The 57,200-nt window shown below is 45.3% G+C and carries 57 protein-coding genes, 9 tRNA genes and 1 rRNA gene (1 of these 67 running past the window's edge); 55 read left to right on the forward strand and 12 right to left on the reverse strand.

Going from position 1 to position 57,200, the window contains the following annotated elements; all coding sequences use genetic code 11:
• From AC1DM9_RS17270 to AC1DM9_RS17365, 20 genes are all read left to right on the forward strand, one after another.
• Positions 1–122: ribosomal RNA gene (locus AC1DM9_RS17270) — 23S ribosomal RNA — on the forward strand; the annotation flags it as partial.
• A 146-nt stretch (positions 123–268) separates the two neighbouring features.
• A tRNA-Ile gene (locus AC1DM9_RS17275) sits at positions 269–345 on the forward strand.
• 5 nt (positions 346–350) lie between these two features.
• Positions 351–426: transfer RNA gene (locus AC1DM9_RS17280), tRNA-Asn, on the forward strand.
• 5 nt (positions 427–431) lie between these two features.
• Positions 432–519, forward strand: a tRNA-Ser gene (locus AC1DM9_RS17285).
• Positions 520–533: 14 nt separating this feature from the next.
• Positions 534–608: transfer RNA gene (locus AC1DM9_RS17290), tRNA-Glu, on the forward strand.
• Between the two features lie 19 nt (positions 609–627).
• A tRNA-Met gene (locus AC1DM9_RS17295) sits at positions 628–704 on the forward strand.
• Positions 705–736: 32 nt separating this feature from the next.
• A tRNA-Thr gene (locus tag AC1DM9_RS17300) sits at positions 737–812 on the forward strand.
• A 75-nt stretch (positions 813–887) separates the two neighbouring features.
• Positions 888–963 (forward strand) — tRNA-Thr (locus tag AC1DM9_RS17305).
• Between the two features lie 74 nt (positions 964–1,037).
• Positions 1,038–1,113, forward strand: a tRNA-Thr gene (locus AC1DM9_RS17310).
• A gap of 8 nt (positions 1,114–1,121) precedes the next feature.
• Positions 1,122–1,198 (forward strand) — tRNA-Pro (locus tag AC1DM9_RS17315).
• Positions 1,199–1,376: 178 nt separating this feature from the next.
• A complete protein-coding gene (gene pdaA / locus AC1DM9_RS17320; RefSeq protein WP_179089892.1) occupies positions 1,377–2,135 on the forward strand; it encodes a delta-lactam-biosynthetic de-N-acetylase in 759 nt (252 codons plus the stop codon).
• Positions 2,136–2,435: 300 nt separating this feature from the next.
• Complete coding sequence (locus AC1DM9_RS17325; protein WP_477581244.1) at positions 2,436–4,091, forward strand: sensor histidine kinase; 1,656 nt, start codon at positions 2,436–2,438, stop codon at positions 4,089–4,091.
• Between the two features lie 49 nt (positions 4,092–4,140).
• A complete protein-coding gene (locus AC1DM9_RS17330; protein WP_477581246.1) occupies positions 4,141–5,766 on the forward strand; it encodes a response regulator in 1,626 nt (541 codons plus the stop codon).
• 127 nt (positions 5,767–5,893) lie between these two features.
• Positions 5,894–7,297, forward strand: coding sequence for an ABC transporter substrate-binding protein (locus AC1DM9_RS17335; protein WP_477581248.1), 1,404 nt, complete (start codon positions 5,894–5,896; stop codon positions 7,295–7,297).
• An 89-nt stretch (positions 7,298–7,386) separates the two neighbouring features.
• Positions 7,387–8,286 (forward strand): carbohydrate ABC transporter permease, encoded by a 900-nt coding sequence (locus tag AC1DM9_RS17340; RefSeq protein ID WP_441885493.1) that lies wholly within the window; start codon positions 7,387–7,389, stop codon positions 8,284–8,286.
• An 11-nt stretch (positions 8,287–8,297) separates the two neighbouring features.
• Positions 8,298–9,185 (forward strand): carbohydrate ABC transporter permease, encoded by an 888-nt coding sequence (locus AC1DM9_RS17345; protein WP_441961523.1) that lies wholly within the window; start codon positions 8,298–8,300, stop codon positions 9,183–9,185.
• Positions 9,186–9,202: 17 nt separating this feature from the next.
• The gene (locus tag AC1DM9_RS17350; RefSeq protein ID WP_477581251.1) at positions 9,203–9,601 is read left to right on the forward strand and encodes a hypothetical protein; all 399 of its coding nucleotides are present in this window, start codon (positions 9,203–9,205) and stop codon (positions 9,599–9,601) included.
• Positions 9,602–9,640: 39 nt separating this feature from the next.
• Positions 9,641–11,428: a heparinase II/III domain-containing protein gene (locus tag AC1DM9_RS17355; protein WP_477581253.1), complete on the forward strand. Its 1,788-nt coding sequence runs from the start codon at positions 9,641–9,643 to the stop codon at positions 11,426–11,428.
• Positions 11,429–11,441: 13 nt separating this feature from the next.
• Positions 11,442–11,756 (forward strand): cupin domain-containing protein, encoded by a 315-nt coding sequence (locus AC1DM9_RS17360; RefSeq protein WP_477512916.1) that lies wholly within the window; start codon positions 11,442–11,444, stop codon positions 11,754–11,756.
• Positions 11,757–11,986: 230 nt separating this feature from the next.
• Positions 11,987–13,228 carry an MFS transporter gene (locus tag AC1DM9_RS17365; protein WP_477512917.1) on the forward strand — a complete coding sequence of 414 codons (1,242 nt, stop codon included), beginning with the start codon at positions 11,987–11,989 and terminating at the stop codon, positions 13,226–13,228.
• A 78-nt stretch (positions 13,229–13,306) separates the two neighbouring features.
• On the opposite strand, the gene yhbH is transcribed toward AC1DM9_RS17365, so the two are convergent.
• Entirely contained in the window at positions 13,307–14,461 is a 1,155-nt protein-coding gene (gene yhbH, locus AC1DM9_RS17370; RefSeq protein WP_076270296.1) for a sporulation protein YhbH, read from the reverse strand.
• Between the two features lie 372 nt (positions 14,462–14,833).
• Between yhbH and AC1DM9_RS17375 the strand changes: the two genes are divergently transcribed.
• The 7 genes from AC1DM9_RS17375 to AC1DM9_RS17405 all read left to right on the forward strand — a co-directional run bounded on the left by AC1DM9_RS17375 (position 14,834) and on the right by AC1DM9_RS17405 (position 23,516).
• A complete protein-coding gene (locus AC1DM9_RS17375) occupies positions 14,834–16,195 on the forward strand; it encodes an aspartate aminotransferase family protein (RefSeq protein ID WP_441909124.1) in 1,362 nt (453 codons plus the stop codon).
• A 17-nt stretch (positions 16,196–16,212) separates the two neighbouring features.
• A complete protein-coding gene (locus AC1DM9_RS17380) occupies positions 16,213–17,457 on the forward strand; it encodes a M20 family metallo-hydrolase (protein ID WP_477581256.1) in 1,245 nt (414 codons plus the stop codon).
• 120 nt (positions 17,458–17,577) lie between these two features.
• Positions 17,578–18,951, forward strand: a complete 1,374-nt coding sequence (locus AC1DM9_RS17385; protein ID WP_477581258.1) for an NAD(P)-dependent oxidoreductase — start codon at positions 17,578–17,580, stop codon at positions 18,949–18,951.
• Positions 18,944–20,248, forward strand: a complete 1,305-nt coding sequence (gene preA, locus AC1DM9_RS17390) for an NAD-dependent dihydropyrimidine dehydrogenase subunit PreA (RefSeq protein WP_477581566.1) — start codon at positions 18,944–18,946, stop codon at positions 20,246–20,248. Before AC1DM9_RS17385 ends, preA begins: the two co-directional genes overlap by 8 nt.
• Before the next feature lies 1 nt (position 20,249).
• Positions 20,250–21,644, forward strand: a complete 1,395-nt coding sequence (gene hydA / locus AC1DM9_RS17395; protein ID WP_477581260.1) for a dihydropyrimidinase — start codon at positions 20,250–20,252, stop codon at positions 21,642–21,644.
• Between the two features lie 70 nt (positions 21,645–21,714).
• Complete coding sequence (locus AC1DM9_RS17400) at positions 21,715–21,942, forward strand: hypothetical protein (protein WP_477510567.1); 228 nt, start codon at positions 21,715–21,717, stop codon at positions 21,940–21,942.
• Positions 21,943–22,043: 101 nt separating this feature from the next.
• Positions 22,044–23,516, forward strand: coding sequence for a CoA-acylating methylmalonate-semialdehyde dehydrogenase (locus AC1DM9_RS17405; RefSeq protein WP_477581262.1), 1,473 nt, complete (start codon positions 22,044–22,046; stop codon positions 23,514–23,516).
• Between the two features lie 69 nt (positions 23,517–23,585).
• Here the strand turns inward: AC1DM9_RS17405 and AC1DM9_RS17410 are convergent, their stop codons facing one another.
• Positions 23,586–24,830 carry an MFS transporter gene (locus tag AC1DM9_RS17410; protein WP_477510569.1) on the reverse strand — a complete coding sequence of 415 codons (1,245 nt, stop codon included), beginning with the start codon at positions 24,828–24,830 and terminating at the stop codon, positions 23,586–23,588.
• Between the two features lie 215 nt (positions 24,831–25,045).
• On the opposite strand from AC1DM9_RS17410, the gene AC1DM9_RS17415 reads away from it, so the two are divergent.
• Together AC1DM9_RS17415 and AC1DM9_RS17420 are read left to right on the forward strand one after the other, a co-directional pair.
• Positions 25,046–26,221 (forward strand): exonuclease SbcCD subunit D, encoded by a 1,176-nt coding sequence (locus AC1DM9_RS17415; protein WP_477510570.1) that lies wholly within the window; start codon positions 25,046–25,048, stop codon positions 26,219–26,221.
• The gene (locus tag AC1DM9_RS17420; RefSeq protein ID WP_477581264.1) at positions 26,218–29,310 is read left to right on the forward strand and encodes an AAA family ATPase; all 3,093 of its coding nucleotides are present in this window, start codon (positions 26,218–26,220) and stop codon (positions 29,308–29,310) included. The genes AC1DM9_RS17415 and AC1DM9_RS17420 overlap by 4 nt, the downstream gene beginning before the upstream one ends.
• Positions 29,311–29,388: 78 nt before the next feature.
• Here AC1DM9_RS17420 and AC1DM9_RS17425 read toward each other — a convergent pair whose 3' ends face one another.
• The gene (locus AC1DM9_RS17425; RefSeq protein WP_477510572.1) at positions 29,389–29,886 is read right to left on the reverse strand and encodes a hypothetical protein; all 498 of its coding nucleotides are present in this window, start codon (positions 29,884–29,886) and stop codon (positions 29,389–29,391) included.
• Positions 29,887–29,949: 63 nt separating this feature from the next.
• On the opposite strand from AC1DM9_RS17425, the gene AC1DM9_RS17430 reads away from it, so the two are divergent.
• Entirely contained in the window at positions 29,950–30,330 is a 381-nt protein-coding gene (locus AC1DM9_RS17430) for a DUF423 domain-containing protein (protein ID WP_430063522.1), read from the forward strand.
• A gap of 151 nt (positions 30,331–30,481) precedes the next feature.
• Complete coding sequence (locus AC1DM9_RS17435; protein WP_477581266.1) at positions 30,482–32,383, forward strand: putative bifunctional diguanylate cyclase/phosphodiesterase; 1,902 nt, start codon at positions 30,482–30,484, stop codon at positions 32,381–32,383.
• Between the two features lie 59 nt (positions 32,384–32,442).
• On the opposite strand, the gene AC1DM9_RS17440 is transcribed toward AC1DM9_RS17435, so the two are convergent.
• Entirely contained in the window at positions 32,443–32,985 is a 543-nt protein-coding gene (locus AC1DM9_RS17440) for a hypothetical protein (RefSeq protein ID WP_477510574.1), read from the reverse strand.
• 658 nt (positions 32,986–33,643) lie between these two features.
• On the opposite strand from AC1DM9_RS17440, the gene AC1DM9_RS17445 reads away from it, so the two are divergent.
• Together AC1DM9_RS17445 and AC1DM9_RS17450 are read left to right on the forward strand one after the other, a co-directional pair.
• Positions 33,644–35,038 carry a hypothetical protein gene (locus tag AC1DM9_RS17445; RefSeq protein ID WP_477581269.1) on the forward strand — a complete coding sequence of 465 codons (1,395 nt, stop codon included), beginning with the start codon at positions 33,644–33,646 and terminating at the stop codon, positions 35,036–35,038.
• A 419-nt stretch (positions 35,039–35,457) separates the two neighbouring features.
• Positions 35,458–35,796 (forward strand): S-Ena type endospore appendage, encoded by a 339-nt coding sequence (locus AC1DM9_RS17450; protein ID WP_477581271.1) that lies wholly within the window; start codon positions 35,458–35,460, stop codon positions 35,794–35,796.
• Positions 35,797–35,851: 55 nt separating this feature from the next.
• Here AC1DM9_RS17450 and AC1DM9_RS17455 read toward each other — a convergent pair whose 3' ends face one another.
• Positions 35,852–36,193 carry a DUF3992 domain-containing protein gene (locus tag AC1DM9_RS17455; protein WP_076270281.1) on the reverse strand — a complete coding sequence of 114 codons (342 nt, stop codon included), beginning with the start codon at positions 36,191–36,193 and terminating at the stop codon, positions 35,852–35,854.
• Between the two features lie 26 nt (positions 36,194–36,219).
• Positions 36,220–36,594: a DUF3992 domain-containing protein gene (locus AC1DM9_RS17460; protein ID WP_441885457.1), complete on the reverse strand. Its 375-nt coding sequence runs from the start codon at positions 36,592–36,594 to the stop codon at positions 36,220–36,222.
• 1,059 nt (positions 36,595–37,653) lie between these two features.
• Here AC1DM9_RS17460 and AC1DM9_RS17465 point away from each other — a divergent pair.
• From AC1DM9_RS17465 to AC1DM9_RS17475, 3 genes are all read left to right on the forward strand, one after another.
• Complete coding sequence (locus tag AC1DM9_RS17465; RefSeq protein ID WP_477510577.1) at positions 37,654–37,848, forward strand: transcription initiation factor TFIIIB; 195 nt, start codon at positions 37,654–37,656, stop codon at positions 37,846–37,848.
• 202 nt (positions 37,849–38,050) lie between these two features.
• Positions 38,051–38,317: a hypothetical protein gene (locus tag AC1DM9_RS17470; protein ID WP_477581274.1), complete on the forward strand. Its 267-nt coding sequence runs from the start codon at positions 38,051–38,053 to the stop codon at positions 38,315–38,317.
• A gap of 210 nt (positions 38,318–38,527) precedes the next feature.
• Entirely contained in the window at positions 38,528–38,833 is a 306-nt protein-coding gene (locus tag AC1DM9_RS17475) for a YunC family protein (protein ID WP_076270277.1), read from the forward strand.
• A gap of 81 nt (positions 38,834–38,914) precedes the next feature.
• Here AC1DM9_RS17475 and mtnA read toward each other — a convergent pair whose 3' ends face one another.
• Positions 38,915–39,970, reverse strand: a complete 1,056-nt coding sequence (gene mtnA / locus AC1DM9_RS17480) for an S-methyl-5-thioribose-1-phosphate isomerase (RefSeq protein WP_477581276.1) — start codon at positions 39,968–39,970, stop codon at positions 38,915–38,917.
• A gap of 25 nt (positions 39,971–39,995) precedes the next feature.
• Entirely contained in the window at positions 39,996–41,207 is a 1,212-nt protein-coding gene (mtnK, locus tag AC1DM9_RS17485) for an S-methyl-5-thioribose kinase (RefSeq protein WP_477581278.1), read from the reverse strand.
• 144 nt (positions 41,208–41,351) lie between these two features.
• On the opposite strand from mtnK, the gene AC1DM9_RS17490 reads away from it, so the two are divergent.
• The 6 genes from AC1DM9_RS17490 to sufB all read left to right on the forward strand — a co-directional run bounded on the left by AC1DM9_RS17490 (position 41,352) and on the right by sufB (position 47,388).
• Positions 41,352–41,933: a DUF1802 family protein gene (locus AC1DM9_RS17490; RefSeq protein WP_477581280.1), complete on the forward strand. Its 582-nt coding sequence runs from the start codon at positions 41,352–41,354 to the stop codon at positions 41,931–41,933.
• 282 nt (positions 41,934–42,215) lie between these two features.
• Entirely contained in the window at positions 42,216–42,995 is a 780-nt protein-coding gene (gene sufC / locus AC1DM9_RS17495) for a Fe-S cluster assembly ATPase SufC (RefSeq protein ID WP_076270273.1), read from the forward strand.
• 21 nt (positions 42,996–43,016) lie between these two features.
• Entirely contained in the window at positions 43,017–44,324 is a 1,308-nt protein-coding gene (sufD, locus tag AC1DM9_RS17500; protein ID WP_477581282.1) for a Fe-S cluster assembly protein SufD, read from the forward strand.
• Positions 44,321–45,547, forward strand: a complete 1,227-nt coding sequence (locus AC1DM9_RS17505; protein ID WP_441885445.1) for a cysteine desulfurase — start codon at positions 44,321–44,323, stop codon at positions 45,545–45,547. The genes sufD and AC1DM9_RS17505 overlap by 4 nt, the downstream gene beginning before the upstream one ends.
• The gene (gene sufU, locus AC1DM9_RS17510; protein WP_076270270.1) at positions 45,534–45,962 is read left to right on the forward strand and encodes a Fe-S cluster assembly sulfur transfer protein SufU; all 429 of its coding nucleotides are present in this window, start codon (positions 45,534–45,536) and stop codon (positions 45,960–45,962) included. The genes AC1DM9_RS17505 and sufU overlap by 14 nt, the downstream gene beginning before the upstream one ends.
• Positions 45,963–45,990: 28 nt before the next feature.
• A complete protein-coding gene (sufB, locus tag AC1DM9_RS17515) occupies positions 45,991–47,388 on the forward strand; it encodes a Fe-S cluster assembly protein SufB (RefSeq protein ID WP_076270269.1) in 1,398 nt (465 codons plus the stop codon).
• An 87-nt stretch (positions 47,389–47,475) separates the two neighbouring features.
• On the opposite strand, the gene AC1DM9_RS17520 is transcribed toward sufB, so the two are convergent.
• The 3 genes from AC1DM9_RS17520 to AC1DM9_RS17530 all read right to left on the reverse strand — a co-directional run bounded on the left by AC1DM9_RS17520 (position 47,476) and on the right by AC1DM9_RS17530 (position 49,632).
• Positions 47,476–48,633, reverse strand: coding sequence for a tyrosine-type recombinase/integrase (locus AC1DM9_RS17520; RefSeq protein ID WP_477581284.1), 1,158 nt, complete (start codon positions 48,631–48,633; stop codon positions 47,476–47,478).
• 100 nt (positions 48,634–48,733) lie between these two features.
• A complete protein-coding gene (locus AC1DM9_RS17525) occupies positions 48,734–49,165 on the reverse strand; it encodes an ImmA/IrrE family metallo-endopeptidase (RefSeq protein ID WP_477581286.1) in 432 nt (143 codons plus the stop codon).
• A 17-nt stretch (positions 49,166–49,182) separates the two neighbouring features.
• Positions 49,183–49,632 carry a helix-turn-helix domain-containing protein gene (locus AC1DM9_RS17530; RefSeq protein WP_477581288.1) on the reverse strand — a complete coding sequence of 150 codons (450 nt, stop codon included), beginning with the start codon at positions 49,630–49,632 and terminating at the stop codon, positions 49,183–49,185.
• A gap of 223 nt (positions 49,633–49,855) precedes the next feature.
• Between AC1DM9_RS17530 and AC1DM9_RS17535 the strand changes: the two genes are divergently transcribed.
• From AC1DM9_RS17535 to AC1DM9_RS17580, 10 genes are all read left to right on the forward strand, one after another.
• Positions 49,856–50,050, forward strand: a complete 195-nt coding sequence (locus tag AC1DM9_RS17535; protein WP_477581290.1) for a helix-turn-helix domain-containing protein — start codon at positions 49,856–49,858, stop codon at positions 50,048–50,050.
• Between the two features lie 37 nt (positions 50,051–50,087).
• On the forward strand, positions 50,088–50,351 hold the full coding sequence (locus AC1DM9_RS17540; protein ID WP_477581292.1) for a group-specific protein: 264 nt from the start codon (positions 50,088–50,090) through the stop codon (positions 50,349–50,351).
• Between the two features lie 224 nt (positions 50,352–50,575).
• Positions 50,576–50,809 (forward strand): hypothetical protein, encoded by a 234-nt coding sequence (locus AC1DM9_RS17545; RefSeq protein WP_477581294.1) that lies wholly within the window; start codon positions 50,576–50,578, stop codon positions 50,807–50,809.
• Between the two features lie 108 nt (positions 50,810–50,917).
• Complete coding sequence (locus AC1DM9_RS17550) at positions 50,918–51,274, forward strand: hypothetical protein (RefSeq protein ID WP_477581296.1); 357 nt, start codon at positions 50,918–50,920, stop codon at positions 51,272–51,274.
• Between the two features lie 29 nt (positions 51,275–51,303).
• Positions 51,304–52,266 (forward strand): hypothetical protein, encoded by a 963-nt coding sequence (locus AC1DM9_RS17555; protein ID WP_477581298.1) that lies wholly within the window; start codon positions 51,304–51,306, stop codon positions 52,264–52,266.
• Entirely contained in the window at positions 52,214–52,591 is a 378-nt protein-coding gene (locus tag AC1DM9_RS17560) for a hypothetical protein (protein WP_477581300.1), read from the forward strand. Before AC1DM9_RS17555 ends, AC1DM9_RS17560 begins: the two co-directional genes overlap by 53 nt.
• Complete coding sequence (gene dnaB, locus AC1DM9_RS17565; RefSeq protein ID WP_477581302.1) at positions 52,548–53,996, forward strand: replicative DNA helicase; 1,449 nt, start codon at positions 52,548–52,550, stop codon at positions 53,994–53,996. The genes AC1DM9_RS17560 and dnaB overlap by 44 nt, the downstream gene beginning before the upstream one ends.
• 5 nt (positions 53,997–54,001) lie before the next feature.
• Positions 54,002–54,433 carry a hypothetical protein gene (locus AC1DM9_RS17570; RefSeq protein ID WP_477581304.1) on the forward strand — a complete coding sequence of 144 codons (432 nt, stop codon included), beginning with the start codon at positions 54,002–54,004 and terminating at the stop codon, positions 54,431–54,433.
• Positions 54,430–54,840: a hypothetical protein gene (locus tag AC1DM9_RS17575; protein ID WP_477581306.1), complete on the forward strand. Its 411-nt coding sequence runs from the start codon at positions 54,430–54,432 to the stop codon at positions 54,838–54,840. Before AC1DM9_RS17570 ends, AC1DM9_RS17575 begins: the two co-directional genes overlap by 4 nt.
• A gap of 24 nt (positions 54,841–54,864) precedes the next feature.
• Positions 54,865–55,158, forward strand: coding sequence for a hypothetical protein (locus AC1DM9_RS17580; RefSeq protein WP_477581308.1), 294 nt, complete (start codon positions 54,865–54,867; stop codon positions 55,156–55,158).
• 80 nt (positions 55,159–55,238) lie between these two features.
• On the opposite strand, the gene AC1DM9_RS17585 is transcribed toward AC1DM9_RS17580, so the two are convergent.
• Entirely contained in the window at positions 55,239–55,457 is a 219-nt protein-coding gene (locus AC1DM9_RS17585; protein ID WP_477581310.1) for a hypothetical protein, read from the reverse strand.
• 145 nt (positions 55,458–55,602) lie between these two features.
• Here AC1DM9_RS17585 and AC1DM9_RS17590 point away from each other — a divergent pair, with 145 nt between their 5' ends.
• The 3 genes from AC1DM9_RS17590 to AC1DM9_RS17600 all read left to right on the forward strand — a co-directional run.
• Positions 55,603–56,127 carry a hypothetical protein gene (locus AC1DM9_RS17590; RefSeq protein WP_477581312.1) on the forward strand — a complete coding sequence of 175 codons (525 nt, stop codon included), beginning with the start codon at positions 55,603–55,605 and terminating at the stop codon, positions 56,125–56,127.
• A 296-nt stretch (positions 56,128–56,423) separates the two neighbouring features.
• The gene (locus AC1DM9_RS17595; protein WP_477581314.1) at positions 56,424–56,972 is read left to right on the forward strand and encodes a site-specific integrase; all 549 of its coding nucleotides are present in this window, start codon (positions 56,424–56,426) and stop codon (positions 56,970–56,972) included.
• A 168-nt stretch (positions 56,973–57,140) separates the two neighbouring features.
• Positions 57,141–57,200 carry the start of a hypothetical protein gene (locus tag AC1DM9_RS17600; protein WP_477581316.1) on the forward strand. Its footprint extends 186 nt past the window's final position, so 60 of the gene's 246 nt are visible here — the first part of the coding sequence; its start codon is at positions 57,141–57,143; the stop codon falls past the right edge of the window.

Genomic DNA, 57,200 nt, shown 5'->3' on the forward strand with positions numbered 1-57,200 from the left:
CCCTCAAGATGAGATTTCCCAGTATGTAAGACCCCTTGAAGACGACGAGGTTGATAGGTTCGGGGTGGAAGCACAGCAATGTGTGTAGCTGACGAATACTAATCGGTCGAGGGCTTATCCTAAACACGTTTACTGTGACCCATACATCCGGTAGACAGCAGCTAAAAAGGCTTCAGCAAGCCTAATCTTTCGTATCCAGTTTTCAGGGCGCAACTTGATTACCTGATTATAAACAATTGATCTTACATAGGATTTATGTTTATGCTTAGGGCCTTTAGCTCAGCTGGTTAGAGCGCACCCCTGATAAGGGTGAGGTCGGTGGTTCGAGTCCACTAAGGCCCACCATATTTTCCCTGATAGCTCAGTTGGTAGAGCACTCGACTGTTAATCGAGTTGTCACAGGTTCGAGTCCTGTTCGGGGAGCCAAGTTTGGAGAGATACCCAAGTGGCTCAAGGGGACCCTCTGCTAAGGGGTTAGACTGCGTAAGTGGTGCGAGGGTTCGAATCCCTCTCTCTCCGTTCCAATTTTTCAAGGCCCGTTGGTCAAGTGGTTAAGACACCTCCCTTTCACGGAGGTAACAGGGGTTCGAGTCCCCTACGGGTCACCATATTTTTCTTTCAAAATGACGCGGGGTGGAGCAGCCCGGTAGCTCGTCGGGCTCATAACCCGAAGGCCGCAGGTTCAAATCCTGCCCCCGCAACCAAAACACCTTTAAATGGTGAAAAAAATCCATATGCCGTTGTAGCTCAACTGGTAGAGCAACTGACTTGTAATCAGTAGGTTGGGGGTTCAAGTCCTCTCGACGGCACCATTTTTTCTTTCGATGCTCCTTGGTTACTGCCAGGCAAGCATCAAAACTACCTGCAAAGGTAGACATAACCGTTACGCCGTTGTAGCTCAACTGGTAGAGCAACTGACTTGTAATCAGTAGGTTGGGGGTTCAAGTCCTCTCGACGGCACCATTTTTCTTAAGATGCCTCTTGGTTATGCCAAGCAAGCATCAAAAACCACCAGCATTGGTGGACATAATCGATGTGCCGTTGTAGCTCAACTGGTAGAGCAACTGACTTGTAATCAGTAGGTTGGGGGTTCAAGTCCTCTCGACGGCACCATCTTTTCTCGGGACGTAGCTCAGCTTGGTAGAGCACCTGGTTTGGGACCAGGGGGTCGCATGTTCAAATCGTGTCGTCCCGACCATCTTTTAACAGAATGATTGACAACATAAACCGCTATTCTCAAAGTCTACAGGACTTATGGGAATAGCGGTTTTTTTATGTGTTTATGGGGAAATATAAACGCAATATGCGGATGAAGTGCAATCACTTCATTGAATAAGGAGGCTTTACTGTTGAAGCAAAGGGTTAGAGTCGCTGTCATGCTTATTGCGATCTTATGGGGCTTAATAAGTCCAGCAGCTGCATATGGGCAGCCAGGAGTATTCCACTTCGGGTTTAAGAAAAGCGTGGAGGGGCGTCTGCCTTCGATCGATGAGGAGGGCTTTAAAGAAATCGTAACGAAGCACGGGGCTTTGTTCCTAGGGGATACAACGCAAAAGGAGCTATATCTTACTTTCGATAACGGCTACGAGAATGGCTATACACCGCGTATCCTTGATGTATTAAAAGATAAACAAGTACCAGCGGTCTTTTTTGTAACGGGACATTATGTCAAAGATCAGCCGGAACTTTTAAAGCGGATGGTGCTGGAGGGGCATATTGTAGGCAACCATTCTTGGAGTCACCCGGATATGTCGACCCTCTCAGAATCAAGCATCAAAACGGAGCTCGATAAGGTCAAGGAGCATGTAGAAACGCTGACCGGCCAGAAGGAAATGAAGTATCTGAGGCCACCAAGAGGCATATTCAGCGAACGGATGCTTGCCGCTAGCAAACAATTCGGCTATACGAATGTATTTTGGTCAGTGGCGTACAAGGACTGGGATGTGAATGCGCAAAGAGGATCACAATATGCGTATAACGAGGTTGTTAAGCAGCTCCATCCCGGAGCGATCATCCTGCTGCATTCCGTTTCCAAAGACAATACTGAGGCGCTCGGCAGAATTATAGACGAGGCTCGCCGGCAAGGATATCTGTTCAAAAGCTTAGATCAGATGGGCATTGATTTAAATATCTAGTAAAGTACGTCCAAAAGCCTTAACCTCATTACAGGGGTTGAGGTTTTTTGTTATTCCGAACCATTTTATATTGCAAACGCAATGTTAAAATCTTTAGAATTCTGCCCTCATCCCTTACTTTGCCGCATGTTTAGCTATTTTAACTTCCATTATAATAAAGAAGAGTGTGCCTAAGCCCACTTAGGCGATGAGAGGTGAATGATGATGTTCAGCAAAAAAAATTGGGGAGCGTTTGTTAAAAAATTATATTATTCTCTTTCGCTCAAGCACAGAATATGGCTGACCTTCGTTGTTTTAATCATGTTTGGCCTTACAGCAACAGGAGGTATTGCCTACTGGATCGCTTCGAAGGAAATACAGAGGAATGCGCTCAAAACGAGTCAGGATACGGTCAACCAATCTGCTCAAATCGTAAATGAACGGCTTAAGAACATTGGTATTGCCGTTCGTGCGCTTATGTTCAGCGACCCGTTCAAGCAGGTGATGACCGATGCACAAAACAATGACCGAGACCACTATTACAATACATGGACCTCACTTCAAGGTGTTTTCTCGCAGGTGAAATTCAATGACTCGATGATTGACAGCATTTTGATTGCTTCGCCGATCGGCGATTATTATCATACGTCCAATGTCCGGGACACGGCAAACTCATTTTATAATTCGGATTTGTATACGCATTTCAAGGAAATAAGGCGGGGCTTTTGGACGAAAGGGCATAAGGATGCCTTCTTTATGGATAAACAAGATGTGATTTCCCTTGTTGTGGAGGGAGTCAATGAGCTGGGCGAGAAGCGATCGGATGTTTATGTGGTCATTAATGTGAAGCAAGATGATTTGTATGAGCTGTTCATGGAAAATCTGTCGACAGCAGAGAAACAGTATTATTTTGTAGATTCAGAGGGCGAAGATGTGAATTTAGATAATCGATCGAGTCAGGAGAACCAGTTGACAAAGCACTCGGCGTTCACGAAGCAGTTGACCGCAGAAATGATGGGCTCGTTTTTTTATAAGGACAGGAAAAAGGAATATCTGGTGAACTACGCAAGGCTGGAAGTAAAGGATGATTGGATGATTGTTGGTATCCAGTCGAAGAGCGACCTGCTAGCGAAACTGAACGGCATCAAGAAAGCAACGATCTACGTCATACTTGGGTTGATGGTGCTGTCATTATTCATAGCGAACAACATGATCTATTTATTGTTAAAACCATTGTTCAGTCTCCAAAGGCTGATGAAACGGGTGGAAGAAAATGATTTGAATGTGCGTTTCGAAAGCGAATACAAGGATGAGGTATCCCAGGTGGGGTTTCGCTTTAATCGGATGTTGGACGAAATCAAGCAGCTGATTGAAGATGTCAAGGTACGGGAGAGTGAGAAGCGAAAGGCCGAGATCAAGGCGCTTTCCGCACAGATGGACCCTCATTTTTTTTACAATACGCTGAATACGATCTATTGCAAATCAGTGCTTGGCGAGAACAAGGACGTTAATGAGATGATTCTGGCTTTATCCCAAATGTTTCAGCTTAGCCTCAGCGGGGGGAGAGACTTGATTACGCTGGAGGATGAGCTTGATCATGTGCGCCAATATTTAGCCATTCAGCAGATTTCTTACGAGGAGCTGTTCGTTTGCCATATCGAGGTGCATCCGGAGCTGCTTGCCTGCGGAATTCCAAAAGTCGTCATTCAGCCGCTTGTAGAAAATAGCATTTTGCATGGTTTTCAAGATCGTGAATCAGGTGGTGAAATTTATATTAATGCGCAATCGGATGAGGACTGGCTGCATTTGACGGTAGAGGATAATGGGACGGGGCTCATTCCCGAGCAGCTCATGGCTTCGATTATTCATCCAACGACGATGGATGAGGGATATGCTCTCCGCAATATTTATCATCGGCTCCAGCTGTACTACGGCGACCAGCAGCGCATGATCATAAGCAATAATGATAGTGGCTGAGCCCGGATTGAAATTTGGATTCCGAAGCAGACGGAAGGGATGGGGTAACATGGGTCAACCGGTCAAATTGTGCATTGTAGACGATATTCGAAGTGTAGTAGATATGCTGAAGCACAAAATCCCTTGGGCGGAGCATGGTATCGAGGTGGTCGGCAGCGCCACGAATGGCGAGGAGGGGCTTGCGGTTATCCGGCAAACGTCGCCGGACATAATTTTGACCGATATTCGAATGCCGAAGATGGACGGGCTAGAAATGACACGAAGTATTGTGGAAATGCTGCCTCATAGCAAAATTATTATTTTGAGCGCTTACACCGATTTTGAATATGCGAAAAAAGCGATCCAGTACGGGGCGCTTGATTATGTGAAAAAGCCGTTTTCAATCGAGGATATTATCAAAGTGGTCTTAAAGGCGAAAGAAGCATCGGAGCAAGACAAACGGGACCGTTCGCATGTCATTGGGCTGGAGAAGAAGATTAAGGAAAGCCTGCCTGCGCTGCGGCAGGAGTATATGTCACTGCTTGTCCATCATCAGACCGAAGAGGCGGATATTTCACAGTGGTGGGGATTTCTAGATCTGCCGCCTTTGCAGGCTCCGCTTGCGGTAATGGTAATTCAAATTGACCAATTTACGGACAAATATGGCGGCTTGGTTGTGAAAGAGCTGGAGCTGGCGCGTTTCTCCCTGCAAAATATCGTCGAGGAGACGATCAAGGAGCATACATCGGCGGTTATCTTCCGGGAGGCGCTTAATCGCTACGTCTGCATTATTCAGGCGCAGCCGAGAGATCGTTTGATGCGGATTGCTGATTCCTGCTGTGAAAATATCGCAAGCTACACGAAGTTTACTATTTCCATCGGCATCGGGATGGAGGCAGGGAGTGTACGTGAGCTCCCGAAGAGTTATCAGCAAGCGCTCAGCGCCTTGTCTTATCATTTCTATACCGGGGGAAATGGCGCATTTAGCTCCCAGCAAGAAGCGCAGGACAGCGCCGCTGGATGGATTTATACGACAGAGAGTGAAAACGAATTTTTATTCGGGTTTCGCTCGGGCAACAAAGAGAAGACACTAGAGTGGCTTGCTTCCATTTTTGATGAAATGCAAAGCTCCTCCGTGCTCCCCGAGCCGAGCGATGTCGAGCATCTCTTTCACGGCCTATCCCTGAGAATGCTCAGGGTGCTGCTGGAGAAGTTTCCACGCAGCAGCCTGAAGGAGTTTGAGTCGAAGGTGCAGGAGGCGAGACGGGGAAGCCGTTCGTCGCTGCAGGATTATAGGCAATGGTTGACTGAGCTTTGCGAAATCGGCTGCAGGCTGATCGATAAGGAGAGGGCAAGCGAATCGCAAAAAATTATATATAGATCGATCGATTATATTAAATCGCATTTGCAGCTTGACCTAACTTTGGAGCATTGCGCAAGGCAGGCGAATTTAAGCTGGGGCTATTATTCCAATCTATTCAAGAAAGTGTCGGGAACGACCTTCCAGCAATTCGTCACGCAGGCCAAAATCGAACGGGCGAAATCGATGCTAATCGAGGACTTTCAAGTGCAGGAAATCGCGCAGGAGCTTGGCTATGAACACAGGCGCTATTTCAGCGAGGTATTCAAAAAGCAGACTGGCCTTACGCCGACCGAGTTTAAGGAAATCTCCTTAGGCAGGTCTCCGAAGCCGTAGAAGCAAGGTTTTGATAATCATGAAATATCTGCCCTTATTCGCAAGGTAGCCACATTACCTATGTGGGTCTGATCTCTTATAGTTAAGAAGCAAGCAAACGGTTTCACCTACAAAGGGAGGATCACCAATGTACAAAAAACTCGGAACGATCGTGCTGAGCTCATTTCTTGCCTTATCACTGGCAGCCTGCGGAAGCACAAACAACAATTCGCCAGGGGCGGAGAGCGGAGCTTCCAACAAGCCTGCGGAATCGGACGGCGCTACAACACCAGAGAAAAGCGGCAAAAAGACAAAAATCGTGTATTGGACCGGAGATCGCCACGATATGGACTATATCAAGGAGGTTGTTCAAAGCTTTAATGACACGAATACGGACAACATCGAGGTGGAAATGGTCGTCAAGACGGATGATTACGATCAGGCAATCGACTTGGCGTTTGCTTCCGGACAAGGGCCGGATGTGTTCAGAGTGAAGGAGAATACGATCAAGACTTATGTAACTAAGGGTTATCTTGCACCGATTGATGCTATGCTGACAGACAAGATGAAGGAGCAGTTCCCGGTCATTCAGGACTTTAACCAAATTGATGGCAAAATGTACAGCCTGCCGAACTATGGCTCGACATTAAGGCTGGTGTACAACAAGGATCTGTTTGCCAAAGCAGGCATTGCCGCTCCTCCAACAAGCCTTGCGGAAATGGTCGACGCAGCCAAGAAAATAACGGCTGTCGGCAAGGCAGAGGGCGCTTACGGCTTCGCGCAAAACTTCAAAAATGCGGATAGCGCGTTTGGCCGCTCTGCACGTGTCATTGCTGAAGTGAGCGGTTACGGCGGCTTCGGATATGATTTTAAAACCGGAAAATACGACTTTGCAGGCTTCAAAGACATTATTCAATCCTTCAAACAAATGTATGACGACGGAAGCACGCTGCCGGGCATGGAGTCGCTTGATATCGATCCGCTGCGCGCGCATTTTGCGGAAGGCAAGCTAGGCATGTACCTTTCCTTCTCTTCCGAGCCGGGTGTATACAAAAACCAATTCCCAGCGAAAATTGATTGGGCTGCGGCACCTGTGCCAACAATTGATGGAACAGTCAAAGGTGCAAGCTCGTTCCTTGGCGGCCAATGGCTGGCGCTAAGCAGCTTCTCCAAAAACCAAGAAGCGGCGTGGAAGTTCATGGAATATATGTACGGCGATGAAATTTTGAAAACGTATCATGAAAAAGGCTTTGGCATCTCGATGGTACCTTCAATTTCGGCAGTTGCCGCGAAACCGGACATCAATGGCATTGATGGTTTCCTGCCAAGCGACAACGATGCTACATGGCCATTAAGTCCGGCTGTTACGATTGAGGGCATTAAGTACAATGATGCATTCTTTAAATATATGCTGGGCGGCGGGGATCTGGATGCGATCATTCAGGATCTGAACACAAGGTACAATGCGGCGCTTGATAAAGCGATTGCTAGCGGCGATGTGACCACGGCAGCAAAACCAGATTTTGATCCAACGAAGCTGGGTGCGAAATAACGGCTTAACTATAGGAACAGCAATGCGGGGTGGAGTGCAGACTCCACCCTTTGCTTTCCCCTAAGACAGAGTGTACGGGAGTGGAAACGATGAACAAAGCGCGTCAAATGAGTTTTTCTTATCTTTTTTTATTTCCAAGCCTGCTGCTAACGGTTGTACTAGGCATCTATCCGCTAGGCTGGGCTATCCGGTATATGTTTTTTGATTATAAAGGCTACGGCGAAGCTAGATTTACCGGCTTGTACAACTTCCGCAGGCTGCTTGCTGATACCCAGTACTGGGACTCCGTAGTGAATACGTTCATTTATGCGGGCGGCAAGCTGATTGTGACAATACCGCTATGCCTGCTGCTAGCCGTTATTTTGAACCAGAAGCTTAAAGGCCGCAATGTACTTCGTGCGATCTATTTTATGCCAACGGTCATCAGCTCCGCGGTTATGGCTGTCGTGTTCTTTATTATTTTTAATTCGTATAACGGGGTGTTGAATCAGTATTTGCTTAAGTTCCATATTATCTCCGAGCGGATTGACTGGCTTGGACCCAAAAACGCAATGATGACTACGATTATTATTGCCATCTGGGGCGCTGTGGGCAACTATATGCTGTTGTTCTTGGCCGGACTCCAGAATATTCCAAATGATGTGTATGAGAGTGCTTCACTAGACGGTGCAAACAAAAGACAGCAGTTTTGGTATTTGACGATTCCGATGCTTGGACCTGTTCTGCAAATCGTCATTATGCTGGCAATTATCAACTCGCTTAAAGGTTATGAAACGATTATGGTACTGACCGAGGGCGGCCCGATTGGAAAAACTGAAGTTATGTATTTATACGTATATAAGCTATTTTTCCCTACGCCTTCCTCCGGTGCGGTCGTTGACCAGCAGTTCGGCTACGGAAGCGCAGTCGGCTTCACTACAGCCGTAATTGTAGGCATCATTACGCTTGTCTACCATCTGCTGTCTAATCGCATGAATAAAATGCAATGAGGGAGGATGCTATGAAGACGGAAGTTATACCCCATGTTCAAACGAACCAGAAACGAAAACCGCTTCGCACAGGGAAATTAGGCGGGCAGCTGCTGCTCTGGATTTTCTTGCTTGCAACGGCGCTCCTGATCTTGTTTCCCATAATCGTAACGTTGTTTGGTTCATTTATGTCGAATGCAGAGATCGCTACGGGCGGCAACATTTTGCCATCGGTGTGGCATTTTGAAAATTATGCGGAGGCGTGGGTGCAAGCGAACTTTTCCCGCTTTACTTGGAACAGTCTCATGCTTAGCGGCATGACAACGATCGGTACGCTTATCGTCGCTTCGATGGCTGCTTATGTTGTAGAACGGATGAATTTTCCGGGCAAAGCTTTGTTCGTGGCGATACAAGCATCGACGATGTTTATCTCGATAGGTGCGGTCGTCATTCGCCCCCAATACGAGCTGATGATCAAGCTGCATTTGCATACCTCTTTATGGGGCGTTATTTTGATATTAATCAGCGGGCACGCTTATATTTTTTTCATCCTGCTTAGTTTCCTGAAAGGAATATCCAGAGAGCTGGATGAAGCGGCACGGATTGACGGCTGTTCTAATGCAGGCATCTTTTGGAAAATTATTTTGCCGCTCCTTAGACCGGGTCTTGGAGTGGGAGCGTTGTTCACGTTCTGCGGGGCGTGGAACGAGTATTTGAGGCCGCTCGTCTTTACGATGAATACGCCCGAGCTGCAAACATTAACGGTGGGACTCTCCTACCTACGCTATGGAGCATCGGCGGCGGTTCAGACGCATTATATGCTAGCCGGGGCTTGCTTGTCGATTTTACCGCTGCTTATCGTCTACATGCTCGCGAACAAATCGTTTATGCAGATGACGGCAGGATCACTGAAAGGGTAGGGAAAGAGGCATGCGTTATGAATGATAAACGGCTGGTGAAAATGAGAACAAACGCATGTCTACCGCAGTTTGAGGCGGCTATGCGGCTGCTGCGACAGGAAGCGGAAGAGGCATCACGCATCTCGTATACGATAGGTCCGGTGGAATATGGAGAATGGATGCATCAGTATTACTGCCATCATGACGGGGCGAAGCTCTCCTTTGATTGGGGGCAGCCGCACACGCATGTCTGTCCGGTATGCGGCACAGTATGGTCTGGCGAACCCTTTGACTCTGCATGGACATCTTTTGTGCATGCGAATATAGGCCGCGCGGTTTATCATATGGCGATGCTTCACGCTATAGAGCCGGATGAAGCGCTGCTCCATCAAACGAAGCAGTTTCTTCTGTCTTATGCAGACAATTACGAAGGGTAAAAGATTCACGGGAGCATCCCGTACAACGGTCCGGGTAAGTTGTTTGCACAGACGCTTGACGAGGCGCACTGGATTATTGATTTGTCCGTAGGCTTTCAATTCATTCGGGCTTCGTTGTCTGAAGAGGAAGAGGCGCATATCCGTTATGGCTTGCTGGAGCCATGCGTACATTTTCTAATCGCGCACAAAGAGGAGCAAATCCATAACCATGCGGTGCTGATTACTTCCGCGATCGCGTCCATTGGCATTTTGCTGAACGATGAGGGGATTATTCATGCCGGACTCTCAGGAGAGTATGGGCTGCATGACCAAATGAAGCGGGGCCGCTTTGCTGACGGACTGTGGTATGAGGGGAATGTTCAGTATCATTTTTATGCGTTCAAGTCGCTGCTGAACTACGCGCTTATGGCGGAAGGAACGCCTTGGGATATTTGGCAAGAGTCTGGCCTCCAATCGATGTTTGATTATCCGGTTCACTGGATAGTGCCAAATGGCTATATGCCTTCTTTCAATGATGCAGGAAGCGCGGGCGGCATTCATACTTATGCGCCTTATTATGAAATAGCGCTGGATATTTTTGGTGATGAGCTCTATCGTTCGCTGCTGAATACGGCCTATGGCACGCAGTGGGCGGAAAAGGCATTTACAGGTGTGAAGACAGTGGAGCGAGACTCTATTCTGGCGTTACTGTTTGGCTGTGAGCTTGCACCTGTGGACGCTTCTGAAGGTGAACAGCTGTGGAAGGCATCACACCGTTCAGTATCCATGCCCGTGAGTGGGATAACGAAGCTGGTCAATGCGAAGCGCTGGCAGGCGTTCATTAAGCACAGCAAGTTCGGCGGCGAGCATGACCATATGGACCGGCTCGGCTTGTCCGTCGTATGCGGGGAAGTGCCGCTGCTCGTTGATCCGGGCACGACCGCTTACGGCGTGCCTGCACATTATGGGTGGTTTAAGCATACCTTCTCGCATAATACGGTGTGCCTGAATGGCGCTGACCAGCCTCCCGCGGATGGGCGGGTTATTCGTTTTGAGCAGCACCCATGGGGAACATGGACAGAAACGATGGTAGATTGGAAAGCGGAAGCGTATGAGATGAAGGACCGGATTATTTTGCCCCCGGAGCTTAGTCCATGGGATCTCTTGGCTTACGAAGGTGCCTCTATTAGAAGAATAAATGTGCTGACTGAGCATTATTTGCTTGATATGGTCAAGGTAGATGTAAGCGAGCCGCGGGAAATCAGCTGGATGAATCATTTTAGCGGGATTCTTGAAGAGGAAGAGGATAAGGTCTGGCAATCGACAGATGTATGCTTAAGCAGGCTTGATCAGCAATGGTTTAAGCACAAAAGTAGGTTTATGGCTGGTGGAGTTTCGGAAGGAACGCTAACTTTTCGCTATAAAATGGAGAATGGGAGCTTGAGGCAGCATCTGTGGAGTTCTCAGCCTGTGGAGATCTATTCGGCTTTGACGCCGGATAACCCGCCGGATCGGGACCGGACCTCACTTATTATGCAGGTGAAAACCAGCCAAACGATCGTTTTTGCGCAAGTGCTATTTTATGATTCGGAGCAAGAGCCGTTGTCCGAAGGAGCAAAGCTGGTGGGGAACGTTGAATCAGTAGATTATGCTGATACAATAGAGTCAATAGAAACAGTAGAGTCTATAGAAACAATAGGGAAAACGGAAACGTTTGTGAATACGGAAACTTTGCAGATTACTGAAATGTCGGATCAGAGCTACCGAATGACAATCACAGCAGATGGGGTCAGGGATGAGTACTCGCTGATGTGGGACGATGGCGGAGCATGGCTAGACAAATGCTAAAGGAGGAACTCGGATGAGCAATATCGGAGTATGGGAAAATGCGGAGCCTGGCGTTACACGTAAAATTTTGCAACCGGGAAAAACGCTGATGCTGATGGAGGTTCATTTTGAGCCTGATGCGGTTGGTTATGAGCATGCTCACCCGCATGAGCAGCTGAGCTATTGCTTGAGGGGCGCCATTGAATTTACAATTGACGGCGAGAAGCAAGTGATCCGGCAGGGAGAGTCCATCGTTATACCAAGCGGGGCGAGGCACGGAGTAACCGCATTGGAAGCCTCGGCGCTGCTCGATTCCTTCACGCCGCTGCGCGATGATTTGATTAAGTAAGGGTGAGTATACGGTTATAGAGAGAAGAGCGATTCCATGGCTGAGCGAGCATGGGTGCTCTTCTTTTTTTGCAGGATGGTTGTTGCCGCCTTGTAGAGGGTATATTCTTTGTAATAGGGCTGCAATCATTAGAAACTTTGAAAACGTGGTAATATAGAGTAGGATATCCATACAAATAGAAAATGCCGCCTAGTCAAATAGAGCTTGAGCATAGGGTAAGGGGTTTACATATGAGTAAAATGACATTGCTGCGCGAGCCGAAACAGCGGAAACTGTTGTTTAGCGCGGGGCTTAGCTGGCTTTTTGATGCGATGGAGGTCGGAATGATCTCCTTTATCGTAGCTGCTTTGGCAGTAGAATGGCAGCTTGGTTCACAACAAGTTGGGTTACTGATGGCAATTAATTCGATCGGTATGGCAGTTGGAGCCGCTGTATCCGGTTTGATGGCCGATCGATACGGACGCAGGGCGATCCTGCTCTGGACACTGCTGATCTTCTCCATTGCGAGCGGTCTGTCCGCTCTGGCAACGAGCTTTATCGTCTTATGCGCGCTGCGTTTCATAGCCGGATTTGGGCTTGGCGGGGAGCTGCCAGTTGCGTCGACGCTTGTATCGGAATCTGTGCCTGCCAAGGAGCGGGGCCGGGCAGTCGTCCTATTGGAGAGCTTCTGGGCGATCGGCTGGATTGCTGCGGCTTTGATTGCCTACTTCATCATTCCTGATTACGGATGGAGGATGGCGTTTGCGCTCGGTGCTGTTCCTGCACTTTTTGCCCTATATTTGAGAAGAGCCATTAAAGACTCGCCCAGCTTCAATGCGCAGCAGAGCCGCAAGCTGAGTCTGAGCGATAGAATGAAATCCATATGGTCCTTGCGCTACCGAAAAACGACAGTAACATTGTGGATCTTATGGTTTACAGTCGTATTTTCCTATTACGGCATGTTCCTGTGGCTGCCTTCCGTCATGGTGCTCAAGGGCTTTGATTTGGTGAAAAGCTTTCAATATGTTCTGATTATGACACTCGCCCAGCTGCCGGGTTATTTCACTGCTGCTTATTTTATCGAGAAGTTTGGGCGAAAATTTGTGCTGGTGGTTTATTTGCTGCTAACCGCGGGCAGCGCCCTTTGGTTCGGCAGCGCAGAAACAGAAGGGGTACTGCTGGCTGCGGGCATTTGTCTCTCATTCTTTAACCTTGGAGCGTGGGGAGGGATGTACGCCTATACGCCGGAGCTGTATCCAGCCGCAGTTCGTGGAACTGGCGTCGGCTTTGCCGCCTCATTCGGCCGTGTCGGGGGTATTATTGGTCCTTATCTTGTTGGTATGCTAGTTGCTAAACAAGTCGCGATACCGTCTATTTTTATGATCTTTTTTGTAACGATTGTCATAGGCGCGCTAACGGTTTTATTCTTTGGCAAAGAAACGAAAGGGATCGATCCGGATAAAGAGGGCTCTGATTCTGCTCTTACAAGTTGAAGGGATGTTTATTCAAAATGCGAAAAAGCCGTCCAGAATGGGTTGAACCCATCGGGACGGCTTTTTTCTGTGTTTTTATTACGCACCGGTCACTTGCTTGGAGAAAAAGGTTTTAAGCGCTTTGTACACTTCGCCTTTTTCCTTAATTACCGAATACATAAACTTTTTGTGGTTGATGTGTTTGTAGGCGGACATCAGAGTACTGCTTCGATTGTATTGATTGACCTCTCCGTATCCGAACATATTGCTTCTCTCCATCAGCTGACCGATTAGCTTCACACAGCGTTCGTTGTCTGAAGTTAGGTTGTCGCCATCAGAGAAGTGGAACGGGTATATATTCCAATTGGGAGTCGGATACCGGCTATCGATGATGTCGATCGCTTTCTGATAAGCGGACGAACAGATGGTGCCGCCGCTTTCCCCACGATTGAAAAATTCCTCCTCAGTAACTTCCTTTGCTTCCGTATGATGCGCGATAAACACAATTTCCACATGCTCATATTTGCGCCTTAAGAAGCGTGTCATCCAGAAGAAAAAGCTGCGCGCGCAATATTTCTCGAACGAGCCCATGCTTCCCGATGTGTCCATGAGGGCAAGAATGACCGCGTTGGATTGGGGTTTGATGACTTCATTCCATGTTTTGTAACGAAGATCGTCAGGTGAAATGCCGCCAATGCCGGATTTGCCCGCATTGGCGTTGCGGCGCAGATTTTCGATTAATGTTCGCTTCTTGTCGATATTGGACATAATGCCTTTTTTCCGAATATCGTGAAAAACGATTTCGGTAGTTTGCAGCTGATCTTTTTGCTTTTGTTCCAGATTAGGAAGCTCCAGCTCCTCAAACAGCATATCCTCCAATTGATCGATACTTATCTCGGTATCAACAACGTCTTCTCCAGGCTGATCGCCTGCATCCTGACCCTTGCCGGGCCCCTTAGCAGCTTGTGGATCGACGCCAAGCACATCCCCAACCTGAGAGTCGCCATCGCCTTGTCCGACGTGCTGCTTCTTGTTGTAGTTGTATATAAAGTGGGACTCGTCGAGACTTTTAATAGGGACCTTGATCGTTCGCCTGCCATCGGACAATACGATGCTTTCATCGGAAACCAGATCGGGAAGATTTTGCTTAATGGCTTCGTGCACCTTCTCCTGATGTCGCGCTTGATCCTCATAACCTTTGCGGTGGAGCGACCAATCTTCCCTTGAAACAATAAATAGCGGCTCTGACTCCATTTCCCTCACCTCATTCCATTATGTTAACGCTGCAGAATGAAAAAAAGCCTTACATGCTAATCGCTTATTTCTTGTCTGTTACTCAATATATTCAAGAGCAGAGCGGTTATGTGAGGGAAAATGAACAGGGATCACATGAATTTATCCCCATAAACAGCTTCTAGAAGATTAACTCCGCAGAAAAATAGGTATCTTTTCCGAGCATCCTGCCTTGCTTTACGATGTTATTTTTGAGTCATGGCAGCAATCTCAGAAACAATTTGGAAGATGCAGCGAAGAAGCCGCATACGCTAGTCTATAAGGATCGTTGATGGTCTCATCCACGGTTCATTCTATTATAGAAGCGGCAGCCGCGAAGGAGGAAAGGCAGGCATGGGCGTGAATGAGGCAGCAATGAATGAAGAAGACAAAGCAGCGCTGTTAGAGAAGGACCGGAACTATTTATGGCATCATATTTCTCCTCATAATGAGAATCCAATGGTTATCGTGTCGGGAGAAGGAAGCTGGCTAACGGATATGGACGGGAATCGCTATTTCGACGGCATGTCCGGGATGTGGTGCGTCAATGTCGGTCATGGCCGGGTCGAAATAGCTGAAGCGGCTGCGGAACAGATGAAGACAGTAGCTTATGCGACGCTCATTCAATCTCATGTTCCGGCAATTGAGCTGGCTGCGAAGCTGAATGAATGGCTCATTGGGGATTATCGATTTTTTTTCTCCAACTCAGGTTCAGATGCCAATGAAGTCGCCTTCAAAATCGGCCGCCAGTATCATCATCAACGTGGGAAAGGCTCTAAGTACAAATACATTTCACGCCACCGCGCCTATCACGGCAATTCTATGGGGGCACTTAGCGCCACAGGGCAGGCGCAGCGCAAGCTGAAATACGAGCCGCTAGGTGTGGGATTTTCCCATGTGCCTCCGCCCTATTGCTATCGTTGTCCTTTCGGGCAAACGAAAGGCTCCTGCAAAATGCAATGCGCTCAAGCCTATGAGGATGCCATCCTATGGGAGGGGGCAGATTCGGTCGCTGGCATTATCGTTGAGCCAGTTATTACCGGAGGTGGAATGATTGTGCCGCCTGATCCATATTTAGCTCGGCTGCGAAAGATCTGCGATAAGCATGATGTCCTGCTCATTGTTGATGAGGTCATTTGCGGCTTTGGCCGCTCAGGAGAGAAATTTGGGCATCAGAACTTCGGGGTAAGGCCGGATATAGTGACGATGGCGAAAGGGCTGACAAGCGCATATTCTCCATTATCTGCAACGGCAGTGTCCGCCGAAATGTATGAAAGCTTCAAAGAAAGCGGAGCAGACAATCACTTCCGTCATGTGAATACCTTCGGAGGCAATCCTGTTTCCTGCGCGGTGGCGCTAAAAAATATAGAAATTATAGAACGTGAAAATTTAGTCAGCCGTTCTGCCTATATTGGCAAAGAACTGTTTAGCCGAATCAAGCCGCTTGAATCACATCAGTACGTAGGCGAGCTTCGAATTTTCGGCTCGGCTATCGGTATCGAGCTGGTTGAGGATAAACGAACAAAGGAGCCGGCATCTGCTGCTAGAGTTGCTGCTATTATTGCGGAGTGCAAGCAAAAAGGACTGCTCATTAGCAAAAATGGCGATACAGTGCCGGGTTTTATGAATATTTTGACGCTGAGCCCGCCTTTGTCGACTACGGATGATGAGATTGTATTTATCGCCGAAACGCTGCTTCAGGTTTTCGGTGTCTGAGGGAGGCGGATAAAAGAGTGGAGAAAGAACTCAGCATTAATGCGGAGCGGCTGCACAGGCGTATTGATGAGCTCGCTCAGATTGGCAAAATCGGTGATACAGGCGTTTGCAGGTTGGCGCTGTCGACGGAGGATTTGGCAGGTGTAGAGCTTGTGCGGAGCTGGATGCTTGAAGCGGGGATGGAGGCGCGGATTGATCCGTTCGGCAATTTGATCGGCGTGCTAGTGGGAGCTGACTCGGCAGCACCGGTACTTATGCTTGGCTCCCATATTGATTCGCAGCCGTACGGCGGGCGATTCGATGGCGTGATTGGCGTACTAGGGGCAATTGAAGCCGTTCAAACGATGGTTGAAAAAGGCTTTAAACCAGCTAGAAATATTGAAGTTGTCGCTTTTTGTGATGAAGAAGGCTGCCGGTTTAACAAAGGGTTGTTTGGCGCAAGGGGAATGACCGGGAAGCTTGAGGAGGGGGAGCTTGATCGGACGGATAAAAATGGTGTGACTCGCAGGGAGGCATTGATCGCGTTTGGATGTGATCCTGCTGCATTTGAAGGTTATGTCTTTGATGAAGGGCGGATAGCTGCTTTTCTGGAGCTGCATATTGAACAAGGTCCAGTGCTGGAGTCGCTCCATGAACCGATTGGAATCGTCAGCGGCATATCCGGCCCTGTCTGGTGGACGGTAGAAATGACAGGTTTCGCAGGACATGCGGGTTCCGTGCCAATGTCTATGCGCCAGGATGCATTGGTCGGCAGCGCTAAGGTTATCATCGCACTCCATGAATTAGCTAGCGCTGAACCTGGCGCACCGACGGTAGGAACGGTTGGTTCGCTGTCGGTATTTCCGGACTCGCGCAACATTATTGCAGAGAAAGTAAGCTTCACCGTTGATTTCCGTGATATTGATCGGAGTCGCAGGAACAGGCTGGAGGAACAGCTTCTTGCGAGGATAGATGCTGTTTGTTTAGAGCATGGCTTGACGTACACGATTCGTGAGGATACGAGGAGTGATCCGCGTTACTGCGCGCCTGAGCTTAGGGAGCTAATGCAGGAGGAAGCGGCGAAAATAGGTCTTGCCCCGCCCGTTCTGATGAGCGGCCCGTTCCATGATTCGTTAACGATGTCTTATGTTTGCAACTACGGAATGATATTTGTTCGCTGCAAGGACGGGATAAGTCATAATCCGAAGGAGTATTCATCGCCGGAAGATATCGAACTCGGTGTAGAGCTTCTATACCGAACAGCGCACAGATTAAGTGACTAAAAGTGAACGATTATAGTAGACCAGTAACTCTTGCCCAGGTTATAGACCTGTAAAGCTTTCAGCGTGACTGAATACTTGAAACCTATAAAAATATTGAAGTTGAATAAGGAGGAGATGGGCATGGGCGCAATAGGAAAGGCGGTGTTTATTCCGGTCGAATCACTGCGGCGAAACTTTGCAGAAGTGAAGGCAGGCATGCGGCCAAAGGAAGCTATAGAGGAATCGAACCGCTGTTTGTACTGTTACGATGCTCCGTGCATAAAAGCGTGCCCGACGGGCATCAACATTCCTTCTTTTATCAAAAAAATTGCTTCCGGCAATATGAAGGGATCTGCTCGCGTCATTATGGATGCCAATCCCGTTGGAGCGACCTGCGCCAGAGTGTGTCCGACTGAGGAGCTGTGCGAGGGCGCATGCGTAATGAACGAATCTTCAAAGCCGATTATGATCGGCAGGCTGCAGCGCTATGCCACGGATTGGGCGATAAAAAATAATCAACAGCTGTTCGAACCTGGTCAAAGCAACGGCAAATCGGTGGCAATTATAGGCGGCGGACCAGCAGGTCTGTCTGCTGCGCGCGAGCTTGCAAGATTCGGATTCGCCGTTACGATATTCGAAGCGAAGGAACAAGCGGGCGGTCTTGATACATATGGCATCGTTTCGTTTCGTTTGCCGCAGAGCATCGCTCTGTGGGAGGTTGAACAGGTGAAGAAGCTGGGCGTTGATATTCGGACGAATACAGCAATTGGTTCTGACGTAGCCACAGATTCGCTGCTTGCGCAGTATGATGCGGTTTTACTTGCGATAGGAATGTCGAAGGTGCCTTATCTTAACATCGAGGGCGAACAATTAACCGGTGTGTATGACGCCATTGATTTTGTAGAAGCGACCAAAAGGGAGCTTACAAATGACTTTGCTGGTAAACGTGTAGCGGTAATCGGTGCGGGCAATACGGCGGTTGATGCGGCCACCTGCTCGGTGAGGCTCGGGGCTGCAAAGGTGAAGATGGTATACCGAAGGACGAGAGAGGAAATGACCGCCTACGATTTTGAATTCGAATTCGCGAAGCAAGATGGTGTGGAGTTTGAATGGTTAAGCGCTCCCAGCCGGATTATCGGAGATGCTGATGGAAATGTCGAGGCGCTTGAATGCATGAGGATGCAGCTTGAAGAGGATGAACAAGGAGGAAGAAAAAAGGTGACACCGGTAGAAGGCTCCTCTTTCCTGCTTGATGTTGATGTTGTCATTAAGGCAATTGGTCAGACACGTCACTTTCCGCTAATTGAGCAGCTGGGCTTGCATCATAAGCGAGGAATGGTGATGGTGAATACGGAAACCTATCAGACCTCTAATCCCAAAATTTACGCTGCTGGCGACGTTATTTTCGGTGAAGGTCAAGGTGATGCGATGGTGGTTGCCGCCGCGCAGCAAGGCAAGCTGGCAGCTTATTCGATTTACAAAACGCTAGTTGCAGGGAGGGAAAATGATGGCTGATCTGCGCATTCAATTAGCAGGCATAGCTTCTCCGAATCCTTTTTGGCTTGCATCAGCGCCGCCAACGAACACCGGCTATCAAGTTCAGCGAGCATTTGAAGCGGGCTGGGGCGGAGCGGTATGGAAGACGCTGGGCGATCCAATTATTAATACATCCTCGCGATTTGCAGCTATTCATTTCAATGGCCAACGAGTAGCAGGATTCAACAACATTGAGCTGATTTCGGATCGCCCGCTTGAAGTGAACTTAAAGGAAATTTACGAGACAAAGAAGCGATTTCCGGAGCATGCGCTTGTCGTTTCATTGATGGTGGAGCCTAAACGCGAGAAATGGCATGAAATTGTAAAAAAAGTAGAGGCTGTCGGTGTGGATGGATTGGAATTGAACTTCGGATGTCCCCATGGCATGGCGGAGCGGGGGATGGGCGCTGCTTCCGGACAACAGCCGGACCTGGTTGAAATGCAGACAATGTGGGTCAAGGAGGCAGCGAGGACGCCAGTCATAGTCAAGCTTACGCCCAATATTACGGACATTACCGCGACAGCGAAAGCAGCTGTTCGCGGAGGAGCGGATGCGATCTCGCTGATCAATACCATTAATTCACTAGCTGGAGTTGATATCGATACATGGAATACGATTCCGCATGTTGGCGGAAAAGGCGCGCATGGGGGCTACTGCGGGCCTGCAGTTAAGCCGATTGCGCTTAATATGGTTGCGGAATGTGCCCGAAATCCTTTAGTTGGCGTACCCATTTCCGGGATAGGCGGAATATCGAGCTGGCGGGATGCGGTTGAGTTTATTTTGATGGGATCAACTGGCGTTCAAGTATGTACAGCTGCCATGCATCATGGCTTTAGCATCGTAGAGGATATGATCGATGGTTTGAACAATTATTTGGATGAAAAGGGTTTGAAATCAGTCAATGAGCTAATAGGCAAATCGGTAGAGCGCTATTCGGATTGGGGAGATCTAGACCTTAATTACGCGGTCGTTGCACGAATTGAACAGGATACTTGCATCGTTTGCAATAAATGCCATATCGCTTGCGAGGATACTTCGCATCAGTGTATTGAGCGGCATATAGACGATACTGGCGCAGCATACCTGAAGGTTCGCGAGGAAGATTGTGTAGGCTGCAACCTTTGTTCTATTGTTTGCCCGGTTGAAGGTGCGATTGAGATGGTAGAGGTTCCCTCGACGGAGCCGGCTCTAAGCTGGAATCAACGGCAAGCGGCAATTGCGTCACTAGGAAAAAGCAATGATTCTGACGATGGCGATAAGAAGGAGGCTGTATAGGATGACGGTGAGGCTCATTAAAAATGGGGTTATTGTAACGGCAGCCGACACATATAAAGCTGATGTGCYGATTAAGGAAGGCATCATCGCCAAAATCGGTATTGACCTCGAATCGGAAGCGGATGAGATTATCGATGCAACAGGCAAATACGTATTTCCAGGCGGCATTGATCCACATACCCATCTTGATATGCCGTTTGGCGGCACGGTTACGGCGGATGATTTTGAGACAGGCACAAAAGCTGCAGCTTTCGGAGGAACTACAACGATTGTTGATTTCTGCTTGACGACGAAAGGGAAACCACTGAAGGAATCCATTGCGGCATGGCATCAAAAATCAGACAGTAAAGCCGTTATCGATTATGGCTTTCACCTCATGATTAGTGAAATAAACGATGCAGTGCTTGCCGAGCTTCCATCGATTATTCGTGAAGAGGGCATTACCTCGTTGAAGGTGTTTATGGCGTACAAAAACGTGTTTCAAGCGGATGACGGCACGTTGTTTCGGACGATGCTCGCAGCCAAGGAGCATGGAGCGATGGTAATGGTGCATGCTGAGAATGGAGATGTCATCGATTTTCTCATTCATAAAGCGTTGGAGGAAGGCAACACCGATCCTATTTATCATGCGCTTACGAGACCGTCGATTATTGAAGGAGAGGCAACTGGACGGGCAGCAAAACTAGCCGAGCTTGCTGGAGCGAGACTGTATGTTGTGCATGTGACATGCGCCGAAGCCGTCCAGCAAATCGCAGAGGCGCGCAATCAAGGCGTGGACGTGTGGGGCGAAACCTGTCCGCAATATTTGGTGCTCGATCAGTCGCAGCTGGAGAAGCCGGATTTTGAAGGGGCAAAATACGTTTGGTCGCCGCCTCTTCGTGAAGCGCATCATCAAGAGATTCTTTGGAATGCACTGAAGAGCGGCCAGCTGCAAACGCTGGGTTCGGACCACTGCTCTTTTAATTTTGACGGACAGAAGGATTTGGGGCGGGGGGATTTCAGTAAAATTCCAAATGGCGGCCCCGTTATAGAGGATCGATTCTCGCTATTTTATTCGGAGGGCGTTCATCAAGGGCGCATTACGCTTAATCAATTCGTAGACATTGTATCGACGCGCAGCGCCAAGCTGTTTGGTCTTTTTCCCCAGAAGGGGACGATTGCCGTTGGCAGTGATGCGGATATCGTCATCTTTGATCCGCTAGCAGAGCGTATTCTCTCAGCTGAAACACATCATATGAATGTCGATTATAACCCGTTTGAAGGATTGAAGGTGACAGGCTTGCCCGTTAGCGTGCTATCACGCGGTGAATTTGTCATTCAAGATTGTCAATTTGTTGGCTCTCTAGGGGCTGGACGATATGTGAAGCGGGCTCCTTACAAGGGGGATAATCGATAGCTGCTTGTCCCAACGCTGCTTCGCGACATGAGGGATAAAGGGAAGCCATAGCGCCAAAGGAGGAAGAGAAATGTCCGCCTATGAGCAATTCGTCGAGGAGAAAAACAAGATTGATGCGTATTTGAATCAGGAGTATGTCATTACTGGCGTGCGTGAAGGGCTGAGCGGCGATTGGCTGGAGCTTAAGCACCCCGGCGGTGATGAAGCTTCGCTGCTCATTGAGACGGCGGATGCTCGCAAATATTTTGTTAATGTGCTTCTTAAACAAGATGTTAGAGAACAAAAAGACGTGCAGTAAAAATTTGAGCATAGATTTCCAAAAGGAGATAGCTCCTTGAGTGCGACAAAGGATAAAAGGTTTGTTCCCAACGATAATTAACAAACATAGGAGCTGATAGGATGGCTATAGAACCTATTTCCCTACAGGATCCGCTTAAATTACGTAATTTTATAAACGGTGTTTGGGTGGAGTCTGTAAATGGACGAACAGATAAAGTGATAAATCCGGCTACAGGCGCAGTAATCGCTTATGTCCCATTATCCGTTCAAGAGGATGTTGAAGCTGCTGTGCATGCTGCGGAGCAGGCTTATCCAGCATGGAGCAAAACCCCTGTTCCACGCAGGGCGAGGGTGCTGTTTCGTTACTGGCAGCTTCTGCAGGAGCATGCGGAGGAGCTGGCGGAGATTATAACGATGGAGAACGGAAAAAGCTACAAAGAAGCGGTCGGAGAAGTGCAGCGCGGCATCGAAAATGTGGAGTTTGCGGCAGGAGCGCCGACGCATATGATGGGCGCAACGCTTGCAAACATTGCAACGGACATAGATTCGGAGCTGTTCCGGGTGCCGCTTGGTGTAGTGGGAGGCATCACGCCATTTAATTTTCCGATGATGGTACCCTGCTGGATGTTCCCGCTTGCCATCGCGCTTGGCAACACTTTTGTGCTCAAGCCATCAGAACGTACGCCGCTTACCGTTAACAAGCTTGCGGAGCTAATGCGGGAAGCGGGATTGCCGGATGGTGTACTGAATGTGGTGCATGGCGCTAACGATGTTGTAGATGTATTGACGAGCAGTCCCAGTGTTAAGGCCATTTCATTTGTCGGCTCGCAGCCTGTTGCCAAATACGTATATGAACGTGCTGCGTATAACGGCAAAAGAGTTCAAGCGCTTGCCGGCGCCAAGAACATCCATATTGTAATGCCGGACGCGCATATCGATAAAACGGTTGAGAACATCATTGCCTCATCCTTTGGCAGTGCTGGTGAGCGATGCATGGCTTGCTCTGCTGTCGTTGCAGTCGGTGATGGGAGCAGCTTTATGAAGGCGCTGCAAGCTGCAGCGGAAGCGATGATCATCGGTTCGGGAATGCGCGATGACGTCACCTTAACGCCAGTCATACGCGATGAGCATCGCAAGCGCATCGAAAAGTATATTGCGAGCGGGATTGCTGAAGGGGCTGCGCTTCTACTTGATGGCAGGCTTGCAACGGAGCGCAGCGGCGAAGGATATTTTCTTGGACCGACGATTTTTGACCAAGTGAAGCCTGAAATGACGATTGCCACGGAGGAAATATTTGGTCCAGTATTATCTGTCCTGCGCGCGGAAGATTTAAATGAGGCGCTTACTATAGTGAATAGTTCTAGATTTGGTAATTCAGCAGTCATTTATACGGAAAATGCTAAGGCGGTTCGAAAGTTCCGCGAGGAAGCGGAAGCCGGTATGCTGGGTGTTAATGTAGGCGTGCCAGCACCAATGGCTTTTTTTCCATTTTCGGGCTGGAAGGACTCTTTCTACGGAGATTTGCATGCCAATGGAAAGGATGGAGTGGAATTTTATACGAAGAAAAAAATGATAACATCGAGATATTTTTGATAAGGCTGCCTAGTATAAAAAATGCCCCCGCAGCGTGCTGAGCTTCAGCACTGGCAGGGGCATTTCTATTTACAATATTGCATTCCTATTTCTAAGCATGCGATAAAGAATGATCGAAGTGACCGAGCAGGCAAGCGCACATGCCCCGATGAATAGATAACCGCCTTGCAGACCTGCAACGAGGCTGGCATGTGAGTTTTCACTTCCGGCAAACAGCTGCTTCGTCCATTCTGTAATGGCGCCGATAGCGAGGTTGCCGATGACACTCGCTATACCCATTAAGGTTACGGTAAAGGTAATAGCGGTATCGGCGTTGTTTGGGTAACGTTTGGCAAGCAGGGCCATGACGGTTGGATAGATTGGGGCGATACCAACTCCTGCGAGTGCAAACAAAAAGGCACCTGGTTCACCGATGATAATGGCTGCAACTGAGCATAACCCAGAAAAAGCAGATAGTAAAATGAGCGATCTCGTGTAGCCAATTTTGTCAGTGACGGGACCGAGAACGAGCCTTGCGAGCATAAAGCAGAAGAAAAAGGCAGATAGCATTTTAGCCGAAGCATCGCCGCTCCAACCGTAAGCCTTCTCCAAAAAGTTAACGAGCCAACCGCCAACAGCAAGCTCCGATATTACTCCGAAAGATAGCACGACGACAATGAGCCAAGCGATCTTGTCACGAGCAAATTCCTTTAAAGTGATTCGTTCCTCGTGTTTTTGCTCATCACCGGCATATTTTGCGAAAAGTCCTGGAAGCATGGGCAAAATCGAGAGCGCGAGCATAAGCATGTACATTCCCCGCCAGCCTAGCGCAGAGCCAAATACTTGAACACCTATCAGCGAAGCAGCAATGATCGGGGCAAAGGTTGAGCTGAGCCCATAAAAAAAGTGTGCGAGGTTCATCATTGTGCCTGTGTTTTTGATGAAAATTCGAGCGGCAAGGATGGCTAGCGCGATTTCCAGCATCCCATTTCCGACATACATGAGGAAATAAGCGGATGAAAGTGAGGTGTAATTGGCTGCAAAATAGATGCAAACACCCGATACCGCCATAGAGCCAAATGTGAGCACCAAGGTGAGCTTCATTCCTGCTTTGCGGGTAAGCCACCCGGTAAAGCTGCATGCAAGCAAATAGCCAAGGGAGTTAAATGCTAACAAAATTCCGACTTGCAGCTCGTCAAGCTTCAACTCACTCTGCATTCTAGGAAGCGCAGGCCCTTTAATATTTTCAGAGAAGCCAAAGATGAGAAAACCTCCGAATACGACAGTAAGCAGCAGTATGTAGTTTTTGGATAAAGTAGATGTGAAACGAGACAATTTGGTAGTCCTCCATCGTTGTCATTATAATAGGAATAGAGTTTGATAAACGTATGCCGTGTCTAACTTTATCGTGTATTTATGTGATGTGCAATAGATAGCGGAAAGCAATTTCAGCTTTACTATGCGGCATGATGAATCGGATGTTAAAATAAATGATAGACCAATAACGTGTTAAGATAGATAGAAATGCAAGGAAGGGATGTTTGTGACGAATGAAGCTATTTCATACTGCGGACTGGCATTTGGGCAAGCTCGTTCAAGGCGTATATATGACAGAGGATCAGCGTTATGTTCTGATGCAGCTGCTGCAAGCGATCGAAATCGAACGGCCGGATGCGGTCATTATTGCTGGCGATCTCTATGATCGGGCTGTACCGCCTACGGAAGCGGTAGAATTGCTTGATGAGCTGCTCAGCCGGATCGTCATCGATTTAGGTACGCCAGTGCTTGCAATATCAGGGAATCACGACAGTCCAGACCGTATTAATTTTGGTACAAAAATGATGGAAAATCGCGGTTTATATTTGGCGGGACAGCTTCGCAAAACGCTCGGACCAGTCGTGCTAAATGATGAATTCGGCGAGGTTCACTTCCATCTTGTTCCGTTCGCAGATCCTGCGCAAGTACGCTACGTGTTTGGCGATGAATCCATAAAAACGCATGACGATGCGATGCGGGCAGTTACAGCAAACATTGCTGAGTCTATGAATCCAGAAGCTCGGCATGTGTTTGTCGGGCACGCTTTTGTTACGGCAACCGGAGAGCCGGAGCTTAATACAAGCGACTCCGAGCGGCCATTGTCTGTTGGCGGAGCTGAACATGTGAGTGCGGCTTATTTTGAGAAATTTAATTATACAGCGCTTGGACATTTGCATCAGGCCCATTTCGTTCGCAATCACAAGATAAGGTATGCGGGTTCCCCGCTTAAATATTCGATTTCTGAGGAGAACCATGCGAAGGGTTATTTCGTCATTGAGCTTAATGAAGCGGGTGAAGTGGAGATCGAGAAGCGCGAGCTGCTTCCGCTTCGCAATATGCGCCGTGTAACTGCTACTATTGAAGAGATAACAAAGCATGAAATAAACGAGGATTATGTTTTTGTTACTCTTTTGAATGATAATCCCGTATTGTTTCCAATGGAGAAGGTGCGTGCGGTTTATCCGAATGCGCTTCATGTGGAACGCAGGCCATTATCTTCAGGCAGCCATTCGAGCGATGGCAGCAGCTTGGACGCTGGAGTGGCAAAAGGACGGCGTGAGGCTGATCCAATCGAGCTGTTCGCAGCTTTTTATCAAGAAGTAAAGCAGCAGCCACTCTCGGAAGCGAAAAAACAGTTGTTTGCGAATACGTATGCAGAGCTGCTGCGTGAGGAAGGAGGTATGCTATGAGGCCAATCAAATTAACAATGACAGCTTTCGGCTCCTATCGAGACACGGAAACGATTGATTTCAGCATGCTGGAGGATCGACGCCTGTTTGTTATTTCAGGCAATACAGGCGCAGGGAAAACGTCAATTTTTGATGCGATTTGTTTTGCTATCTATGGAACGGCTAGTGGAGAGGATCGAGCTGATCCCCGTATGCTTCGCAGTCATTTTGCTGCAGAAGAAATACACACCGCGGTTCATTTCGATTTCGCTATCGGTCGGAGAAGCTACTTGGTCCTTAGGCAGATGCCTCATCGCAAGGGCGGGAACAAAAGTGAAACAGGCGGTAAATGCGAGCTGTACGAGACGACTAGCGGGGAACCCATTCCAGCTGTAGACCGTTTTATTTTGTCTGACGTGAATGCTAGGCTGGAGCAGATTATTGGCCTCACCAAGGAGCAATTCAGTCAGATTGTCATGCTTCCGCAGGGAGAGTTTCGAAAGCTGCTGACTTCCGATACGGATAATAAGGAAGAGATTTTGCGCCGAATTTTTCGGACAGAGCTGTATGAGCGTTTGGAAAATCGTTTTCAGCAAAAAAACCGTGCGCTGCAGGATCAATTGAAAGAAGCAAAAGCGACTCTTAATGCTTATATGAAGCAAGTACAAGAGGCGCTGCCAGAGCGAGAAAATAGTAAGCTTGTTGAAACCTTTGAGCAGGAAGTATATAGTGCGACGCAAGTGACGGACGCTTTGGCGCTGGAGTTCGAATTTTATATGAAGCTTGCAGGAGAAGCGGAAGAGCAAAAGGAGCTGCTTGCAGGAAGGCTTGAAGCGGCAGAAGTGCAGCTGAGGCTTGCGATGACGCTGAATAGCAAGTACGAGGAGCATGCGAGGAAGCGGACGCAGCTTGAGCAGCTGGATGGTCAGAAGCCGGAATATGGCTTGAAGGAGCAGCGACTGGCGCTTGCTGAAAAAGCAGCCCATTTGGCACCATATCAGGAGCATGCTGAACGAACCGCTGCTGATGCGAAGTTGAAGCGGGAACAATTTGCTACGAGGCAAGCGGAGCTGGAAACCGCGGAGCGCGACTTTAAGGTTGCAGTTGAGAGGTTTGCAGTAGAAGAGCAGCGCGGCGACGAACGGCGAGAAGCGGAACGTGAGCTCAGCAAATTGCAAGAGATGGCTCCAATCGTAAGAACGCTCGCTAGCCAGCAGCAAGCGATCGACAAGCTCGTACTTGCGGAGAAGGGTTGTACAACTAAGCTTGAGGCATTGGATGCAGAGCTAATAAAGCTGCGAGAAGCGAAGCTCGCTGCAAATGCACAAGTGAAGGAAACAGAGCTTGAAACGGCAGAGCTGACAGATAAGCTGGATCAGTTGCGTCTTATTGAGCAGCAGGGGAAACAATTAAAGCGAGTAGTTGACGTCGAGAAAGAAATGACGAGAATCGCTCTATTAGAGAAAGAATTCGCTCAAACTCTCAGCAAAACAAAAGACAACCACGATCTGCTTGAGGCTGCATGGCTTGAGGGGCAAGCGTCACTGCTGGCTGCCCATCTGCATGAGGGCATGCCTTGTCCTGTGTGCGGCAGTGAGGAGCATCCAGCAAAGTCGGTCATACATTCAGAGATTCCTTCTCGTGAACGGCTGCAAGAGGCAAAGTTACAATTAGCTGCAGTGGAGCGGGAATGGCTTGAAGCGCGAGCACAAGCAGCTGCAGCACAAGCAACACGCGAGGACGGTGCTAAAGAGCTGGCGGAATTTGGATTGAAAGCCGTCATGCTGGAGGAGCAACGAGCGCAGCTGCTGCAGCTTTGGCGCGGCCTTAAGGAAGAAACGGACAAGCTTCTATTGAAAGTGAAGCAGCTTCCTGAGCTCAAGCAGTTGATCGAACGTCAGGAGCAGCAGCTCGAGAAGCAACAGCTTAGTAAGGAACAACTACAGCAGGAGCAGCAGCGCTTAATCGTTGAGCGAACGTCACAGCAATCGGCGCTGCAGCAGGAGCTGGGCCGCATCCCAGAAACGCTGCGTACTCCTGAGAAGCTGACTGAAAAACTAAACGAGCAGCAGGTAGTTTATGACCGAATGTCAGCTGCTTGGAAATCTGTTCAAGAGCAGCAGCAAAAAATGACAGCGAAGCTGGCCGAACAGAAAGCATATGCCGTGCAATCCGAGCAGCAGCAGCAAGAATCCGAAAAAAACAAGCAGCTAGCAGAGCAGCGATTGCTGGATGAGCTCGTGAAAGCGGGTTTTGACACGGTTCAGCAATATCGAGAAGCAGCTTTGCCTGACTCAGCTAGAGAACAGTTGAAAAAAGAAATTGCTGCATACCAAGCAGCCGTTGCTTCACTTATGCAGCAGCTGGTTGAACTGCAAAGCGAGCTTGCAGGCAAACCTAGAGTTGATCTGTCGCAGCTTCAGGAGCAGCTTGCTGCTTTGAAGCAGCAGCAGGAGAAACTATTTGCCGCCGCACAAACGGCAATGCGGACGGGTCAAGTTGCTGAGCGGCTCGCTGTTTCAATTGGAAAGGCCAATGATTATGTGAGCGAACTAGAGGCTAAGCTAGAAGAGGTCATGGATATATTCCAGATGCTGAAAGGGGATAATGCGCTTAAGGTATCGTTCGAGCGCTATATTCTAATTGAGTTTTTGGAGCAGATTCTCTTTGCTGCCAATACGCGTTTGCATGATTTATCGAATGGGCAATTTATGCTGCAAAGAAGTGATCGCCTTGAAACTCGCGGCAAGCAAAGCGGACTAGGCCTCGATGTCTATGATGCGTATACAGGTCAGAATCGTGACGTGAAAACATTGTCTGGCGGTGAGAAGTTTAACGCCTCGTTATGTCTTGCGCTTGGAATGACGGATGTTATTCAATCCCACATGGGCGGCGTGACGATTGAAATGATGTTCATTGATGAGGGTTTTGGTTCACTGGATGAGGAATCGCTTCAGAAAGCAATTACAGCGCTTGTTGATTTGCAGAAATCGGGAAGAATGATCGGAGTTATATCACACGTTCAGGAGCTGAAGGATGCATTCCCGGCTTGCCTTGAGGTTAATAAGACGAAGGAAGGTTTTAGTCGGACGAAATTAACGGTGAGATAAGCGGCTTGAATAAGAAAAGCCTGCTTCGAGCGCTCCATTGAGGCTGAGACAGACTTTTTACAGCTGGCCGAAATTTAATTAGGCAACAGATGACGCAATAGAAGCAGAGCCTACAAAAAATAAGGCAATACCGCCTACAAATACGACAACGTTAAGTACAATGCCAATAACGCCAAACGTTTTACGACGCTTGCTGGAAACGGCACCGATAATAGCTAATATAAGACCTGCAAGGGAGAGTAGTCCTGCTCCAAAAATACAAACGATAGTAAGCATCATAGAAACAAGAACTTCTTGACCAAGCGCTTCGATTGAGGCTTGAAAGGCTGCTTTATCAGAAGGGTCTGCTATAACGATGTCTGTATTTGCGATCTGATCAGCGAATGAGAAGCCTGAGACGATTGCAATAATAAGCAATACGGCTGAGAGCAGCCCAATGATGAAGGATGTAATGCCAATTCCTGAATGTTTCTTAGGACCTTCATAGATGGTTTGGTCATTGGAGAAAACGGGTCTTGAACCGTAAGGCTCATTGCTGGAAGATGGATTAGCATTGTTATTGGTTTCATTTTCCATTTATATCAGCTCCTTTACTAATTACGGTAAAATTATACACAAATACGAGAGGATTGAAAACAAATGTTTCCAAAATATTTTGCAATCGGAGCAATAAACGCGGCTTTAGCCATTGCTTTAGGCGCATTCGGAGCACATGGATTAGAAAAACAATTGAGTGATCATTATTTAGAGGTTTTTGAAACAGGCGTTCGTTATCACATGTACAGCGCACTCGGTTTAATGCTAATTTCCTTGTTCGCCAAACAAATGGGGACGAGCAAGCTTGCTTTAAATGGCGGTCGATTAATTCTAACAGGAATGATCATTTTTAGCGGCAGTTTGTACGTATTATCGCTTACGAGCTTCAGCAAGCTTGGCATGATCACACCTATTGGCGGCGTTGCGATTATAGCTGGATGGATATGTATTATTACTGCAGCACTTAAGAAAGAAAGTAATTAGTTAGAAATAAATAATGAATTGACGACATATTACTCTGTATTACAACAAAAAAACAAGTTGCTTTAGTAAATATTTCTATACCAGAACGCGTACATCGTTTATAATAAAGCGAACACTGACTTGACTCGAAATAGAGGAAGGACGTTTGTGCGTGACGAAACGGATAGATGGTTTTCCTGATAGAAAGCGACAACTCCTCAAGCAATCATTGAATGGATCGTTGGTTATTAGCTGTTTGCTGGCAGCACTCGGGTTGGTCTGGATTATCGTATCATTTATATTAATTTCTAGCACGATGTACAAATGGACCGCTTTGGCCATCGCTGCATCGTTAATCGTAACTGCAGTAATTGTTTATATAAAGCGAAATGTGACGTTTAGCTTCCAAAATTATCATACGGCAATTGTAGAGACCTTGCTTCGTTCAGATGCCGTTCCGCTGGCGATATTGGATAAAAACGGGATTGTCATGGAGTTGAACGAGGCGTCCGGCCGTACACTTGGTTATGACCGAACCGAGCTTCTCGGTGAAACGATCTTGACATTAGTCGAACCGGGCAGCCGGCAATTGCTGCAAGAAACATTTGAGCAGGCTTTGCTTGGTGAAACGAAACAGATCAATATTAACATTACACATGGTTCAGGTTTTCCGCTCGAGCTTCAAGTTGTTTGCTCTCCTATGATACAGATGGAAGAAGTCATCGGAACGGTAGTGATAAGCCAAGATTTAAGCGATCGCAAACGAAATGTTGAACGAATTCGCTACATGGCCTATCACGACGATATGACCGGATTGCCGAATCGCACTTTGTTTCAAATGAAACTGACGGAGACGTTGACAAGGGCGAAGGAAGAAGAACGTATCGTTGGTATTTGTTATTTGGATTTGGATCGCTTTAAGCTGGTTAACGCATCCTTTGGACGCGAATTCGGTGATATTCTTCTCATGCAAGTTGCTGAAAGACTAAATCGAGATCTTGATGACAATGATTTTGCAGCGCGTATGGAAGGCGATGAATTTGCTTTATTATTTTGCAATTTACGATCGGAGAAGCATTTGCTTGAGCTGTGCAGAAATCTCCTCAAGTCGATTGAAGAGCCCTATGAGCTGAGCGGCTTCCCGTTACATATTACAGCGAGCATTGGTTTGGTTACAAACCGCAACGCGGATGATGATAGTTATTCGCTTATCAAGAAAGCAGATATGGCGCTTGTCAAAGTGAAGGAAAGCGGGAAAAATGATTGCCTGCTTTATTCGGAGGACTGGAGCAATTCGTCATTGGAGCGACTTACGCTGCAGCATGAGATGTATCGCGCGATTCAGCGCGAGGAATTTATTTTGCATTATCAACCGCAATATGATTTGAGTTCAGGTACTATGGTTGGCGTAGAAGCGCTTGTAAGATGGAATCATCCGCTTAAAGGCATGATACCGCCAGGGAACTTTATCCCGTTAGCTGAAGAGAGCGGCATGATTGTCCAAATTGGCGATTGGGTGCTGGAAGAGGCTTGCCGTCAAAACAAAGCATGGCAAGACGCTGGATTGCCATTAATGCCGGTATCCGTCAATTTATCGATTAGGCAATTTGTTCAAACGGATCTCGCAGGCAAGGTAGCGGCAGTACTTGAGAAAACAGGCCTCGATCCAAAATATTTGGATCTGGAAATCACGGAGTCGATGACGATGGATGTTAGCCATGTGTCTCGCTGTTTGCTCGACTTAACGGAATTAGGCGTTAATATTAGCGTTGATGATTTTGGCACGGGCTATAGTTCATTTCATTATTTGAAAAACTTCCCGATTGATCGGTTGAAAATTGACCGCTCCTTCGTACGTGATATTCAGCAGGACCCGAGTGATGCAGAAATCGTTGCAGCAATTATTGCAATGGCTCATAACCTGAATATTCAGGTTATCGCAGAAGGCGTGGAAACTGAAGGGCAAATGGAGTTTCTTCGCAAGCATAAATGCGATGAAATGCAAGGCTTCTTCTGGAGTCCGCCTGTATCAAGTGACAACATTGAACAAATGTTATCTCCGGGTTATGCATAAAAAAACCGTTCTATGGCTGATAAACAGTCACTGGAACGGTTTTTTTCTTCATGCGTGGATTAGTATGAGAAGTCTTCAATTTCGTTCATTCGAAACGTATACACTTGCTTCTCGTCGACATGATAAACGGTAATAATATTTTCCGACTCATCCATATTAATGATTCGGCAAGGAATGCTGAGCGTAATACCTAAGCCTTTATTAACGAGGAGCCGGATTAAGGTATTGTTTTTCATGAGTGCCCTTATTTTGTCGTAATAGCTTAAAGCTTCTAGAGCATCTGCTGCTGGTTTGTCGGCCTTTTTAGCTTCTTTTGTTTTCTCAGGAGTGGTGGTTGAAGTTCTGTTAGGTTGTACGTTGTCAGCATCTTTAGTTAAGTTAGGCGGCAAAGGGATTTCTCGGGTGGAGCTTGTATTATTCTTGCGATGTTCGATTTGCTCTCCAAGTTGGATGCCGGATAATATACGGAAATCAACAAAGTCAGAACCATTTAGCGAATGAAGCAATTGCTCAAGCGCTGCAGCGTTGTTTTTCCCTTCTACAAGCACCTCAATATTAAAAATAAAGGATGCTCGGTCTTGTGAAGAGTTATGTTTTTCCATAGGACCTCCGGACGATTCGATATAGTACTAATATACCACTAAATCGATTTTTCATGTAGTAGTGAGCAGCGATAACTCGAGTGATGCAAGAAAATGTATCCGCATTCAAATGGATAGGTACAGGATTTAGATTAAATCTGTGCTATACGGTATAAAGACCTAACTACTTATAATAAAGTTATAGCTGATCTATTTTAGCATATATTATTATTTCTTTGAAACATTAAACGGAAGTTGTGATGTAAAGATTAAATGCAAAATAAATGTAAAATTTTATAAAAAATAAAAAATGGATTGTTGGTCTCGATATATTATATGGTCTTTGTATGGGAAGGGTTAGACAGGTTAAAAGTAGTGAAAATGATAGAGTCACTTTGCCTTATTGAAGGTAGAGGTGGCTCTATTTTTAGGTATGCTCCAAATGACTATTATTTGGAAAATAAGGCTTGAGTACAATCAATAACTGAGGAAAATTCATTTACTATTAATAGAGTCTGCCGATAGAGGGGTAGAATGTTTTCTGTTTCTGGGTGAATTTTTATTTTAAATGATAAGTTTTATATAGATTTAATGATAGGGAAATTGGAATTGAAAATTTTCATCGATTCTGATTTTTAATGATATATGATTCAAGATTGTTGTACAAAGGATGGGGCTAATGGATATGAATTGTGGCAGCTCAAAACTTAACAGATCGCAATGTTCAAGTAGCAATTGTTCCTGCTCCGGCTCTTTAAGCTGCGACGGGACGCGTAAGAAGGGGATAACTGGGGCGACGGGGGCGACAGGTGAAACAGGGGCGACAGGAGCAACGGGAGTAACAGGGGCGACGGGGACGGTAGGAGCAACCGGAGCTACAGGTGCGACAGGAGCGACGGGAGTAGGAGTGACGGGTGCAACTGGTGCAACGGGCACGACAGGAGCAACGGGAGTAGGAGTGACGGGTGCAACAGGAGTAACCGGAGCTACAGGAGCGACGGGAGTGGGAGTGACAGGAGCAACTGGGGCTACCGGCGCTACAGGAGCGACGGGAGTGGGAGTAACGGGTGCAACGGGAGCAACCGGAGCTACAGGTGCGACGGGAGTAGGAGTGACGGGTGCAACTGGGGCGACAGGAGCTACGGGAGTAGGAGTGACCGGAGCAACCGGGGCAACCGGCGCTACAGGAGCTACGGGAGTGGGAGTGACCGGAGCTACTGGGGCAACCGGCGCTACAGGAGCGACAGGGGTAGGAGTGACGGGTGCAACAGGGGCAACCGGTACGACAGGAGCAACAGGAGTAGGAGTAACGGGTGCAACTGGGGCAACAGGCACGACAGGAGCGACGGGAGTAGGAGTGACCGGAGCAACCGGGGCAACCGGAGCTACAGGAGCAACGGGAGTAGGGGTGACAGGAGCAACTGGCGCTACAGGAGCGACGGGAGTGGGAGTGACAGGAGCAACCGGCGCTACAGGAGCGACGGGAGTAGGAGTGACAGGAGCAACAGGGGCAACAGGCACGACAGGAGCTACGGGTGCAACAGGAACAACCGGTACGACAGGAGCCACAGGAGCTACTGGCCCGAACTTTGCTGCTGAAGGGTTTTCGGCATATTTGTCTACTCTTACTTTATCAGCAACAGGTCAGCTTATTAACTGGTCTGTAGCGAATCCTTATTATGGAAATGCGAATTTCAATGCTACAACTGGCAATTACACGATACCGGTCACTGGTAGATATTCTATTTTAGCAACAGTAAATTATATAACCACTGCAGCTATTGGCGTAAGCCTCGGAGCTGGAGTAAACCCTTTCTTTCTAGTTCAAAGAACATCGCCTACTACAACAAGTTTGGTTACTGGATTATTACCTATTTTGAATGTTAATATTGCATTGCTTCTAACCTTAAGAGCTGTACTTGGTAATGGAACAGTAACTTTGGCAGGTGAGGTTACGCTCTCCGCTGGAGATGTTATTGGGCTTTACTACAATGCGAACGGTCTGACAATATCACTTAATATAGGCGGCGGTTCTACAAATGGTGTAGTTTGGTCTATGCACGAACTTACGTAATATTCAATCATTCATTTCGTTAATGGAGGTCAAATCTACTAGGCATATGACTTCTTTTGGAATAAATTCAGATAATGTATAACCATGTGCCGGAAAGATACATTTAATATAAGTATGAACTGGAATATGGTTTTTTTGAAAGAGGGGGGAATATGCTGAAAAGGAGATTCTGTTCAAAGAAAAAGCCCTTATTTGAATCAATGAATGTTCTCATGGTGAAACCCTCTTTTATTCAAATAAATAAGCAAAAATCAAAATATATAATAAAGAAAAAATGCTGTAAAAAAAGAGCCCGAAGGAAGAGATGTTTCCCGATATTTCCGTGTCCTCCTAAGCGATGTCACAGGCCAAGACCGAGACCATGTCCAAGGCCTAGGCCGTGTCCTTGCCCGGATTCACCTTGCGTTGATCCTGCGACTATGCTGGTCGAAAAAGAATGCTGTGGAAATATATTACTTCAAGGTAAACTAACGGGACTTCAAATATGGGAAACAGATATTGAAGCAAAAGTTAAGGTGGCGCAAATTACTATATACTCGAGTCCATCGAGCACAGATCCTTTGGAAGTAGAAATTGTTGGTACAGAAACTAAACTAATGATTGTACCACCTGGTAATACGGTTAATTTTATTGGTGAAGGCATTAAATCTGTAAAAGTTTCTGCAAAAGGTAATGAGTTACTTTATATTGAAGGAAAATATGTAATTTCAACTACGATTGGTCTGCATTCAAACCCCATTCCATTAAATGAACAATAATAAAGGGTGGTTCTTCAATAAATGAAGAACCACCCTTTATTATTAAGTTATAAGATTAAAGACTATAACGGACAGTAATACAAAACTCCCCTTGTGCTGCTGCCGTCGTAGTTAAGGAAATGGTATTAAATCGTGCTACCGTAAATGATGCACTGCCTCCAACAGGAATAACTATGGTTTGAATAGCTGCTACGATTCCTGTTCTGAAGAAGTTTACTGTTAATGGTGCTGTACCGGTTTCATATTTAACATATCCTGTACCATTGATGGTTTGTGATATATTGTCCGAATAAATGATTTGGGTCCCAGCTGCAGCTAATTGCCAATTTGAGCACACTTTATCTTGCACAATGACTTTATCTGAGCAACAACTAAGTGTAGAATTTGTTTCACACATATTCCTTTATCCCTCCACTCATTATTTTATTGGACAGGGTAACGGGTAGTTATGCAGAACTCCCCTTGATAGGTACCTGGTGAAGCTGCTGGAAGCGTTATTTGAATGGCACTGAAGCGCCTATACGTAAAAGCAAGACTCGTTCCGGGAGAGAGTGTAAATGGAGCAGCATTGATTGGATTTCCCGTGCTGTCGAGAAAATCAAATGTAATATCATCTGGACCGATGTCGTATTGCAAATATCCAGTACCAACTATATTTTGGTTAATATTATTTGTGAAGACGACAACTAGGACATCAGCAGCGACAACGGTGCCACTCCATGGTGTACATACTTTATCTTGTACAAAGTTTTTATCAGCACAACAAGTTAAAGCAGTTGCAGAATTATTACAACCCATACCTAAATCCCTCCTATTTATAATTTCTAACTATTTAATGCAGGCATTAACCTGCCCGCTTGGACATCTGCCTGAGGTGAGAAATATCTTTTAAACAAGACGACATACGATCATGCAATTTCTATGGGTAATAGACTAGAGAGAGAAGAAGAACCATACAAAATGAAGATCGAAGGGATTTGTCATTGGAGAAACATAATTAGAGCCTAGCATTTTCAGAAGAATGCAGGAGCATAAATAAGCAAACATCCAATAATGCCAACTTACTTTTGCATATACTGATGTTGCAGTGCCTTGCTTTTTACATTATGTAAAAGAAGGGGGTCCAAAACCCTCGAAAAACACAAAAAAGCCCTATCATGACAGGCTTTCATTTGGTTTTTCATGATTATTATCTTAAATGAAAATTAAGTGTAAACTTTTTTAAATGACTAGTTTTTTACTAATCTTGAGACCAGTTTGTGAGTTTGTTGAGTTGAATTGTGATTGTGAGAAATATATGTAGCTGGCTTTCCACGTTTGAGGGGAGTCTTTTTTTGATTAATTTTGTTTCGACATAGTTTGAGACAAATTATATGCCAAATTGTATAATTATTGGAAAGTTAGGAAGGTTTGGTGAAATGGTTATTTCATAGGGAGGAGAAATGTTTTGAATGATGTAGATACATATAAAGGGTGCTGAGGAGCTTGAGTGAAGGTGACGATGTTGTAGTTATAGGAGGCCATAGGACGGCTTCTATATTGGTTATCAATTAGATGGGCATAAATTCTGGGAATTAACTGGTGTCTCTTTTTCGACTGAAGTATCTTCGTTAGAAGTCCGTAAATACAAATACCATTTAGCAGGACATTTGCATCATGCCATATTGCCGATTAGTAGGCTGCTATAAGTTAAAATGAAAAACATCCGAGTTTGTTAACCTGTTGATTTTCTTTTTTGAAGAGGTAAGGTGCAGGAGTGCCTGACGTATAAGTATAAGGATAGTAAGTATCCGTTTTGTTGTGATTAGTTTGATTAGAAAGGCAAGGAAAGGTTAATTTCAAAGGGAGAGGTTCGAGATGAAAAAAGAAGAAGTTTGTCCCGAATGTGGAGGAACCAACTTTGGGAAAGGTAAATCGCACGGTGAAGCCAGAGTATACCCTATGAAAAAAATACTAACATTAGGATCAGATGTTACTCATGTAATTTGTATGAAGTGTGGATATATTTTAAAAAGTTTTGTTATTGAGCCACATAAATTTGAGGATAAATAAAGTGAATATCGACATTTGCGAATATATTAAAACAAGTGTTTCATCGAAAACTCAACATGAAAGGAAATTATTGATGTAAGCAGGAGTTACGATAGATCATTGGGTCAATTTTCTCCCAATCATATAATGCAGATAGATAACTTCATTTGGACTTCAGTCGGGAGAGGTATATATCACGGTTTCATTTTAGGGAGATGAGGAGATGAAAATCAATAAGAAGTATAATTATTGGTTATTTTATTTTGACGAATCAAATGATGATGATAGGCAGCGTGTTGCTGCGATTTGGGATGGAGAATGGCGTGGCATAGAATTGCTGGATAAGTCTGATGCCGAATTGAAGGAATATCTGACAGAAGTAATTGATGATTACAATGTATACACAGGTGAAAAAATCAATAGAAATTTGATTGAACATGCTATAAATGAGATAAAGAAAATTAAAGAAGAGTTGAATTTTTTATGGTAATGAAAACTCTGTTTCATGTGGCTCCCAACATGCAACAAGAGCCGACAGTGCAGATTGATTCACTTATCAACTTGTGACCACATTTGTGATTTCACCCCTCAACCACTGCATAAATAAGCAAACATCCAACACTGCAAACTTACTTTTGCATATACTGATGTTGCAGTGCATTGCCTTTTACATTATGTAAAAGAAGGGGGTGGATCCTATATGATGCGGATGGTTCCTTTCACACTGGAGAATGGAGAAACCGTTCTTGGCGTTGAAGTGAAGCTGCCCAAAACAACTTTGCTCGCTATCATGACGGACAAAGGATATATTATGTGCGGTGCGCTTGATGTTTCTCTGCTTAATGAGCGACTCAAAGACCGGGAAATTATAGCTGGCAGAGCTGTCGGAGTAAAAACGTTGGAAGAGTTGATGGAAGCCCCTTTGGAATCCGTTACTTTAACAGCAGAGACAAAGGGTGTTGTAGTAGGCATGAAGGGCTCGGAAGCGCTCCAATTGATGCTTTAACCAAAAGAAAACAAAGAGCCCCAATCAAGCTGTACGCGTGAATGCCGCGAACAACAGATTAGGGCTTTTATTCTCTAATGATTATTCAAAAAGTTTGCGAAGATTAACATCGTATGGCGCTTGGACGATGCCTTTTTCAGTAATAATGGCTGTTACATATTCATTAGGCGTTACGTCGAAGGCCGGATTGTATACTTTAATGCCCTGAGGGGCTGTACGCTTGCCGAAGCCTTCTGTAATTTCTTCCGCATTGCGCTCTTCAATTGGAATTTCAGAACCAGTCGGCGTATTCAAATCAATTGTGGAAAGAGGACTCGCTACATAAAAAGGAATGCCGTGAGCTTTAGCTAGTACAGCTACGCTGTACGTTCCGATTTTGTTAGCTACATCACCGTTTGCAGCAACGCGGTCAGTACCTACGATAACCGCATCTACCCAGCCCTTAGCCATAATCATACCCGCCATGTTGTCGCAAATAAGCGTAACATCGACGCCTGCCTGCTGTAATTCAAATGCAGTTAACCGAGCGCCTTGAAGGACAGGACGCGTCTCGTCAGCATATACACGCAGTGTAATACCGCGTTCCAAGGCTAAGTAGAAGGGTGCAAGAGCTGTGCCGTATTTAGCCGTAGCCAAGCCGCCAGCATTACAGTGTGTCAATACACCCATATCATCTTTAAACAATGATAGTGCATGTTCACCGATCATTCTGTTTGTTTCTTCATCTTCGCTTTGAATCGCGATTGCTTCCGTTAGCAAAGCGGCTTTGCTTTCCTCAAGCGACAAGCCTTTCTCGATGTAAGAAGCGGCAGCTGCTTTCATGCGATCAAGTGCCCAGAACAAGTTAACAGCGGTTGGTCTTGAAGTCGCAAGATATTCTGCTTGCTTGACGACTTGCGCGAGCCATGCCTCAGTGGTTTGCTCATCTCGGCTGCCTAGAACGACTCCGTAAGCTGCTGAAATGCCGATGGCTGGAGCTCCGCGTACTTTTAAGTGGCGAATCGCTTCCCATACATCCTCTGCAGTCGTTAAAGGCAAATAAACGATTTCTTCTGGCAAAAGCCGTTGGTCAAGTAAATCAAGCCTGTCATCGGTCCAGATAACCGATTGCAAGCCAGCATAATTATTTGTTGTCATGGTGTCATTTCCTCTCTGTGTTCAATCATTTATTTGCAAGTGATAAGGTAACGTCAATAATTTCCTCAATGGATTGCGTATTGCGGTTGTTGCGAATCAGCGATGTTCCAATAGCAAGAGCGAGGCGCTGAGCTTTCTCTTTAGCAGCTGCATCAGGGATACGATCTACATCGATTACATGAGACAAACCAACGATTCGGCGTACGATTTTGCAGCCTGCAAAACCAACAGCGTCCTGCAGCAAACGATTCATATAGTAATCTTGATAGCCTGGTGTTGAAGAAGCAATACGATCAAGACCATGCTCATCCCATAATGCACGGAATTTTTGATCGAATAGATTCCACACATCACGCACCGAATCGGTCAAATAACGACGGAAGTCATTTCTCGTTTTTGTATCCGTGCTCCAATGCTCTTGCCCTGCAAAGTTGAGAAGCAAATTCGCAATAACAGCACCAATGTCGAAGCCAATTGGACCATAATAAGCGAATTCAGGATCGATGACCTTTGTAGATTCAGGCGTTACGAAAACACTGCCCGTATGAAGATCGCCATGCAACAGCGCTTGTGCATTTGTTAAAAATTTGTCACGCAGAATCGCTACTTCAAAATGAAGCTGTGAATCCTGCCAGAGCGCCTCAGCAGCATCTTGAATAGCTGGATCAAAGCTGTTGTTAGGCGAATTCGTATAAGGATCGTCGAATATAAGATCCTCTGTTATTTTACATAACTCAGGATTAATAAAAGCTTTTACGCGCTGCTTCTTTTCCTGCTGGTTCATGCCAAGATCAGAGGTGAAAAATAAAGTCCGCGCCATAAATGTTGAAATATCGTCCGCGAATTTAGGATAGCGTGTTCCGCCAATCAACCCTTGACGCATAATAATATGATCGCTGAGATCCTCCATTATGGTGAGATAGAGCTCTGGGTCATATTTATAAACGTTTGGAACAAGTCCAGGAGCAAGCTCGCCTTCCAAAATAAGCTTATCACTTTCAATACGTGCACGATCGAGTGTAAGCGGCCAAGACTCACCAACAACTTTAGCATAAGGAAGCGCCTGTTTCATAATAAGGCTCTTGCCGCTGCTAGAATCAACGATGTGGAAAACCAAGTTTAAATTACCGTCCCCAATTTCTCGGCTGGTTAAACTTGCTCCCTCTGGGAAATAACCGTCAAGCGAAAGAGCTATTTGAATGGCTTCTTGTTCTGATAATGGATGATATGCAGACACGGCTGTCCACCTCCGGTTTATAGTAGTTGGGCAGCAATGCCCAGTATTCATCTCAACATAGTATAATGTATATTATTTCGCCTTGGAATACCCTCATTTGATATAATGTTATCAATTATAGACAAGTTGGATGGAGGAAGTATAGTGACTGCACAAAAAGAACAACAGTCGATCGCTTTGAAAGAGTGGGCTGTCAGTGTAAAAGCGCTCGCAGAGGGGCAGCAAATTATCGTTATGCGTAAAGGCGGAATCATTGAAGAAACGCGAGATTTTCAGCTTATTAGCCCTAGCTTTTATTTAATGCCTGCTTACGAGCACCAGAAGAAACATCTTCTAAAGGAGCAATATGTTGACGGTTTGGATGAAACGTTAGCGAATTGGTCGATAGACATGGAAACGATTAAGCTAGAAGCTTACGCTGAGGTCGTTGAAGATATTGAAGTAACGGATCAAGAAACACTCGATCGTTTACGCGATTTGCATATATGGACAGATACGTTTGCAGAGGAAAGATTGCGCTGGAAAAAAACCAAGCCGCTGCATGTTTTATTGCTCCGTGTTTACCGATTGGAGACGCCTTTGGAAATTTCGATGAGGCCTGCTTATAATGGATGCAAATCTTGGGTAAGAATGGAAGATGAAATGCCATCTCCAAAAATGTTGCCTGTACTGGATGAAGAAACATTTCTGTCAGAAGTTCAAAAAATTAAAAATGCATTGGCATAAAAGATTTATTTTGATCAAAGGATCTTACGAGGAAAACCCATCTAATTGCCGATTAAAGGTGAAATAGGAGAAATATAAGCCGAAATCAACCTTTAGCTTTTCGTTTTATATCTACAATAAAAAGACATTATCAATGAATCAAAGACATCTCACATTGATTTATAACAAAAACTATATTAAAATGATTATTGAGAATCATTGAGAATCACTCTATAATAGAAAGTCTATTATTTATAGAAGTGACTGAGCGAATTAAACCAACCTTGGAGGGATCAGCATATTATGTCTACTCATTTTGTCATTGATGGTCTGAAAGCGGCTATCGACGGAAAAGAGATTTTGAAAGGTATTAACCTAGAAATTAAAGGTGGAGAAATTCACGCGATCATGGGCCCGAACGGTACCGGTAAATCTACACTGGCATCCGCTTTGATGGGACATCCTAAATATGAAGTAACAGAAGGAACGGCAGTACTAGATGGCGCTGACATCCTTGAAATGGGTGTTGACGAGCGCGCGCTTGCTGGTTTGTTTCTTGCAATGCAATATCCAAGTGAAATTCCAGGCGTAACGAACTCTGACTTTCTACGCAGTGCGCTAAATGCACGTCTTGGCGAAGGCAATGAAATCTCGTTGATTAAATTCATTCGCAAAATGGAAAGCAAAATGAAAGAGCTTGAAATGAATGCTGAATTCGCTCACCGTTACCTTAACGAAGGTTTCTCAGGCGGCGAGAAAAAACGTAACGAAATTTTGCAAATGATGCTTCTTGATCCAAAAATCGTTGTTCTTGATGAGATCGATTCAGGTCTTGACATAGATGCACTTCGTATCGTATCACAAGGCGTAAATGCTATGCGTTCGGAAGATCGCGGTTTCCTTATCATCACTCACTATCAGCGTTTGCTTAACTATATTACTCCGGACTATGTACATGTTATGATGCAAGGCCGCATCGTTAAATCGGGTGGTCCTGAGCTGGCTGAGCGTTTGGAAAACGAAGGTTATGATTGGGTAAAAGAAGAGCTTGGAATCGAAGATGAAACGGTCGGTCAGGCTTAAGCAGAGAAGGGGGCAAAACGGATGAGTACACAACTATCAACGCAGGCCAACCGTCAAGCTGCTGAAGCGCTGGCACGTAGTAAAGGCGAGTCGAACTGGCTTGTTGAACTGCGCGGAGAAGCGGCAGACCTTGCCGGAACACTCGGATGGCCTAAGCCGGAGAAGGTTCGTATTGAACGGTGGAATTTGACGGCACTAGGAAACTACGAGCAACCGACAACGGTTGGAGCAATTAGCGAACTTCCACAAGCTATTCGTGAATTGATCACAGAAGGAACTGAAAATTTGCTTGTTCAACGTAATTCCGGCATCGTATGGAATCAGTTTTCAAACGAATTGGCTAGCAAAGGCGTTATTTTCACAGATTTGGAGACGGCATGCAAAGAGCATGGCGACCTCGTTCAAAAATATTTGTTCCAAGCAGTAGCGAAGGACGAAGATAAGCTTACAGCACTTCATGCAGCACTTTGGAACGGCGGCGTATTCGTTTACGTTCCTAAAGATGTTGAAGTTGAGCTGCCGCTACAAGCGATTTTCTACAATGATAATGCTGAAGCGACATTTGCTCCGCATATCTTGATCGTAGCGGACAATAATAGCCGAGTGACATATGTGGATTGTGTTGTATCCGAACCGGGAGCAAGCAGTGCTCCTTTCGTACATCCATCTGTTGTTGAAGTGTTCGTGAAGCCAGGCGCTCATGTTCGTTTCAGCTCCATTCACCATATGGCTGAGACTGGCGTGGATATGTCAATCCGTCGTTCGGTTATTGAAAATGACGGCCAAATGGAATGGATTATCGGTGATTTGAATGACGGAAATACGTTGTCAGACACGAAATCCATGTTGAAGGGCACAGGCTCTACTTCTGATGCAAAAGTAATCAGCGTAGGCAAAAACGCTCAACAAAACAGCTTGACGACGCAAGCTGTTCACTTCGGCAAAAGCTCCGACAGCAACATGGTAACACGTGCAGTAATGAAGGATTCCGCTTCAGCGATCATTAACGGAATTACAAAAATCGAGAAGGGTGCGACGAAAGCGAACGGTGTACAAACCGAGAAGGTGCTCATGCTGAGCCCTAAAGCGCGCGGCGATGCCAATCCGATTTTGCTTATAGATGAAGATGATGTAACAGCAGGCCACGCAGCAAGCGTGGGGCAAGTAAACCCTGAGCAGGTATATTACCTAATGTCTCGCGGTATATCTAAGCAAGACGCTGAACGTCTAATTATTTACGGCTTTTTGGCTCCAGTCGTATCGGAAATTCCAGTCGAGGCGGTACGCGGTCAGCTTCAGCGTTTGCTCGAAAGGAAGCTAGAGGGATGAATATAAATGCGATTCGGGAGCAGTTCCCGATATTGCATCAAGAAATAAACGGGCACCCGCTCGTTTATCTGGACAGCGCGGCATCTTCGCAGAAGCCGCGCTCCGTCATTGATGCGGTTAATCGGTACTATGAGCTGGATAACGCGAACGTTCATCGCGGTGTGCATACACTTGGTTCCAGGGCGACTGATGCCTATGAGGGAGCGCGCGAGAAGGTAGCGAAGTTTCTGAATGCGGGAGCACCGGAGCAAATTATTTTCACACGCGGTACTACAACAGCACTAAACTTGGTTGCTTCAAGCTATGCACGCAGTGTATGCGGTGAAGGTGATGAAATTGTCATCACACCGATGGAGCATCACAGTAATTTAATTCCGTGGCAGCAGGCTGCTAAGGCCACTGGCGCAACGTTGAAATATATCCCGATGCAGCCCGATGGTACCATTTCTCTTGAGGATATTGAGAAAACGATCACTCCACAGACGAAGGTGGTTTCCATCACTTACGTCTCGAACGTGCTCGGTCTCATAAATCCGATTAAAGAAATTACCCGAATTGCGCATCGTAACGGTGCCATTATGGTCGTGGATGGTGCTCAGAGCACACCGCATATGAAGATCGATCTCCAAGATTTGGATGTTGATTTTTATGCTTTTTCTGGTCATAAAATGTGTGGTCCTACCGGCATCGGCGCATTATATGGCAAGAAGGCACTGCTTAACAAGATGGAGCCGATTGAGTATGGCGGCGAGATGATTGATTTTGTTGATCTTTATGAGTCTACGTGGAAAGAGATTCCGTACCGCTTTGAAGGAGGCACTCCCATTATTGCGGGTGCGGTTGGACTCGGTGCTGCAATTGACTTCCTACAAGAAATTGGACTAGATGAAATTGATCAGCATGAGAGACGTTTAGCCACATATGCTTACGAGAAGCTATCTTCGCTGGAAGGCATCACATTGTACGGTCCGAAGCAAAATCGTGTAGGACTCATCACATTCAACTTGGATGATGTACATCCGCATGATGTTGCGACCGTGCTTGATTCCAAAGGCATTGCGATTCGTGCAGGCCATCACTGCTGCCAGCCGCTAATGCGTTGGTTGAATGTATCGGCAACGGCAAGAGCAAGCTTTTATTTATATAATACTGAAGATGAAATTGACCGCTTAGCCGATGCCTTACTACAAACAAAGGAGTTCTTCGGTCATGCAATTGGATGATTTATATCGCAGAGTCATTATGGATCATTATAAAAACCCTCGAAATCGCGGTACCTTGGATGAAGAATCAGTTACCATCAACCTGAATAACCCTACCTGTGGCGATCGTATTTCGCTGCAGCTGCAGGTCGTAGACGGCCAAGTTGCCAATGCGAAGTTCAGTGGTGAAGGCTGTTCGATCAGCATGAGCTCTGCATCGATGATGACAGAGGCGATAAAAGGAAAAACATTTGATGAGGCGCTTGCCATGGCTGAGAAATTCTCAGCTCTAATGAAAGGCGAACCGGTTGAATTTGATGAATATGAGGAATTGGATGCACTTTCTGGTGTGAACAAATTTCCTGCAAGAATTAAGTGTGCGACACTAGCGTGGAACGCCTTACGCAAAGGGATCGAGCAGCAAGAATCACATTAAACTAGATTTATGAGGAGCGTGAATGACCATGGCTAAATCAATGCCGGAAATGGAAGATTATAAGTATGGTTTCCGTGACGAGCACAAAGCCGTATTCGAATCAGGCAAAGGTTTAACGGAAGAAATCGTACGTACGATTTCGGATATTAAAGGTGAGCCGGAGTGGATGCTGGATTTCCGCTTGAAATCACTGGAGCAATTTTTCAAAATGCCGATGCCTAAATGGGGCGGCAACATGGATGAGCTTGATTTTGACGACATCCAATATTATGTTCGTGCTTCAGACAAGCAAGGGAAAACATGGGAGGAAGTTCCTTCCGAAATTAAAGAAACATTCGACAAGCTGGGTATTCCAGAAGCTGAGCAAAAGTTTCTAGCCGGCGTATCGGCTCAATATGAGTCCGAGGTCGTTTATCACAGCATGCAAGAGGATCTTGAGAAGCAAGGCGTTATCTTCACAGATACGGATACTGCGCTTCGTGAGTATCCTGAGCTTATGAAAGAATATTTCGGAACGATTATTCCTCCGAATGACAATAAATTTGCTGCTTTGAACAGTGCGGTATGGTCAGGCGGAAGCTTTATCTACGTACCAAAAGGCGTAAAATGCGAAGTGCCTTTGCAGGCATACTTCCGTATTAACTCCGAGAACATGGGTCAATTTGAGCGTACGCTTATTATTGCCGATGAAGACAGCTCCGTTCACTATGTAGAAGGCTGTACAGCTCCCGTTTACAGCACAAACTCTTTGCACAGTGCGGTAGTTGAAATCTTGGTTAAGAAAAATGCACGCGTTCGTTACACTACGATTCAAAACTGGGCACCGAATATCTACAACCTGGTTACTAAACGTGCGGTAGCTGATGAGAATGCTACGATGGAATGGGTAGATGGAAACATCGGCTCCAAGCTGACGATGAAGTACCCAGCTGTTGTCCTTCGCGGTCGCGGCGCAAAAGGTATGGTATTGTCCATTGCCGTTGCCGGCAAAGGCCAGCATCAGGATGCAGGGGCAAAAATGACTCACCTTGCACCAGATACGAGCTCGACAATTATTTCCAAATCAATCAGTAAGCACGGCGGTAAAGTAACATACCGTGGTCTTGCATCCTTCGGACGCAACTCCGACGGCGCGAAAGCTAATATCAAATGTGATACGCTTATTCTCGATAACGAATCAACGTCAGATACGATTCCTTATAACGAGATTTTGAACGATAACATCACACTTGAGCATGAAGCAACAGTGTCGAAGGTTTCTGAAGATCAACTGTTCTACCTCATGAGCCGTGGTCTGAGCGAAGCGGAAGCAACGCAAATGATCGTAATGGGCTTCATCGAGCCGTTCACGAAAGAACTGCCGATGGAATATGCGGTAGAGATGAACCGTTTGATCAAGTTCGAGATGGAAGGCAGTATAGGGTAATACCCCAAAACCCTTGCTACAACAAGGGTTTTGGGTTTTAAATACAACGGCTGAAATTGTTTGTGCCGATTTCATGCCGATACAAAATTATCTTTTAGTGTAGGAGGCGAACTTTTTCAGTTCGTCTTCTTCTATTTTTTGGGTGATTGAAAGGTAAGTATCTGCAGTTGTTTTGATTGACTTGTGTCCCAGTCGCTTTGAGACGAAGACTAGGCTTGCACCAGCTTCTAAAAGGAGGACCGCGTGGGTATGCCTGAATCCGTGAGTCCCTTTGTACTCAACGTCCGCTTTTCTACAATAATCTTTGATACAATCTCGAATTGTCGAAGGCGTTAAATAGTTACCCAAATAATTTTGGAAGATTATTTGATCGCTGTTTTGTTGGAAGGACACATCCCCTAAAATCAATTCGTTTTGTTTAACTTTAAACTTTCTAAGTTCCTTTAAAATACTATCGTTCAAACCAATTGTTCTGTATGATGATGTGTTTTTAAGAGAGGTTAGTTCTAGGTTGTTATTATCATCTCTGCTTGTTTGCCTTTCAACTTTTAATTGATTCCCCTCTATGTCAGACCAACGTAATGCTAATGCTTCACTTATTCTTAAACCCGACTGACTCAAAAAACACATTAAAGTGTAGTATATTGAATAGTCTTCAAACCTTTGATGTTTGTAATTTCTCATAAATTCAAGAAGCTTGTTTAACTCTTCTAGTGAGAAAAACTTAATCTTCTGTTTTTGCTCCGTTGAGTCTTTAACAGGAACTTTAAGTCGATCAGAGGGACTCTTCTCTAAAATTTCTAGTTCATGGACAGCATAATAGAAGATGCTTTTCATGACGGATAAAAATTTTAGGCATGACCCAAACGAGTATTTTCGCTTACCATCTGTATCGAGTTTATCCACATAAGTTTGAATCCAACTCTTAATATCGCTTCTACGAATCTTCATAATTCGTTTGTTCTCAAAACTCGGCTTTATGTGGAGGCGAATAATAACCGCAAGCTGCTTGAGAGTAGATCCTTTAAGTTCGTGACTTTTATGATTGAAATACTCGTCGACCACTTCTCCAAAAAGCATATTACGATCATTGAGATTTTGACCGTAATAGATTCTTTCCTCGACCTTCCCTGCTTCTATTTCTGCTTCTTTTTTTGTTCGAAATGTGCCGATACTAAATTCTTCTCCGTCTTTCGAAACGCGAGCTTGCCATTTACCGCTGGGTAACTTACGAAAAGTTGCCATTTTAACACTCCTTAAGAACGTATGTTCTATTTTATTCGTATATAAACAGCCTTACGACTGATAAGCGCGAAAGGTTAGATTTATGTATATTGATAGTTTTTTAGAGAATTATTCCGGGGGGTTTTTTTAAGTAAACAACTTCTTCAGGAACCCCGCAATATGCAGCAGCCTCGTAAATGGTCATCCCTTCAAGCAGTAATTCATCTTGTAAAAGTAATTCAACAGCAAATTGATTTGCTTGCTTTTCAATTTTATCTACAGATTGTAGTGTGTTAGCCCGAAGAAAAGGGGTGCTAATCTCTTTATGTAGGAGCCGATGACCCAGTTCGTGAGCAGATGCGTAAATTTGGTTAGGTTTGGATATCGTATTGTTAATATGAATACATGGAATACGAAAGATATTTGTATAGTAGCCCCAAGTGTTAATTCCAAGATTTTCAAAAAGCAAAACAATACCCAAATTGTGAATTAGTTTAATCGGGTCGTTCGTCTTATATCGTTTGATTAGCCGAGTAGCTAAACGCTTCTCCATTGATTTCCCCCCACAGGCTATCCTTCATCTCTGTATTTCTTAGGTGTGAATTTTTTTTTCGCCATCTGTTTTGACATACGAAGCGTATTTTCCAGAGAAATACGTAACAATTCTCTATCCTCTTCGTCCATAGGTTCGCCCATGAACTGGAATGATTGCTTGTTGCTCCCTAAACCTTCCATCATCTCTTCTAACATTTTAGCTATATCATGCTCGTCTTTGTCATTTAAAGAATAATAGGGTTTTGGTGTCTGAATATGATTATCTTCTTCTTTTCCAAGAAGGTAGTCCACTGATACATTAAATATTTTAGCCAATTGAACAGCGTTATCAGCACTTAGATTTTTCTTTCCTTTTTCTATGTCGTAGTAGTATTGAGGCGAAATTCCTAGTTTCTCTGCAACTTCAACACCACTCAGCTTCTTCTGATTACGTATTTCTCTAATTCTGTATTCAGGCTGTACCACTTATAACATCTCCTTAAACCGATTGATTAAACTATATCAACTAATAGCTTAAAAAACAACAATCAAATAGCTGAATAATTGAGCATATTAGAGTATTTTAAAGCAAATAGATTAAACAATAGGCTTAATGCTTAAAAATGGTCAAATATTAATCAATTTGCTTAATTATGCTATTTGATTAAATTAATCTATTAGATTAATATTTACTTAGGAGGTGATGACGATGAGATTCTCATCCAAAGTAAAAAAAGTTTTAACAGAGAAAGATATGAACCCTTCTGCGCTGGCGAGATTGACAGGTTATTCTCCTCAATACATCCACGATTTACTCAAGGGCGGAAAGCGGTGGAACGAGGATTCTATGAGTAAAGTTTGTGATGCATTGGGTCTTGAAATGACTTTCTCCCAGAAAATATAAATCGTGATGAGACAATTAGCGTAGGAGGTGCAACCTTATGTTCAAAATTGAAGTGGACGAATCTGAAATTGCTAATATGATTCGTGAACAGGTCTCGAAGGTTGTTCAACAAATCGATAATGAACTTGTATATTGGGATACTGCCGAATTAAAGCGGAGGACATGTATGAGTTGGAATACCATTCAAGATAATTTCTTTTTTGATCCTCGCTTCCCAAAACATAAAGTTGGCACAAAGTGGTATTATCCCGTTCGTGAATTAAGAATCTTTTTGGAACAGTGGATAAAAGAACAGACGTAACAAATTCGTTATCATTTTGTTTTCCTTTTCAAAGAAACCTCGTATTTATGCCGCGGTAATCAAACCTTCAAGGCTCCCAGCCGCTTTTGTGTTTAGAGTGAAAGTAACTTAAGGAGGGGTAATGTGTCGCTAGAAGTATTGGCGCGGCTGTGGTTTGAGCGTAGCCCTTCACAACACACTGTAATCGTTAAAAATCTCATTCGGAAATCGAGAGGAGGGTTAAAGTGGGAAAACTCAGAAAAGTAAGTGAGTGTGAGCTGCGAGAGGCGCTTAAAGGCGATGATGAATTAAGCAGACGCTTTAAAGGTTACACAACCAAAGTGCAAAAGAAGATTATTGAAATCGGAGTTTTGATAAGCGATGTCTTTGAATCAGAAGAAGAGTTTAATAGTTTTTTTCAACAACATCTGAACGAAAAAAATCACAATCACGCCCCGTCCAAGGAAATGTGTTTGTGATTATCCAACAGACCGCAAAGGCCCTTATATGCCCTTATTCTACATAATATCAGTCATGAAAGCAAGAGGGTTCTTTGCGGATAACCGAAGGGAAGGTTGTCCATGCAGATGAAAACGGAAGCGGATGGATATGATATCCTCCTTAATTGCTATAGAACGCCTGTATTTAAAGCACAAGGTAATCCTGGAAAGTTAGCTACCTGTTTCAAGACGGTATCTCATGCACTGGATGAAACCTTTTATAATTTTGATGAAGAAAGCTTTAAAGCAGACGTTCATCGCGTATCCCTTGCTGCATTTATTGGAGCATGTAAAGAGTACTATGCCGAGGCTGAACAATCAGCAACAATCATTGCAGCAGTCGATATGCGAACGGGTTTAAGTAAAATATCATTCAGATTCAACTGCAACAATACAATCAATTTTGACCTATGCGATGGTGTGGAATCAGATTGGGTCCATTAATATGAATCTCTGTAAGTAGGTGAAAACCATTGACAGAACCTTTAATACCAGGCGGATGTATCCTGCTGGCTAGGAAAGTCATCGAAAGTGAAATCTGGGAGAAACCGCCTTTGTACTTAAAGGTTTGGATATTTCTCCTCACTACGGCACAACACTCGAATTACAAGAGTTTAAAGCGCGGACAGGTGTCTACGTCCATTCCCGAAATCATTGAGGGAGTGAAGTGGAAGGTCGGGGCCCGCGTTGAAAGACCGACAAAAGATCAGGTTTTTCAGGTTTTAGAGTTTTTACGCGGTAAAGCGATGAAATCTAAACGAAGCCCCGACGAAGACAACTTGAAAGCAACGATGATTACGACAACGAAAGCAACGCACTCGTTGCTTGTAACTATTGATAACTACAACGTTTATCAGGATTTCAAGAGTTACGAAAGCAACGACGAGGGCAATGACGAAACAGGTGCGAAAGCAACGCGAAAGCAACGACAACCCTCCAATATAAACAAGAATGTAAAGAATGAAAAGAATGTTAAAGATAAAAAGACTTCTTCTCGGCAATCAAAATCGTATGCCGAGGACGATAGCTATTATTTGATGGCAGTCTACTTTTACGAAAAGCTAATGTCGTATGTGGAGAAGATTGGCAAGGCACATCTGATTCGAAATTCAAACATGCAAAAGTGGGCGGACGATTTTCGGAAGATCATCGAGATTGACGAGCGACCAAAACAGGAAGTTGGAGAGGTAATCAACTGGGCACTTGCAGATTCGTTTTGGCAGCAGAACATTTTAAGTCCAGACAAGCTTCGGAAGAAGTACACGGAGCTATGCGTAAAAACAAGCGCTGCTGGCGCTAAAAAGCCGACACCGCTAGACGCGAATGAGAAACACTTTGAAAAAAATAAAGAACAGGTTCGAAAACTCAAGGAGGCGATGGAGCGTGAAGGAATCGGAGATCAGAATGCTATTCATAAAGATCAGCAATTTTTATAATACCTTCGCTTACGACGATCTCAAGGTTCAGGAATGGCAAGAGATTCTCGAAGGCGTAACATACAACCGCGCGGTAGCTAACTTGAAAAAGCATACGCTTAACCCATCGAATGAGTTTCCTCCACACCCTGGAAAGTTGGCTGTCATGCCAGCGCAACAAAATTCAGGTCCAGCTATTCCAAACGCCGAGGAAACACGTCAGATGCTCAAGGATCGCGACGAGGCGTACAGTTTGAAGGCCATTATAATGCCTGATTTTGTAAAGGAGGCAGCTAAGCAAATTGGACAATCTACAAGCCCAGCCGGTCATAAAACCACTTCCTGAGAACTTCGAGGCGGAGCAAGCTGTTTTAGGTGCAATTCTCATTGACTCTCAATCATCCGTTGATGAGTGCATGTCGAGACTTCGCGGAAGCGAATTTACAAATATCAAACATCGAAGAATATTCAAGGCGATTCAAGAGGTTTTTGAGGATGGACAACCTGTTGACCTAGTGACCATCGTAGAGCGATTGCGAGTTAAAGGTTGGCTCGAAGAGGACTCTGTCAGTTACCTGACCAAAGTAGCTAATGCAACGCCAACAGCGTCAAATGTCGGGTATTACATCGGCATCGTGAAAGAAGTGGATGCTCAGCGTCATCTCATAACAGAGCTTGAAGAGCAGCTGGAGCAAGCAAGAAACTTAGTCCGTCCGAACGAGGTTATAGCGTCAGCACAGTCTAGATTGGAAGCCATAGCCGAGCAAACCACGGTCAAGAAGAAATATCGGAAAATCAAAGATATACTGCCAGAGGTTTTCGAAGACCTAGAACATAAGTTCACCAATCAAGGAAATGGCGGGATCACAGGTGTATCATCTGGCTTTACTGATTTAGATAAAATGACATCAGGGTTCCAAAAGAGCGACTTAATCATTATGGGTGCTCGTCCATCAGTGGGCAAAACAGCTCTTGCTCTTAACGTAGCAGCAAATGCAGCAGTAGCGCTAAAAATGATTAGTAAAGCAGCAGTCGCTGTGTTTAGTCTCGAAATGTCCGAGAAACAATTGGTAAACCGTATGTTATGTGCAGAAGGACTTGTTGATGCTTCAAGATTCAGAACTGGGCATTTACAAGGCGATGACTGGGAAAAGGTCACAATGGCAATGGGCATGCTTTCGGAGCTTCCAATTATTATTGACGACACGCCAGCTATAACCGTGGCAGAGATCAGATCCAAGTGCCGCAAAATCAAGAGGGAGCAAGGACTTGGGTTAATTGTCATAGATTATTTGCAGCTTGTTGCAGGGCGAGGTAGGGCAGGGGAGAGCCGTAACGAGGAAGTCAGTTATATTTCACGGACGCTCAAGCTCATTGCTAGAGAACTTGATTGTCCAGTTATAGCGTTATCGCAACTAAGTCGAGCAGTAGAGCAGCGGCAGGACAAACGTCCAATGCTTTCAGACCTTCGTGACTCAGGTTCAATCGAGCAGGACGCAGATATAATAACTTTCTTGTACCGAGATGACTATTACGATAAAGAATCTGAGAAGAAGGGCATAATCGAAATCATCATTGCGAAACAGCGCAATGGACCTACTGGGACAGTGGAACTTGTATTCCTTAAACAATTCAATAAATTCGTGAGCTTGAATAGATCGCACCAAGAAGAATCAACATTCACTTCACCGCCAGCAAAGCAACAGAATAACAATTCTAATGTTTCACCATTCAATTCGAAAAGGAGATAACCAATATGATCAATCAATTTAAACCGGCTACAAAAATCGCTATGACAACAAAGATAATTGCCGATCTAAGAGTCTTTAACGATGGTGGATTTGTTCATATAGGCGATGTTATCAAACATGCCTTAACTACAGAGTTTAGCTCTGAACAAGCCATTAACGGCGTAAATCAATTTCGAGTCCGTGTACAGCAAATGCCCGATATAGATGATTTGATTTACGAGCTTTGCAAACGGGTGTATGAAGTGGCCGAAATCGAAAGAGTCGATTTTAACGGTGCACCCCTAGCAGATAAAATTCAGCTCATACAGCAACTAGTACCATTCGCTCACGCTGCAGCGTTATCTTCAGGCGTATTCGAATACCATCAATCTCGGAAGAGTTGGCCGATGAATTATATGGTGGATTCAGAGGACGAACTGAGAAGAGAGTCATTATGAAAGATGGGGAACTATTCAATCCAGCAACAGCGACCCAGCGCATTTATGACCTTACTAGCGAAGCCAAGCGGAGATTTGAAGAAAATGAACGCATGGTAGGTTACTACGATAAAGAATTAACAGACCTCAATCATTTGATTGAACTCGCGCCATTCAACGCTAAAGAAGGATACAAGCTCATAAAGCTAGTGAAAGCGAATCGCCTTAATCGGCGAAAATGCAAGGATGAAAATATTATGCTCAAACCGCTTTATGACTTCCTTACCTATAACAATGCTAACCAGCTCAAAGCGATTGGAGGCGTGAACAAGGATACCAAAAAAGCCATTGAAATTGCCGCGAATCAGGAATATCACCCACGGACAAGCATTATTCCCACGGAGTCGTTTCCCAAGAGGGTTAAGTAATTGGATGAATAGGTGGTGAACGTGGTGGAATTGATAACTTTTGAGGAATGTTTAGCGCCGCCTGGTCAGAACAGGAAAGCGAATATAACCGAGAGGGGCATGACTTTCGAGTGCGTTCGGTGCGGTGTTATGATGCCTAAATTGTTCAAAAAGGATTTTCGGAAGGCGAAAGGGTTCTATAACCAAATTTGCGAATGCGGCTGCAATAACCGCATTATCCAAGGTTTTGGCTATTCATGGTATGACTACGAAGCAGCTCAAGAGCGTGAACGGAAATTTAAACTCTACCAGCAGCAACAATACGGCGTAACACAATGAATATTCAAGAACATGAGGTGGATATTAAATAAGCGAGATAAAAAATAAAGCACCGTACAGGCTACGGCGCTCGCTTAGAATTATTGAGGTGGATTATAGAAAATCTCTACATGACTACAACTATTACACATGTAAACACGAACAGGAATAAAGTTTGACACATCTACTAAAAGTCCTGTTTCCTGCGCCTGATCCTTACGAACAGTGATGATTCCACTCATCTCGGTTTCACCATTGTTCCCTGGAGTAAACTCTTTACCTCCACAGTTTGTACATCCTCTAATATTATGATTTGCCATTGGTTATTTTCACCTCCGTTGTAATAAAATAGACGATTATTATACCACGAATTAGGAGAATTGGTAAAGGCAGAATGCAAACTTGGTAGACTAAGTAAACAAGCGTACCGTTTAAATAATATGTATCGTTATGGGGTGGTTACGAATGGGATATAAACAGCAGCCCAGCAAAGAAGACAAGAGGATCATTAGCATTCAGATGGAACTATTTCCTTCGGCTAATGAAAAGGATATGAAAAAGGGTCTCGCTATACTCAAGAGCTATCCAGAACTGAAAATAGTAGTCGATGACTACAACAACCATAAAGAAGAAATTATTAACACTATTCATGAAGGAGAAATTGCTAGGCGGATAGAAGCGGACGAATTATATGCAAACAAAACCGCAAACGCCATTCTTCTTGCCCAGAATCAAAAGAGTGCTGCCGAGGAGTGTGAGTTGTTACAAAAATCCATTGAACGTGCGGTAAATCTCATCAGAAACGAAGAAGCTAAGACGGCTGTTACTTGTCGATACATCAAAGGTTACACCTACAGCGAAACATTGTTATTCATGCATCGTGGTGATAAGAGCGCGACCATTGATAGAAGGTTGGGTCTTGGAATAGCCTCCGTGGTCAACACGCTAAAAATGTGGGGGTTACTTGATCAAAAAGTGAGGGTAATATGAGGGTTTTTTGAGGAACACTTGAGGAAAAATCCGTGCTATGCTTTAAACGTAGAAATTTATCGAGACGGTTGTCCCATTTCATATTGGGACTGCCGTCTTTTTCATTTTATAAGGCGGTGGGATGATGACGCAGAAACCAAAGTTACCGCCGCCAATCATTCAGCCGGTTAAATGTCGGGGCTGCATTTGGGGGCGCTGGCAGAATATAGTTCAAATATGTGCTTTTCCAACATGTTTGAAAGACAAGAAACAACAAATTCCCAAGCGTTTGGGATTATGAAGAGAGGTGACTATTATTGAACTTCGTGCAGCCCATAAGGGATACGGAAGTGCTTGCTGATATAAAGGCATATCTCAAAGAAACAAACATCAGGAATTTTATATTTTTCATGCTCGGTATATTCACAGGGCTTCGTGTCAGTGACTTATTGCGGTTGCGCGTTAAGGATGTTACTGGGACACATATTTCTATTCGTGAGAAGAAGACAAAGAAGCAAAGACGTATCTTAATTGCTCCAGAACTCAAAAAAGAGTTGCAGAGTTACATTGAAGGGAAATCGCCCAATGAGTATTTGATCAAAAGCCGCGAAGGGACAAATCGTCCTATATGCAGAGAAATGGCTTATAAGATTATACGAGGGATCGGTGAAGAGTTCGGACTATCAGAGCTCGGTTGTCATTCTCTTCGAAAAACGTTCGGATACATCTTCTATAACGAAACAACAGATAAGGACATTGCCATGCTCATGAATCACTTTAACCATGCTTCGGTCAAGGTCACGATGCGTTATATAGGTATGGAGCAAGACAGCATGGATATGGCTTTAAAACGCCATCGTGTGTAATGAGTTTCACATATTAAGGATACGTGGAACTCGATTTTTGAAAGAGTCATGAATCCTTATACAACGTGGCTTAGCTGCTTATATACGAATTACACACAATGTACGTTTAGTGTAATTCAAATGTGAACGAATGACAAAATAACATAAGAAAAAAAGGAGTGTTTTTAGATGATATATGGAGAGTCGGTACCCGTTGATCAAGTTGCGAGTGAGCTTCTTCCTTTCTCG

Source organism: Paenibacillus sp. 01T431 (assembly GCF_056398625.1).

Bases quoted from the DNA above. Each gene is read 5' to 3' on its own strand.
- pdaA (WP_179089892.1), top strand. From the start codon at position 1,377: ATGCTTATTGCGATCTTATGGGGCTTAATAAGTCCAGCAGCTGCATAT.
- AC1DM9_RS17325 (WP_477581244.1), top strand. From the start codon at position 2,436: ATGTTTGGCCTTACAGCAACAGGAGGTATTGCCTACTGGATCGCTTCG.
- AC1DM9_RS17330 (WP_477581246.1), top strand. From the start codon at position 4,141: ATGGGTCAACCGGTCAAATTGTGCATTGTAGACGATATTCGAAGTGTA.
- AC1DM9_RS17335 (WP_477581248.1), top strand. From the start codon at position 5,894: ATGTACAAAAAACTCGGAACGATCGTGCTGAGCTCATTTCTTGCCTTA.
- AC1DM9_RS17340 (WP_441885493.1), top strand. From the start codon at position 7,387: ATGAACAAAGCGCGTCAAATGAGTTTTTCTTATCTTTTTTTATTTCCA.
- AC1DM9_RS17345 (WP_441961523.1), top strand. From the start codon at position 8,298: ATGAAGACGGAAGTTATACCCCATGTTCAAACGAACCAGAAACGAAAA.
- AC1DM9_RS17350 (WP_477581251.1), top strand. From the start codon at position 9,203: ATGAATGATAAACGGCTGGTGAAAATGAGAACAAACGCATGTCTACCG.
- AC1DM9_RS17360 (WP_477512916.1), top strand. From the start codon at position 11,442: ATGAGCAATATCGGAGTATGGGAAAATGCGGAGCCTGGCGTTACACGT.
- AC1DM9_RS17365 (WP_477512917.1), top strand. From the start codon at position 11,987: ATGAGTAAAATGACATTGCTGCGCGAGCCGAAACAGCGGAAACTGTTG.
- yhbH (WP_076270296.1), bottom strand. From the start codon at position 14,461: ATGGAGTCAGAGCCGCTATTTATTGTTTCAAGGGAAGATTGGTCGCTC.
- AC1DM9_RS17375 (WP_441909124.1), top strand. From the start codon at position 14,834: ATGGGCGTGAATGAGGCAGCAATGAATGAAGAAGACAAAGCAGCGCTG.
- AC1DM9_RS17385 (WP_477581258.1), top strand. From the start codon at position 17,578: ATGGGCGCAATAGGAAAGGCGGTGTTTATTCCGGTCGAATCACTGCGG.
- preA (WP_477581566.1), top strand. From the start codon at position 18,944: ATGGCTGATCTGCGCATTCAATTAGCAGGCATAGCTTCTCCGAATCCT.
- AC1DM9_RS17400 (WP_477510567.1), top strand. From the start codon at position 21,715: ATGTCCGCCTATGAGCAATTCGTCGAGGAGAAAAACAAGATTGATGCG.
- AC1DM9_RS17405 (WP_477581262.1), top strand. From the start codon at position 22,044: ATGGCTATAGAACCTATTTCCCTACAGGATCCGCTTAAATTACGTAAT.
- AC1DM9_RS17415 (WP_477510570.1), top strand. From the start codon at position 25,046: ATGAAGCTATTTCATACTGCGGACTGGCATTTGGGCAAGCTCGTTCAA.
- AC1DM9_RS17420 (WP_477581264.1), top strand. From the start codon at position 26,218: ATGAGGCCAATCAAATTAACAATGACAGCTTTCGGCTCCTATCGAGAC.
- AC1DM9_RS17425 (WP_477510572.1), bottom strand. From the start codon at position 29,886: ATGGAAAATGAAACCAATAACAATGCTAATCCATCTTCCAGCAATGAG.
- AC1DM9_RS17430 (WP_430063522.1), top strand. From the start codon at position 29,950: ATGTTTCCAAAATATTTTGCAATCGGAGCAATAAACGCGGCTTTAGCC.
- AC1DM9_RS17440 (WP_477510574.1), bottom strand. From the start codon at position 32,985: ATGGAAAAACATAACTCTTCACAAGACCGAGCATCCTTTATTTTTAAT.
- AC1DM9_RS17445 (WP_477581269.1), top strand. From the start codon at position 33,644: ATGGATATGAATTGTGGCAGCTCAAAACTTAACAGATCGCAATGTTCA.
- AC1DM9_RS17450 (WP_477581271.1), top strand. From the start codon at position 35,458: ATGCTGGTCGAAAAAGAATGCTGTGGAAATATATTACTTCAAGGTAAA.
- AC1DM9_RS17455 (WP_076270281.1), bottom strand. From the start codon at position 36,193: ATGTGTGAAACAAATTCTACACTTAGTTGTTGCTCAGATAAAGTCATT.
- AC1DM9_RS17460 (WP_441885457.1), bottom strand. From the start codon at position 36,594: ATGGGTTGTAATAATTCTGCAACTGCTTTAACTTGTTGTGCTGATAAA.
- AC1DM9_RS17465 (WP_477510577.1), top strand. From the start codon at position 37,654: ATGAAAAAAGAAGAAGTTTGTCCCGAATGTGGAGGAACCAACTTTGGG.
- AC1DM9_RS17470 (WP_477581274.1), top strand. From the start codon at position 38,051: ATGAAAATCAATAAGAAGTATAATTATTGGTTATTTTATTTTGACGAA.
- AC1DM9_RS17475 (WP_076270277.1), top strand. From the start codon at position 38,528: ATGATGCGGATGGTTCCTTTCACACTGGAGAATGGAGAAACCGTTCTT.
- mtnA (WP_477581276.1), bottom strand. From the start codon at position 39,970: ATGACAACAAATAATTATGCTGGCTTGCAATCGGTTATCTGGACCGAT.
- sufC (WP_076270273.1), top strand. From the start codon at position 42,216: ATGTCTACTCATTTTGTCATTGATGGTCTGAAAGCGGCTATCGACGGA.
- sufD (WP_477581282.1), top strand. From the start codon at position 43,017: ATGAGTACACAACTATCAACGCAGGCCAACCGTCAAGCTGCTGAAGCG.
- AC1DM9_RS17505 (WP_441885445.1), top strand. From the start codon at position 44,321: ATGAATATAAATGCGATTCGGGAGCAGTTCCCGATATTGCATCAAGAA.
- sufU (WP_076270270.1), top strand. From the start codon at position 45,534: ATGCAATTGGATGATTTATATCGCAGAGTCATTATGGATCATTATAAA.
- sufB (WP_076270269.1), top strand. From the start codon at position 45,991: ATGGCTAAATCAATGCCGGAAATGGAAGATTATAAGTATGGTTTCCGT.
- AC1DM9_RS17520 (WP_477581284.1), bottom strand. From the start codon at position 48,633: ATGGCAACTTTTCGTAAGTTACCCAGCGGTAAATGGCAAGCTCGCGTT.
- AC1DM9_RS17525 (WP_477581286.1), bottom strand. From the start codon at position 49,165: ATGGAGAAGCGTTTAGCTACTCGGCTAATCAAACGATATAAGACGAAC.
- AC1DM9_RS17535 (WP_477581290.1), top strand. From the start codon at position 49,856: ATGAGATTCTCATCCAAAGTAAAAAAAGTTTTAACAGAGAAAGATATG.
- AC1DM9_RS17540 (WP_477581292.1), top strand. From the start codon at position 50,088: ATGTTCAAAATTGAAGTGGACGAATCTGAAATTGCTAATATGATTCGT.
- AC1DM9_RS17550 (WP_477581296.1), top strand. From the start codon at position 50,918: ATGAAAACGGAAGCGGATGGATATGATATCCTCCTTAATTGCTATAGA.
- AC1DM9_RS17570 (WP_477581304.1), top strand. From the start codon at position 54,002: ATGATCAATCAATTTAAACCGGCTACAAAAATCGCTATGACAACAAAG.
- AC1DM9_RS17575 (WP_477581306.1), top strand. From the start codon at position 54,430: ATGAAAGATGGGGAACTATTCAATCCAGCAACAGCGACCCAGCGCATT.
- AC1DM9_RS17585 (WP_477581310.1), bottom strand. From the start codon at position 55,457: ATGGCAAATCATAATATTAGAGGATGTACAAACTGTGGAGGTAAAGAG.
- AC1DM9_RS17590 (WP_477581312.1), top strand. From the start codon at position 55,603: ATGGGATATAAACAGCAGCCCAGCAAAGAAGACAAGAGGATCATTAGC.